Annotated in this window: 52 protein-coding genes and 1 riboswitch (1 of these 53 only partly in view); of the genes, 19 read left to right on the forward strand and 33 right to left on the reverse strand. The window is 71.5% G+C overall.

Features of this window, described 5'->3' with window-relative positions; genetic code table 11:
• Positions 1-305 precede the first annotated feature (305 nt).
• Positions 306-908, forward strand: a complete 603-nt coding sequence (locus ACFWP5_RS17380) for a hypothetical protein (protein WP_384156470.1) — start codon at positions 306-308, stop codon at positions 906-908.
• Positions 909-915: 7 nt separating this feature from the next.
• Here the strand turns inward: ACFWP5_RS17380 and ACFWP5_RS17385 are convergent, their stop codons facing one another.
• The 4 genes from ACFWP5_RS17385 to ACFWP5_RS17400 all read right to left on the reverse strand — a co-directional run bounded on the left by ACFWP5_RS17385 (position 916) and on the right by ACFWP5_RS17400 (position 9,159).
• A complete protein-coding gene (locus tag ACFWP5_RS17385) occupies positions 916-5,769 on the reverse strand; it encodes a hypothetical protein (protein ID WP_384156473.1) in 4,854 nt (1,617 codons plus the stop codon).
• Between the two features lie 40 nt (positions 5,770-5,809).
• Positions 5,810-6,688: a hypothetical protein gene (locus tag ACFWP5_RS17390; RefSeq protein ID WP_384156475.1), complete on the reverse strand. Its 879-nt coding sequence runs from the start codon at positions 6,686-6,688 to the stop codon at positions 5,810-5,812.
• Positions 6,689-6,824: 136 nt separating this feature from the next.
• Positions 6,825-8,351 (reverse strand): hypothetical protein, encoded by a 1,527-nt coding sequence (locus ACFWP5_RS17395; RefSeq protein ID WP_384156478.1) that lies wholly within the window; start codon positions 8,349-8,351, stop codon positions 6,825-6,827.
• A gap of 100 nt (positions 8,352-8,451) precedes the next feature.
• Positions 8,452-9,159 (reverse strand): GntR family transcriptional regulator, encoded by a 708-nt coding sequence (locus tag ACFWP5_RS17400; protein WP_384156481.1) that lies wholly within the window; start codon positions 9,157-9,159, stop codon positions 8,452-8,454.
• Positions 9,160-9,328: 169 nt separating this feature from the next.
• Here ACFWP5_RS17400 and ACFWP5_RS17405 point away from each other — a divergent pair, with 169 nt between their 5' ends.
• From ACFWP5_RS17405 to ACFWP5_RS17425, 5 genes are read left to right on the forward strand one after another with little or no spacing between them, the layout of a single operon-like run.
• Positions 9,329-10,648: an MFS transporter gene (locus tag ACFWP5_RS17405; protein ID WP_384156484.1), complete on the forward strand. Its 1,320-nt coding sequence runs from the start codon at positions 9,329-9,331 to the stop codon at positions 10,646-10,648.
• Positions 10,645-11,466, forward strand: a complete 822-nt coding sequence (locus ACFWP5_RS17410; RefSeq protein ID WP_384156487.1) for a putative hydro-lyase — start codon at positions 10,645-10,647, stop codon at positions 11,464-11,466. Before ACFWP5_RS17405 ends, ACFWP5_RS17410 begins: the two co-directional genes overlap by 4 nt.
• 12 nt (positions 11,467-11,478) lie before the next feature.
• Positions 11,479-12,231, forward strand: a complete 753-nt coding sequence (locus tag ACFWP5_RS17415; RefSeq protein ID WP_384156625.1) for a LamB/YcsF family protein — start codon at positions 11,479-11,481, stop codon at positions 12,229-12,231.
• The gene (locus ACFWP5_RS17420) at positions 12,228-12,845 is read left to right on the forward strand and encodes an allophanate hydrolase subunit 1 (RefSeq protein ID WP_384156490.1); all 618 of its coding nucleotides are present in this window, start codon (positions 12,228-12,230) and stop codon (positions 12,843-12,845) included. The genes ACFWP5_RS17415 and ACFWP5_RS17420 overlap by 4 nt, the downstream gene beginning before the upstream one ends.
• The gene (locus ACFWP5_RS17425; RefSeq protein WP_384156493.1) at positions 12,842-13,711 is read left to right on the forward strand and encodes a biotin-dependent carboxyltransferase family protein; all 870 of its coding nucleotides are present in this window, start codon (positions 12,842-12,844) and stop codon (positions 13,709-13,711) included. The genes ACFWP5_RS17420 and ACFWP5_RS17425 overlap by 4 nt, the downstream gene beginning before the upstream one ends.
• Before the next feature lie 13 nt (positions 13,712-13,724).
• Here the strand turns inward: ACFWP5_RS17425 and ACFWP5_RS17430 are convergent, their stop codons facing one another.
• The 5 genes from ACFWP5_RS17430 to ACFWP5_RS17450 form a co-directional block, all read right to left on the reverse strand.
• On the reverse strand, positions 13,725-14,585 hold the full coding sequence (locus ACFWP5_RS17430) for an SGNH/GDSL hydrolase family protein (protein ID WP_384156496.1): 861 nt from the start codon (positions 14,583-14,585) through the stop codon (positions 13,725-13,727).
• Positions 14,582-15,745, reverse strand: coding sequence for a glycosyltransferase (locus tag ACFWP5_RS17435; RefSeq protein WP_384156499.1), 1,164 nt, complete (start codon positions 15,743-15,745; stop codon positions 14,582-14,584). Before ACFWP5_RS17435 ends, ACFWP5_RS17430 begins: the two co-directional genes overlap by 4 nt.
• Positions 15,742-16,869 (reverse strand): glycosyltransferase family 4 protein, encoded by a 1,128-nt coding sequence (locus ACFWP5_RS17440; protein WP_384156501.1) that lies wholly within the window; start codon positions 16,867-16,869, stop codon positions 15,742-15,744. Before ACFWP5_RS17440 ends, ACFWP5_RS17435 begins: the two co-directional genes overlap by 4 nt.
• Positions 16,870-17,008: 139 nt before the next feature.
• Entirely contained in the window at positions 17,009-18,427 is a 1,419-nt protein-coding gene (locus ACFWP5_RS17445; RefSeq protein WP_384156504.1) for a HEAT repeat domain-containing protein, read from the reverse strand.
• A 336-nt stretch (positions 18,428-18,763) separates the two neighbouring features.
• Positions 18,764-19,156, reverse strand: coding sequence for an ankyrin repeat domain-containing protein (locus ACFWP5_RS17450; protein WP_329245706.1), 393 nt, complete (start codon positions 19,154-19,156; stop codon positions 18,764-18,766).
• 256 nt (positions 19,157-19,412) lie between these two features.
• On the opposite strand from ACFWP5_RS17450, the gene ACFWP5_RS17455 reads away from it, so the two are divergent.
• On the forward strand, positions 19,413-19,607 hold the full coding sequence (locus ACFWP5_RS17455; protein ID WP_352180492.1) for a hypothetical protein: 195 nt from the start codon (positions 19,413-19,415) through the stop codon (positions 19,605-19,607).
• 34 nt (positions 19,608-19,641) lie between these two features.
• Positions 19,642-21,234, forward strand: coding sequence for a hypothetical protein (locus ACFWP5_RS17460; RefSeq protein ID WP_384156508.1), 1,593 nt, complete (start codon positions 19,642-19,644; stop codon positions 21,232-21,234).
• 69 nt (positions 21,235-21,303) lie between these two features.
• On the opposite strand, the gene ACFWP5_RS17465 is transcribed toward ACFWP5_RS17460, so the two are convergent.
• On the reverse strand, positions 21,304-22,803 hold the full coding sequence (locus ACFWP5_RS17465; RefSeq protein WP_384156511.1) for a PLP-dependent aminotransferase family protein: 1,500 nt from the start codon (positions 22,801-22,803) through the stop codon (positions 21,304-21,306).
• Between the two features lie 64 nt (positions 22,804-22,867).
• Here ACFWP5_RS17465 and ACFWP5_RS17470 point away from each other — a divergent pair, with 64 nt between their 5' ends.
• From ACFWP5_RS17470 to ACFWP5_RS17485, 4 genes are all read left to right on the forward strand, one after another.
• The gene (locus ACFWP5_RS17470; RefSeq protein ID WP_384156514.1) at positions 22,868-23,557 is read left to right on the forward strand and encodes a YitT family protein; all 690 of its coding nucleotides are present in this window, start codon (positions 22,868-22,870) and stop codon (positions 23,555-23,557) included.
• A complete protein-coding gene (locus ACFWP5_RS17475) occupies positions 23,554-24,321 on the forward strand; it encodes a glycerophosphodiester phosphodiesterase (protein WP_384156517.1) in 768 nt (255 codons plus the stop codon). The genes ACFWP5_RS17470 and ACFWP5_RS17475 overlap by 4 nt, the downstream gene beginning before the upstream one ends.
• A 39-nt stretch (positions 24,322-24,360) precedes the next feature.
• On the forward strand, positions 24,361-25,710 hold the full coding sequence (locus ACFWP5_RS17480; protein ID WP_384156520.1) for an MFS transporter: 1,350 nt from the start codon (positions 24,361-24,363) through the stop codon (positions 25,708-25,710).
• Between the two features lie 255 nt (positions 25,711-25,965).
• Positions 25,966-26,340, forward strand: coding sequence for an RNA polymerase-binding protein RbpA (locus tag ACFWP5_RS17485; protein WP_003977404.1), 375 nt, complete (start codon positions 25,966-25,968; stop codon positions 26,338-26,340).
• 111 nt (positions 26,341-26,451) lie between these two features.
• Here the strand turns inward: ACFWP5_RS17485 and fxsA are convergent, their stop codons facing one another.
• From fxsA to ACFWP5_RS17505, 4 genes are all read right to left on the reverse strand, one after another.
• The gene (gene fxsA, locus ACFWP5_RS17490) at positions 26,452-27,009 is read right to left on the reverse strand and encodes an FxsA family membrane protein (RefSeq protein WP_384156523.1); all 558 of its coding nucleotides are present in this window, start codon (positions 27,007-27,009) and stop codon (positions 26,452-26,454) included.
• Between the two features lie 72 nt (positions 27,010-27,081).
• Positions 27,082-27,894 (reverse strand): polyprenol monophosphomannose synthase, encoded by an 813-nt coding sequence (locus tag ACFWP5_RS17495; protein ID WP_384156526.1) that lies wholly within the window; start codon positions 27,892-27,894, stop codon positions 27,082-27,084.
• A gap of 531 nt (positions 27,895-28,425) precedes the next feature.
• Positions 28,426-30,027, reverse strand: coding sequence for an amidohydrolase (locus tag ACFWP5_RS17500; RefSeq protein WP_384156529.1), 1,602 nt, complete (start codon positions 30,025-30,027; stop codon positions 28,426-28,428).
• Positions 30,028-30,074: 47 nt separating this feature from the next.
• Positions 30,075-30,515: an Lrp/AsnC family transcriptional regulator gene (locus tag ACFWP5_RS17505; protein WP_026150833.1), complete on the reverse strand. Its 441-nt coding sequence runs from the start codon at positions 30,513-30,515 to the stop codon at positions 30,075-30,077.
• 268 nt (positions 30,516-30,783) lie between these two features.
• On the opposite strand from ACFWP5_RS17505, the gene ACFWP5_RS17510 reads away from it, so the two are divergent.
• Positions 30,784-31,218 carry a hypothetical protein gene (locus tag ACFWP5_RS17510; RefSeq protein WP_384156533.1) on the forward strand — a complete coding sequence of 145 codons (435 nt, stop codon included), beginning with the start codon at positions 30,784-30,786 and terminating at the stop codon, positions 31,216-31,218.
• A 10-nt stretch (positions 31,219-31,228) separates the two neighbouring features.
• On the opposite strand, the gene ACFWP5_RS17515 is transcribed toward ACFWP5_RS17510, so the two are convergent.
• On the reverse strand, positions 31,229-32,323 hold the full coding sequence (locus tag ACFWP5_RS17515) for a phosphotransferase family protein (RefSeq protein ID WP_384156535.1): 1,095 nt from the start codon (positions 32,321-32,323) through the stop codon (positions 31,229-31,231).
• A gap of 12 nt (positions 32,324-32,335) precedes the next feature.
• A complete protein-coding gene (locus ACFWP5_RS17520; protein ID WP_384156537.1) occupies positions 32,336-33,436 on the reverse strand; it encodes a hypothetical protein in 1,101 nt (366 codons plus the stop codon).
• A gap of 140 nt (positions 33,437-33,576) precedes the next feature.
• Between ACFWP5_RS17520 and ACFWP5_RS17525 the strand changes: the two genes are divergently transcribed.
• The gene (locus tag ACFWP5_RS17525) at positions 33,577-33,825 is read left to right on the forward strand and encodes a hypothetical protein (protein ID WP_384156539.1); all 249 of its coding nucleotides are present in this window, start codon (positions 33,577-33,579) and stop codon (positions 33,823-33,825) included.
• On the opposite strand, the gene ACFWP5_RS17530 is transcribed toward ACFWP5_RS17525, so the two are convergent.
• From ACFWP5_RS17530 to ACFWP5_RS17545, 4 genes are all read right to left on the reverse strand, one after another.
• Positions 33,779-34,960: an acyl-CoA dehydrogenase family protein gene (locus ACFWP5_RS17530; RefSeq protein WP_384156542.1), complete on the reverse strand. Its 1,182-nt coding sequence runs from the start codon at positions 34,958-34,960 to the stop codon at positions 33,779-33,781. The genes ACFWP5_RS17525 and ACFWP5_RS17530 overlap by 47 nt on opposite strands.
• Positions 34,961-35,190: 230 nt before the next feature.
• Positions 35,191-35,850, reverse strand: coding sequence for a TetR/AcrR family transcriptional regulator (locus ACFWP5_RS17535; RefSeq protein WP_384156544.1), 660 nt, complete (start codon positions 35,848-35,850; stop codon positions 35,191-35,193).
• A gap of 65 nt (positions 35,851-35,915) precedes the next feature.
• Positions 35,916-36,062 carry an SCO1431 family membrane protein gene (locus ACFWP5_RS17540; protein WP_384156547.1) on the reverse strand — a complete coding sequence of 49 codons (147 nt, stop codon included), beginning with the start codon at positions 36,060-36,062 and terminating at the stop codon, positions 35,916-35,918.
• A gap of 133 nt (positions 36,063-36,195) precedes the next feature.
• Complete coding sequence (locus tag ACFWP5_RS17545) at positions 36,196-37,599, reverse strand: peptidase C39 family protein (RefSeq protein WP_384156550.1); 1,404 nt, start codon at positions 37,597-37,599, stop codon at positions 36,196-36,198.
• Positions 37,600-37,861: 262 nt separating this feature from the next.
• Between ACFWP5_RS17545 and ACFWP5_RS17550 the strand changes: the two genes are divergently transcribed.
• Entirely contained in the window at positions 37,862-38,482 is a 621-nt protein-coding gene (locus ACFWP5_RS17550; protein WP_384156553.1) for a uridine kinase, read from the forward strand.
• 434 nt (positions 38,483-38,916) lie between these two features.
• The gene (locus ACFWP5_RS17555) at positions 38,917-40,782 is read left to right on the forward strand and encodes an AAA family ATPase (protein ID WP_384156556.1); all 1,866 of its coding nucleotides are present in this window, start codon (positions 38,917-38,919) and stop codon (positions 40,780-40,782) included.
• 266 nt (positions 40,783-41,048) lie between these two features.
• Here ACFWP5_RS17555 and ACFWP5_RS17560 read toward each other — a convergent pair whose 3' ends face one another.
• From ACFWP5_RS17560 to ACFWP5_RS17605, 10 genes are all read right to left on the reverse strand, one after another.
• Positions 41,049-42,119: a hemolysin family protein gene (locus ACFWP5_RS17560; protein WP_384156559.1), complete on the reverse strand. Its 1,071-nt coding sequence runs from the start codon at positions 42,117-42,119 to the stop codon at positions 41,049-41,051.
• Positions 42,116-43,450: a hemolysin family protein gene (locus ACFWP5_RS17565; protein ID WP_384156562.1), complete on the reverse strand. Its 1,335-nt coding sequence runs from the start codon at positions 43,448-43,450 to the stop codon at positions 42,116-42,118. Before ACFWP5_RS17565 ends, ACFWP5_RS17560 begins: the two co-directional genes overlap by 4 nt.
• Before the next feature lie 175 nt (positions 43,451-43,625).
• Positions 43,626-44,069 (reverse strand): PH domain-containing protein, encoded by a 444-nt coding sequence (locus ACFWP5_RS17570; RefSeq protein ID WP_384156565.1) that lies wholly within the window; start codon positions 44,067-44,069, stop codon positions 43,626-43,628.
• A 14-nt stretch (positions 44,070-44,083) separates the two neighbouring features.
• The gene (gene hisG / locus ACFWP5_RS17575) at positions 44,084-44,941 is read right to left on the reverse strand and encodes an ATP phosphoribosyltransferase (protein WP_384156567.1); all 858 of its coding nucleotides are present in this window, start codon (positions 44,939-44,941) and stop codon (positions 44,084-44,086) included.
• Between the two features lie 49 nt (positions 44,942-44,990).
• Positions 44,991-45,263, reverse strand: a complete 273-nt coding sequence (locus ACFWP5_RS17580; RefSeq protein ID WP_018534786.1) for a phosphoribosyl-ATP diphosphatase — start codon at positions 45,261-45,263, stop codon at positions 44,991-44,993.
• Between the two features lie 34 nt (positions 45,264-45,297).
• On the reverse strand, positions 45,298-45,783 hold the full coding sequence (gene ribH / locus ACFWP5_RS17585; RefSeq protein ID WP_019059681.1) for a 6,7-dimethyl-8-ribityllumazine synthase: 486 nt from the start codon (positions 45,781-45,783) through the stop codon (positions 45,298-45,300).
• A gap of 51 nt (positions 45,784-45,834) precedes the next feature.
• Positions 45,835-47,178, reverse strand: coding sequence for a bifunctional 3,4-dihydroxy-2-butanone-4-phosphate synthase/GTP cyclohydrolase II (locus tag ACFWP5_RS17590; RefSeq protein ID WP_384156572.1), 1,344 nt, complete (start codon positions 47,176-47,178; stop codon positions 45,835-45,837).
• Positions 47,175-47,819, reverse strand: coding sequence for a nicotinamide riboside transporter PnuC (locus tag ACFWP5_RS17595; protein WP_384156574.1), 645 nt, complete (start codon positions 47,817-47,819; stop codon positions 47,175-47,177). Before ACFWP5_RS17595 ends, ACFWP5_RS17590 begins: the two co-directional genes overlap by 4 nt.
• Positions 47,816-48,418 carry a riboflavin synthase gene (locus ACFWP5_RS17600; RefSeq protein ID WP_384156576.1) on the reverse strand — a complete coding sequence of 201 codons (603 nt, stop codon included), beginning with the start codon at positions 48,416-48,418 and terminating at the stop codon, positions 47,816-47,818. Before ACFWP5_RS17600 ends, ACFWP5_RS17595 begins: the two co-directional genes overlap by 4 nt.
• 148 nt (positions 48,419-48,566) lie before the next feature.
• A riboswitch (FMN riboswitch) is annotated at positions 48,567-48,697 on the reverse strand.
• A 356-nt stretch (positions 48,698-49,053) separates the two neighbouring features.
• Positions 49,054-50,382 carry an ROK family transcriptional regulator gene (locus tag ACFWP5_RS17605; RefSeq protein ID WP_384156579.1) on the reverse strand — a complete coding sequence of 443 codons (1,329 nt, stop codon included), beginning with the start codon at positions 50,380-50,382 and terminating at the stop codon, positions 49,054-49,056.
• Between the two features lie 162 nt (positions 50,383-50,544).
• Here ACFWP5_RS17605 and ACFWP5_RS17610 point away from each other — a divergent pair, with 162 nt between their 5' ends.
• A complete protein-coding gene (locus ACFWP5_RS17610; protein WP_384156582.1) occupies positions 50,545-51,756 on the forward strand; it encodes an MFS transporter in 1,212 nt (403 codons plus the stop codon).
• On the opposite strand, the gene ACFWP5_RS17615 is transcribed toward ACFWP5_RS17610, so the two are convergent.
• Positions 51,716-52,174 (reverse strand): acyl-CoA thioesterase, encoded by a 459-nt coding sequence (locus ACFWP5_RS17615; RefSeq protein WP_384156585.1) that lies wholly within the window; start codon positions 52,172-52,174, stop codon positions 51,716-51,718. The genes ACFWP5_RS17610 and ACFWP5_RS17615 overlap by 41 nt on opposite strands.
• 121 nt (positions 52,175-52,295) lie before the next feature.
• Positions 52,296-53,576: an alginate lyase family protein gene (locus ACFWP5_RS17620; RefSeq protein WP_384156588.1), complete on the reverse strand. Its 1,281-nt coding sequence runs from the start codon at positions 53,574-53,576 to the stop codon at positions 52,296-52,298.
• A 163-nt stretch (positions 53,577-53,739) separates the two neighbouring features.
• On the opposite strand from ACFWP5_RS17620, the gene ACFWP5_RS17625 reads away from it, so the two are divergent.
• Positions 53,740-55,140, forward strand: a complete 1,401-nt coding sequence (locus ACFWP5_RS17625; protein ID WP_384156591.1) for a uracil-xanthine permease family protein — start codon at positions 53,740-53,742, stop codon at positions 55,138-55,140.
• On the opposite strand, the gene ACFWP5_RS17630 is transcribed toward ACFWP5_RS17625, so the two are convergent.
• On the reverse strand, positions 55,122-56,240 hold the full coding sequence (locus ACFWP5_RS17630) for a glycoside hydrolase family 6 protein (protein WP_384156628.1): 1,119 nt from the start codon (positions 56,238-56,240) through the stop codon (positions 55,122-55,124). The genes ACFWP5_RS17625 and ACFWP5_RS17630 overlap by 19 nt on opposite strands.
• 170 nt (positions 56,241-56,410) lie before the next feature.
• Here ACFWP5_RS17630 and ACFWP5_RS17635 point away from each other — a divergent pair, with 170 nt between their 5' ends.
• Positions 56,411-56,601, forward strand: partial view of a DUF5995 family protein gene (locus tag ACFWP5_RS17635; protein ID WP_384156593.1) — the beginning only. It continues 544 nt past the right edge of the window; the window shows 191 of its 735 coding nt (coding positions 1-191); its start codon is at positions 56,411-56,413; its stop codon lies off the right edge, out of view.

Raw genomic sequence — 56,601 nt, forward strand, 5'->3', positions numbered from 1 at the left:
CCGCAACAGCGACGAGACATGGGGAGTTGTCGGGTCATTGCGGGAGATTGCCGCCCTGATATCCCCGAGATCACCACACCCCATCCGATCGGTCCACTTGGCCAGTTGGCCGGAATTTTTCGTCTGTTGGGAATCTTCGTGGCGTGTTGTTCGTCTTTCTCTACGGGACATGGGGGCGGAACCGGCCACAGGAGCCGCATCCGCAACCGTGCGGCGTAAAACAGCGCAAGCCGGGCACCCACTGGGGAGCCGGAGTTTTCGGACTCCGGGGCGAGTGGTGTACCGGCGGTGGGGAGGACACGTTGATGGGCACGGCGGAGCGGCAAGAGGCGCTTGAGGACGGCGTGGCGGCGCGGTCGACGGCGCAGCGGCGCCGTGAGGCACCGGATCACGATATTCCGGCAGACGGTGGTACGACGGCGGGCGGCGGCGAGGCGCAGAGGGGCTCGGGCGAGCCTGCGGCGGCGGAATTCGACGAGCCGCGTCCGGCTCGCGCGGCAGCGCAACAGCAGGAGTACTACCGGCCGTTGTGGATCGAGGAGCCCGCGCGTCGGCGCCGGTTGCCCGATCCGGTGCGTACGGCGGCCGTGCGGGCGGTGCTCATCATCGCCGTGACGTTGATCCAGGCGACGGTGGCCTTCCTGTGCACGATGGCCGGGTCCTGGCTGGCGTTCCCGATGGTGATCAGCAGCGTGGTCAGCACGGTGGTGGCCACCTGGGGCGCCCTCGACGTATGGGTGACCCGCCAGATGTGGAACCAGCGCAACGGCGTGATCTCTGAGCCCAGCAGCACGGCACGGGCCCTCCGCCGCGAGCGGCGTCGGGCCCAGCGTCAGGCGCGGTCCAGCGAGCGGGCCCAGGAGCGGATAGCCCGCAAGAGCGGCACCGGGCAGCTGTCACACTCCTGAGGTTCGCCTACGGAGCGGCCGGCGCCGGACGCTTGAACATCCGGGTCGCGGTGATCTCACTGTGCACCGACTCACCTTCTCCGGCAGGGGCCTGCTGCGGCAGACCCGGCCGGAGGTGCTCCTCCACGCTGATGTATTTCAGGCCGGCCCTCAGGTCGGCGTCGTTGCGCAGCCGGATGACCAGCGGGAACTCAGCCAGCGCTGTGGTGTCGAACAGGCCGGTGGTGTACAGGAGTTGGACACCGAGCGCGTCGGACACGGCGCGCTGGAGCTCCAGCAGATAGGTGGCGTTGGCCCGCCCGATGGGGTTGTCGAGGAAGAGCGTGCCGGCGTGCCGGTGCTTGTCGCGGCCCCGGTCGTTCGAGCGCAGCGCGGCCATCGTGCAGTACAGGGCGATGGCCGCCGTGAGCAGCTGACCGCCGGAGAACACGTCGCCCATCTGCCCGACGGGCACCCGCTCGGCGCGTAGTACGGCGTCCGGCTTGAGGATCTCGACGGCGACACCCTTGGGCTCAAGGGCAGCCCCGACTCCCCTCAGCAGCAGGGACATTCCGTCGCGCCGCATGTCGGAGTTCTTCTTCACGGCGGCCCGGGTCGCCTCGTCGACGACCTCACCGAGCCGCTCGGCGAGCGTGGCCTGGTCGGGCTCCTCGAAGCGGATGCGCAGGAACTCCTGCCCGGACCACTCGCCGAGCCCCTCGGGCAGCCGGGACAGCCGCTGCGCGGACCGCAGGGTCGCCAGTGCCGACTCGACGAGCCCGCGGAGCCGGTCCACGATCGAGTCGCGGTTGCGCTCCAGCTGCGCCAACTCGTCGGTGAGGACCCGGAGTCGGGGCGCGAAGGCGTCGGCCCACTTCTGCGCGTGCTCGGGCAGCGCGGACGCGGGCAGCTCACGGATCTGCTGTCGCGCGGGGGTCCGCACCTGCTCGTAGCGCGTGGAGTTGGCGTGCCGCACGAGCACATCGCTCGCCTCGCGTACGGCGCCCTCGGCGGCGGACAGGTCGGCGGCGCAGCCGCGCAGCGAGCGGCGGGCCTCGGCGGCGGAGTGCCGGGCCTCCTCCACTCTGCCCGGGTACGGCTCGGGCTCCTCCTGCTCCTCGTCCGAGGAGTGCTCGCGCATCAGGTCACGGAGCATCGCGGCGGTCTCGTCGAAACCGCCGGCCCCGTCCTCGGCGGTGCGGTGGGCGTCGAGGAGTTCGGCGTGGGCCTCGCGGGCCTGGCCCAACGCGTCGGTGCGGGAGCCGAGTTCGGCCGTCGCCGTACGCAGCAGGGCCTGGGCGTGCTCGGCGTCGCGCGGGATCAGCTCCTCGGTCAGCTCGGTGTGCGCCTCGCCGTCCTCGGGCGCGTGCCGCTCGGACTCGCCGCGCAGCCGCCCGAGCTGCTCGCTCGCGGTCGACACCCGGGTCTCCAGCAGCTGCACCAGTTCCTCGGCACGCGCCACGGCGGCCTGCCGGGACGGCCCGTCGGAGCCGTCAGGCGACTGGAGCAACTGCGCCGCACGCGTGCGGACCTTGTTGCTGAGCCGGTCCAACTCGGCGATCGCCGCGCTCTCGTCGCTCTCCGCCCGCGCCTGCTCGGCCCGCAGATCGGCGCCGACGCCGACCTTCTCGTAGAGCTGCGAGGCGGCCCGGTAGGCCTCTCGGAGGTCGGGCAGCGCGGGCTTGGGGGCGTCGGGGTCGTCTTCCGGTACGTCGTCGGGGGCGCCCGCGATCTCGGAGCGCTCGGCGCGCAGCGCACGAGCCGTACGGCGCGCGTCGTCGGCGGCGCGCTGGGCGGCGCGGCGGTCCTCGTCTGCGGCGCGGGCGCGCTCCAGGCAGGACTGGGCGCGGGCCTCCGACTCGGCTGCCTCGTCGGCGAGTTCACGCAGTTTGACCTGCCAGCCGGCGCGTTCCCGCAGCCGGAAGGCGAGTCCGGCGAGGGCGTCGGCGGCGCGCCGTGCCTTCTGCGCGGCCTCCTGCCGCTCGTCGCGCACCTGGGCGGCCTCGGCGGCGGCTTCGTCGGCCTCGGCCCGCACGGTCCGCGCCTCGGCGAGTTCGGCCTCGGCCTCCTCGGCGAACGCGCGCGTGTCCTGCGCTGCCTGCGCCAGCTCGACCAGCCGCCCGCTCGGGCAGCCGGTGCGCCAGGACGCGAGCCGCGCCGCCAACTCCCGGTCCTTGCCGAGCCGCGCGGCGAGCGTACGGATCTCCTCGTCCCGCTGGCCCGCCCGCGCGCGCAGCGCCTGCCGCTCCTCGTCGGCGGCGTGCTCGTCGTGCATGGCCGGGTTCGGCGGTACGAGGAAGACGTCGTTGCTCTGTGCGTCGGACGCCGGGGTCGGGGCGAGAAGGGCGGCGGCCGTGCCGACGGCCACGGCGGACCGGGGCAGCAGGGCCGCGTCGCTGAGGGCCTCACGGGCACGCGCGTGAGTGTCCGGGTCGGTGATGACCACGCCGTCGACCAGCTCGGGCCGGGCGGCGAGCACGCGCGCGTGGTCGGTGGGGTCGACGGCCTGGGCGAGGTAACGCCAGCCGGGCAACGCGGGGATGCCGTGCTCACCGAGGTACTCGACGGTGGCCAGCACGTCCGGGCCGGGCGGCAGCAGCCCGCCGTCACCGAGCGCCCCGAGAATCCGGGAGTCGTCGGCGGCGGCGGTGCGCAGGTCGAAGAGGTGCCGCTCGGCGGAGGAGACCCCGTCGTCGAGCAGCTCGCGCAACTCGTCGGCGAACCGGTCGAGTTCCTCGGGGGTGAGGGGGCCTTCGGCGAGCGGGCGAGCGGGCTTGGCGGCGCCGGGGTGGGCGACCGCAGAGGCCTTGGCGGCGGAACGGCCGCTTGCAGCAAGGCCGTTGGCCGAAGCACCGGTGCGTGCGTCCGACTCGGCACCATCACCGCTGGCACCCGACCGCGCGCCCGCGACGCCCTGTCCCGCACCGCCTACGGCCCCGGCATCGCCCTGTCCAGACGCGACCCCGTCGGCCGCGCGCTCACCGCCCGCACCACGCGGCACCGGCACACCACCGCTACCGCTTGCGGCACCACCGGCACCAGGCAGGCTGAGTAGCTCCGCGAGCCGCTGCTCCCCCGCCAACCCCTCGGCGAGGCGGCGCTCGGCGTCGTAGGTCCGCTCGGCGGCGGTGGCAGCGTCGGACGCGCGGGCCGCCGTCAACTCCGCGCGGGACTCGGCGGAAGCCGCTTCGCGGGCGTGCTCGGAGGCCCGGCGGGATGCCTCGCGCGTGGTGTCCCAGGCGGCCACGGCGGTCTTCTCGGCGTCGCTCGCGGCGAGGGCCGCGCGGGCCGGGTCGGCGTCGGGGGCGCTGTCGTCGAGCCAACCGGCGCGCACCGCCTCGGCGGTCTCCTGCTCGACCTCGGACAGGCGCTGGCGCAGATGTCCGACCTCGCTGCGGGCGCGCTGCGCCTCGGTGGCGGCGGAGGTCGCGTCCCGATGCGAGGTCTCGCCGACCTCCTGGAGGGCGGCGGACTTCTCCTCGCCCTCGTTGGCCAGGTTCTCCGCGCTCTCTGCGGCCTCGTGCAGGGCCCGTACGAGATCGACGGCGGCCTTGGCGCGGGCGGCCAGCGCCGGTGCGGCGTCCCGTTCGGCCTCGCGGATCGCGACAGCCACGCGCGCGGAGCGGTCGGCGGCGGCACGGTGCCGCAGTACCGCCTCGGCGGCCTGCCAGGCGGCGTGCAGCGTGCGGGCGTCGGCCAGCTCGCGCTTCTGCGCGGCGGCGGACTTCTCCATCGTGGCGAGCGCCAACGAGGCGTGCCGGTACGCCAGTTCGGCGGCGATCAGCGCGCTGCGCTCCCGCGCTCCCTCGGCATGCGTGACGGCGTACGCGGCGGCGGTGACCCGCTGGGCGAGGTCGGCGGCCCGCACCCGCTCCTGCGCGCCCCGCGCGGACAGGCGGCGCGCCAGGGTGCGGGTACGGCGCTCGGCGCCGACGTGAATGTCACGCGCGCGTGCCCGTGCCTCGGCGGCCTCGACGATCCGGCCGAGCAGATCCACGGAACCGGCCGTGAAGTCCCGCTCGGCGATCAACTCGGCTCGTCGTCCCAGCTTGTTGCCGAAGCCGCCGACCAGGTCGGCGAGGCCGTCGGTGTCCCGGGTGTCGGTGACCGCGCGCAGCAGCAGGTCGGTGAAGTCGGAGTCCTTCTTGACCGCGAAGAGACCGGCGGCCTCGCCCTCGTCGGCGTTCATCTCCCGCTGGTAGCGGAAGAGTTCGGGGTCGAGGCCGAGGTCACCGAGGTGCTCGATCCAGCGGTCGTGGATCTCTTCCCAGTGCACTTCGAGGTGCGGATACGCCTTGCCCGCCTCGGTGATGGCGTCGCGGAAGCCCTTCATGGTGCGCCGCCGGCCCTGCGCACCGGACGCGCCCTCGGCGGGCGGCCGTACGGAGGTGGCCTCGGCGACGGGGAGGTTGTCCAGGCTGAGCCCCGGCCCGGGCCGGAACGAATACCAGGCCTCGGCGAACTTCCGCGGGTCGTTGGAGACTTGACGCCCCCGCCACTCGCTGACCTTGCCGACCACCACGCACTCGCCGGTCAGCGTGTGCTGCCACTCCAGGGCGACATGGCCGCAGTCGTCCGCGAGGAGGAACTTGCGCAGCACACCGGAGCTGGCGCCGCCCAGCGTGTTGCGGTGACCGGGCAGCATCACGGAGAAGATCAGCTTGAGCAGGACGGACTTGCCGCCGCCGTTCTCCAGGAAGAGCACACCGGCGGGCGCGGGGCGGCGCGGCGGACCGACGGGCTCGTCCTCGAAGAACTCCGCCTGGGTGGGCGCGGGGTCGGGCACGGGCTTGCCCACGCCTCGCAGGTCAAGCACGGTGTCGGCGTAGCGCGCACCGGCGGGCCCGATGGAGTAGAGGCGGACCCGGGACAGCTCGTACATGGCGGACTCTCGTCGTAAGTCTTCGGCAGGTGGGGGGAGTTCAGGAGTGGAACGGCAGTCCGGCGTCGGCCACCAGCTCCAGGTCCTCGGTGTCTTCGGCGGGCAGCAGGCTCGCGGTGCCGTCGGTGACCGGGACGACGCCCAGCTCCAACAGCTCGGCCATCGCGGCACTTCCGGCCATGTCACGCACCTGGAGCTGATAACGGGCGGTCGTGCGATAGGTCCCGCCGTTGTCGTCACCGGTGCGCTGCAGGAACCCGGAGTCAGTGAGGAAGGCGGCGGCCTTGCCGACGATGCCGGTGGTCGAACCGGCCAGTCTCCGGGCGTCCTTGGTGGCTCCGGTCGCGCTGCGTCTGACCCAGATCCGCCAGGCGGCCTCAAGGCCCGGCGCGTCGGTGGCCGGGTCGGTGTTCATACCCTGCTCGTCGGCCCGCTCCTCCAACCGCCGACAAGCCTGCCGCACAAAGGCGTCGACCCCGTTGACCGTGACGCGCCCGATGTACCCGTCGTCGGCGAGATCCTCAGGACGCGGGAACGCCATCGCGGCGACGGCGAGATGCGCGAGCCCGTGCAGGAACCGATCCCCGGAGTCGGCGGCCGTACGACGCGCGTAGTCCCCCATGCGCACGGCGAACACCGAGTCCTCGGCGGCGGTTACGGCCATCCCCGCACGCGGGGACACCTCCAGGACGACGAGTCCGAGCCCGGCGGCGACGGCATCGGCGAGCCGCGCGAACGGCGAGTCCTCCCGGTACCGGCGCAGCAACTCCGCGTACTCCTGATCGCGAGCAGGCTGCAACTTGGGCTGCAGCCCGAAGGCAACAAGCCGAGCGGCGTCGGCAGCGTCGGCGGGCGTGACAGCTGCACTCACCGCCGGGGCGACAGCCTCCGGCTCACTCCATTCGCCCTGCTCACTCACGACGACAACTCCTTGATCTTGAAGACGAGGGCGAGGCCAAGCGCCCCTTCAGCGGCGCGGGGCCGTGACATGTGCGGCTCTGCCGCGTGGGCGCGAGCAGCCACAACGAGCCCGCACCCGAAAGCCGACCAACCCATCACGCCGCCTCACTCCGCCCGGCCGCCATCCCCACCGCGTCCAACAGGGCCATCCCCACAATGAGATCGGCCCCACCGAACTCCGGATCGTCCAACTCCGTCCCGTCATCCACAGCGAACAACAACTTCGCCTCCCCCTGCCGATAGGCAGTACCAACGGGCGGACTGGCCGCATGCACGGCCAACAGGGCAACCAGATAAGGCAGTTCCGCATCCTGACGTCGCGCATCCGCAAGCAACCCCGACAACCGCCGAGGCGCATCCGCCGGCAGATCGAGCAGCTCCATGGCCGCCGCCAACTGCTCCTCGCTGAACCGACTGTCATCCGGCGTAGCGATGAGATCCGGCTCCGGCATCTCCGCCCCAAGATGCTCCCGCTCAGCGGGCGGGGTGAGCAGTATGTCGACAAGATCCCCCACCCGAACGGACACCGGCGTACGCAACCCGGTCCCGCGAGCGAAGAACGCGTCCGTGACCCGGATCGCCTGCTCCAGGGGCAACGGCAGAACGGGCGAGACGAGATGCCCGTAGAGGTCGATCCCCGAGGTCGTCATCGGCGTGGCGAAGGCCTGCCGGTCCTGCTCGGCGCGGAACAGCGGCCCGGCCTCCATGAGGCGTGACTGGAGCTGTGTGTGCCGTCGGATGCAGTCCTTGACGATGTCGACCAACTCGGCCGCACGCCGCTTCTGTTCGGCGTCCTCGGACTCGTCACGGGCCTTGCGGATGTTGGTGAGGATCGCGTTCTCGTGGCGATACCGGTCGGCCACGTGGTCGAGGGCCTCGGCGATCATGTCGGGCACGGCGTTGAGCCAGTCCACCGCGCGGACGTTGCGCCGGGTGGCGTCCAGGGCGCGGCGGAGCGTCTCCGAGTACTGCACGGTCCGGTACCGGGCCTGCTCGGCGGCGAGTTGCGCGTCGGCGAGCCGGCCGCGGCTGATCAGCACCTCCAGCTTGACCTCGGCGGCGATCTGCGCGCTGGTGACGTCCGTGTCGAGGGCGCCCACGAGGACGTTGACGGCCTCGTCGGTCGTACGGAGGTAGACACTGCCGCCGTAGCCGGGGACCTCCTCGATCAGCTTGAAGTCGTAGTCGCGGCGCACATAGGTGCCGTCCTGGGCGAACGTGCCGTACACCGTGCGGAAGCCGCGGTCGACGCTGCCGACGTTGATCAGGTTCTCCAGGACCCAGCGGGCCACGCGCTCGTGCTCGACGACGGGGCGCTGCGGGGCCTGGGCGGCGATGCGCGGGATGAGCCTGGCCACTATCTGGTCGTGGTCCGCGCCGGTGTCGAAGTCCATGTTGAGGGTGACCAGGTCGATGGCGGCGAGGGCCACCTCCGCCATGCCGTAGACCGAGTACTCGCCCGCGAGATTGGCCTTGCGTGCGTCGAGGTCGTGCAGCGGCGCGGTGCAGGCGAGCGCGCGCAGTCGCCGCGCCAGTCCCTCGTCGGCGGCCGGGCCCGGGGCGGGGCGCGGCCCCGCGCTGAACTGGGGCGGAACGCTGTCCGTCGATGCAGGCGAAGTCACGGTGCACAGACTAGGTCCTCGGTCTGACAACGACCCAAACGACGCAGAAGCGACTACCGCCTCAGCCGCGTGTGCAAGTCGGTCGAGCGCCGTGCCGTCTTCAGTCGGGCGCCGCGCCGTCCTCGCCGACCCGTCGCCGGTAGGCGTCGACGACCCGTTCGAGCGAGTCGTCGAGGTAGACCGCGAGCAGTTTCTCGGCCTCGGGAGGATCGCTCGCCTGGAGGGCCTGGAGGATCAGGCGGTTGCGCTGGAGGTACGGCTCGTGGAGCGCCTTCGGGTCGTCCACGAGGTGGAAGGCGAGCCGGAGTTCGGCGAAGACGCTGCGCATGAGCTCGTCGGTGCGGGCGGTGCCGGCGAGGGCGACGAGTTCCCGGTGGAAGTGGATATTGGCCGTACCCACGCCTTTCCAGTCATCTTCGACGGACGCCAGCTGCCCCTCCGTCACGGCCGCGGCGAGCCGTTCGAGGGCGTACGGCGGTTCGCCCAGTCCTCGGACGACGGCGCACTCGACGAGGCGGCGGGTGCGGTAGATGTCCTCGACGTCCTCGACGGACAGGACCCGGACGAAGACGCCCCGGTTCAACTCGTGGACGAGCAGGCGCTCATGGGTGAGCAGCCGGAACGCCTCACGGAGTGTGTTGCGCGACACACCGAGCGCCCCGCCGATGCTGTCCTCCGAGAGCCGCGTGCCCGGCGGGAAATAGCCCTCCGCGATACGGCTCCTGAGGATGTCCGAGACGCGTTCCGCGGTGCTCGTACGGCCCAGGAGGGCGCGGTCGTCGGCCAGTCCCGCCAGCTGCTCTGCCATGCCCGGAATTCAACCGCAGATACAAGAACGAAACAACATGGGTATTGAAGGATCGTTCAACGATCCTCTACCTTTCTCGACAAGGCGCCACCGCTCACCCCGGCGCCGACGGCTTCCGCACGGCACTGCTCACGCCCAGCACCCTCCGTCCTCCCTCTGCGAGGTGCCCATGAGCACGACCCCTCCACCTCAGGCCCCGGTCACCGGCGTACATCCGAGCACGGATGAACTCACCGCCGACGACGGCGCGTTGGCCTGGCTGCGCGCGCTCGGCCCGAACGGCCGCCGCGCCTTCGCCGGCGCGTTCGGCGGCTACGCCCTGGACTCCTACGACTACTTCACGCTGCCGCTGAGCATGGTCGCGCTGGCCGCGTACTTCGGCCTGGACAGCGGCCAGACCGGCCTGTTCACCACCGTGACGCTGGTCGTCTCCGCGGTGGGAGGCGCCATAGCGGGCGTCTTCGCCGACCGGGTCGGCCGCGTCAAGGCCCTGATGATCACGGTGATCACCTACGCCGTATTCACCGTGGCCTGCGGCTTCGCGCCCAACTACGAGACCCTGCTGGTGTTCCGCGCACTCCAGGGCCTCGGTTTCGGCGGCGAGTGGGCGGTCGGCGCGGTCCTGGTCGCCGAGTACACGAGCGCCAAGCACCGCGGCCGTACGCTCGGCGCGGTCCAGAGCTCCTGGGCCGTGGGGTGGGCGCTGGCCGCGGTCGTCTACACGCTGGTCTTCTCCTTCCTCGGCGACGACCTGGCCTGGCGGGTGATGTTCTGGACCGGCGCGCTGCCCGCGCTGCTGGTGCTCTGGGTGCGGCGCCGGGTGCACGACGCCCCGGAGGCGACGGCCGCGCGCGAGCAGAACGCCCAGAAGGGTTCGTTCGCGGCGATCTTCAAGCCGGGCACGGCCGAGTCTCCGGGCCTGCTGCGTACGACGGTCTTCGCGGGCCTGCTCTCCACCGGCGTCCAGGGCGGCTACTACACCCTCGCCACCTGGGTACCGACGTACCTCAAGACGGAGCGCGGTCTGTCGGTCGTCGGCACCGGCGGCTATCTGACCTTCCTGATCTCCGGCGCCTTCCTCGGCTACCTGACCGGCGGCTACCTCACCGACGTACTGGGCCGTAAGCGCAACATCTGGCTCTTCGCCCTGCTCTCGGCGATCTGCATCCTGGCGTACACGCACATTCCCAGCGGCGCCAACACCCTTCTCCTGGTGCTCGGTTTCCCGCTCGGATTCTGCATGTCGGCGATCTTCAGCGGCTTCGGCTCGTACCTGAGCGAGCTGTATCCGACGGCCGTGCGCGGCACTGGACAGGGCTTCACCTACAACACCGGCCGCGCCGTGGGTGCCGTCTTCCCGACCCTGGTGGGCTTCCTGGCCGACAGTTGGGGTGTGGGCGGAGCGCTCGTCTTCGGGGCCATCGGATACGGCATCGCGGCACTGGCGCTCCTCGGACTGCCGGAGACCCGTGGGAAGGAACTCGCGTGAACCGCACGGAAGACCGCCCCCTGACCCTCGTCGACGAGCACGCGCACGCGTGGAGCCCGCGTTCCGCCCGGGCCCGCTTCCGGGCCGGGCTGACGGGTCCCACGGCCGGGGTCGCGGCGGGCCACACCCAGGTCAACCTGATCTCGGTGCCCGCCGACTGGGCCTACGACATGCTGCTGTTCTGCCAGCGCAACCCGAAGCCCTGTCCGGTGCTCGACGTCACGGACGCCGGCTCGTGGGAGACGGTGCTCGCGGACGGCGCGGACCTGCGCACCGATCTGCCGCGCTACCGGGTGTGGCGGGACGGCGAGTTGGTGGACGAGCCGACGGACGTGCGGGCGTACTGGCGCGACGACCTGGTGTCGTTCCTGATCGGCTGCAGCTTCACCTTCGAGTGGTCGCTGAGTGAGGCGGGTGTCCCGATCCGCCACATCCAGCAGGGCCGCAACGTCCCGATGTACGTGACCGGCCGCCCGTGCCGCCCGGCGGGGCGGCTGCACGGCCCGATGGTGGTGTCGATGCGCCCGGTGCCGCCGGAACACCTGGCGACGGCGATCCGGGAGACCGCGCTGCTCCCGGCGGTGCACGGCAGCCCCGTACACTGCGGCGATCCTTCGGGACTCGGCATCGACGACCTCGGGCGTCCGGACTTCGGTGATCCGGTGGACGCCGCGCCGGACGACATCCCGGTGTTCTGGGCCTGCGGAGTGACCCCGCAGGCCGCGGTGATGGCGTCCCGCCCGCCGTTCGCCCTCACCCACGCGCCGGGCCAGATGTTCGTCACCGACGCCCGCGACGAGCAGTACCGCGTCGCCTGACCAGGAGAGATGATGATCGATCTGAACGCCGACCTCGGCGAGGGCTTCGGCCGCTGGCACCTCACCGACGACGAACAGCTGTTGTCCGTCGTCACCAGCGCCAACGTCGCCTGCGGCTTCCACGCCGGGGACGCGGTCACCATGCGGCGGGTGTGCGAGCTGGCGGCCGAGCGCGGGGTACGGGTCGGCGCGCAGGTGTCCTACCGGGACCTGGCGGGGTTCGGGCGGCGCGCGATGGACGTGCCGTCCGCCGAGCTGGCGGCCGAAGTGGCGTACCAGATCGGTGCCTTGGAGGTGTTCGCCCGCGCGGCGGGCACGCGCGTGTCGTACGTCAAGCCGCACGGCGCGCTCTACAACCGGATCGTGCACGACCCGGAGCAGGCCGCCGCGGTGATCGAGGGCGTGCTCCTGGCCGACGCCTCGCTGCCCGTGCTCGGGCTGCCCGGCTCGGTCGTGCTCGACCTGGCCGCGAAGGCCGGGCTGCCGGCCGTCACGGAGGCGTTCGCGGACCGTGCCTACACCGACGAGGGCAGGCTCGTGCCACGCGGCCGGGACGGCGCGGTGGTCACCGACCCCGAGGCCGTCGTGGAGCGCTCGCTGAGCCTGGCCCGCTCCGGGACGGTCGACGCGCTCTCCGGGGCGCGCATCGAGGTACGGGCCCGCTCCCTGTGCCTGCACGGGGACACGCCCGGCGCGGTCGACCTGGCCCGCAGGGTCCGCGCGCGGCTCCTGGAGTCGGGTGTCCGGGTGGAGGCCTTCGCATGAGGGCCCTGCCCGTCGGCGACAGCGCGCTGCTCGTCGAGGTCGCCTCCGGGGAGGAGGCCCAGGCCGTCCACGCGGAGCTGCTGCGCCGCCGCGCGGAGGGCCTGCTCACCGTCCGCGAGATCGTTCCCGCCGCCCGCACGGTCCTCCTCGACGGCCTCGACGACCCGGCCCGCCTGGCATCCGAACTCACCACCTCCGACGTACCCTCCGCTCCCCCACGCGCGGGTGAGGTGATCGAACTCCCGGTGCGCTACGACGGCCCGGACCTCGCCGACGTCGCCGCGCTGTGGAACGTCCCCGAGCAGGAGGTGGCCCGCATCCACGCGGCCACTGAATTCCGCGTCGCCTTCTGCGGATTCGCCCCCGGCTTCGGCTACCTCACCGGCCTCCCGGCCCGCTACGACGTCCGCCGTCGGGCCACCCCGCGCACGGCCGTCCACGCCGGTGCCGTGGGCCTGGCCGGCCCGTACACCGGCGTGTACCCGCGTGCCTCGCCCGGCGGCTGGCAGCTGATCGGCACGACGGACGCGGTCCTGTGGGACGCCACACGCGAGCCGGCGGCACTGCTGTCGCCGGGCACACGCGTGCGCTTCGTCCCGGTGGCGGACGTATGACGGACCGCGCGTTCGCCGTCGTACGGGCCGGGGCCCTGACCACCGTGCAGGACCAGGGACGGCCCGGACACGCGCACCTGGGGGTGCCGCGTTCCGGAGCGCTCGACGGGCCCGCGGCGGCGCTCGTCAACCGGCTGGTCGGCAATCCTCCCGAGGCGGCCGTCCTGGAGACGACCCTCAACGGCTGTGCCGTACGGCCTCGTTCAACAATCCTCGTGGCCGTCGGCGGTGCCCCCTGCCCGGTCACGGTGAACGGGCGACCCGTCGCCTGGGGAGCACCCGTGCACGTGCCCGCCGGGGCGCTCCTGGACATCGGGACGGCCGTCTCCGGAGTACGCACCTACGTGGCCTTCGCCGGTGGGGTGGGCGTCGAGCCGGTGCTCGGCAGCCGTTCCACGGACCTGATGTCCGGGCTCGGTCCGGCTCCGCTCACGAACGGCGCCATACTGCCGCTGGGGTCCCCGATGAGCCGCCACGCGTGCGTGGACGTCGCCCCGCAGCCGCGTCCCCCGGTCGAACTCGTCCTGCGGGTGACCCTGGGGCCCCGCCACGACTGGTTCACCCCGGAGGCGGTACGCACGTTCACGTCACGCCCGTACCGGGTGTCCTCGGCGAGCAACCGCATCGGGCTGCGCACCGAGGGGCCCGCCCTGGAGCGGGCCCGTACCGGTGAACTCCCCAGCGAGGGCATGGTCCTCGGTGCCGTCCAGGTGCCACCGGACGGCCGCCCGGTGGTGTTCCTCGCCGACCATCCGACCACCGGCGGGTACCCGGTGATCGCCGTCGTCCGCTCCACGGACCTCCCGGCGGCCGCCCAGGCAGTGCCCGGAACCCCGGTCCGTTTCGTGGCCGTACGCCGCCGCTGAGGCCCCGGGCGCCCTACGCGGCGTCCGGTTGCTCCTGCTGCACCGACAGGGACGCCAGCGCCATCGACACGGCGTGGGACGCGCTCAGGTCGAGCCGCGCACTGGTGCCCCGCGCCCGGTGACGCATCTCGTCGGCGGCCAGCCTCAGGAGCTGCGGCAGCAGGTCGGTGCAGCGGCGGGCCACCCACCCGGTGCCCGCGGTCGCCAGCCACAGCAGGCCGGCCGACCTGGTGGGCGCCGGGAACTCGGGCTCGGGCGAGGGCGCGGCCCCCGAGGCCACGCCCTCCTCGGTGAGCAACGCGTGGAAACGCAGCGCCAGTTGGCGGTGCCCGCGCTCCCCGGGGTGCAACCGGTCCGCGCTCCAGATCGCGCGGTCCATGATCCACGCGCCCTCCGCCGCATGCAGATGCACGGCCCCGTACCGCTCGGAGAGCGCGTGCACCACGGTGTTCACCGCCCGCTGCCGCCGGGCCAGCGGACGGGCCAGCGCGCCCGGGAGGCCGAGCATCGCGCCCGGGTCGGGCAGACAGGCCGTGAGCAGGACCGCGCCCTGCGCCGTGAAGGCCGCGTAGACCTCGTCGAGGCGGGCAGCCAGGGCCTGGATGTCGAAGGTGCAGCGCAGGGTGTCGTTGACGCCGATGACGACGGACACGACGTCCGGGTTCAGGGCGAGCCCTGCCGGGGTCTGCCGTTCCAGCACGTCCCGCGACTGGGCCCCGCTGACCGCCAGGTTCGTGAACTCCACGGACCCTTCGGGCTGTTCGGCCAGCCCGCCGGCGAGCAGCGCGGCCCAACCGCGCCATGCCTCGCCGACGGGATCGCCCACGCCCTCGGTGAGCGAGTCCCCGAGGGCGACGAAACGGACCGTTCTCATGCCACGCCTCCGGGCACGAACCGCCGTACCGGAACATCCGCGTCGTGGGCCGCGAGGAACGCGTCGACCGCCGTGTGCCAGCCGAAACACTCGGCACGCGCGCGTGCGATCGCGCGCCGCTCCGCCTCGGGGCGTTCGAGCAGCATGTCGACGGCGTCCGCGAAGGCCCTCCCGTTGTCCGCGGCCGTGGCGCCGGCGGAGCCGATGACTTCGGGCAGCGCGGACGAGGCGCTGGCCACCACGGGGGTGCCGCAGGCCATGGCCTCCAGCGCGGCGAGCCCGAAGGTCTCGGCGGGCCCGGGCGCCAGGCACACGTCGGCGGAGGCCTGGAGCGCGCCGAGCAGCCGCCGGTCGGAGACGTGCCCGAGAAAGGTGACCGGCAACCCGCGCTCCCGCGCCCGCTGTTCGAGCCGGGCCCGCAGCGGCCCGTCCCCGGCGACCACGAGGACCGCCCGCCGCCCACGCCGTACCAGCGACTCCAGGGCGTCGATGGCCGTGCCGGGCTTCTTCTCGACGGAGAGCCTGGTGCAGGTCACCAGCAGAACGTCGTCCACGCGTGCGTGCTCCGCGCGCAGCCCGGGGTCCCGCAGCGCCGGACGGCGCTCCACCAGGTCGACGCCCAGGGGAGCCCGTACGACATTGCGGGCGCCGATGCGGACGAACTCCCGCTCGGCGAACTCGGTGGTGCACACCACGCGCGCGTAGGTGTGCGCCGTACGGACGTTGAGGGCGTCGGCGGTGCGCCGGGACATGTTCTCCGACAGGCCCCAGGTGCGCAGGACGCCGTCGGCGGTCTCGTGGGACACCATCACGGCGGGGACGCGGGCCCGCCTGGCCCATTTGCCGGTCCAGCGCAGGGTCGTACGGTCGGAGACCTCCAGGCGGTCCGGGGCGAGTTGCTCCAGGAGGGCGGCCACGCGCCGCTTGTCGGTGAGGACGCGGTAGCCGCCGGTGCCGGGCAGCAGCGGACCGGGCAGGGTGATGACCCGGCCCTGCTCGGTCTCGCGGTCGGTGTGGCGCTCGCCGGGCACGATGAGGACCGGATCGTGCCCGGCCTCCTTGAAGCCCTTGCCCAGTTCGCGCAGGGCGGTGCGCAGCCCCCCGGAGGAGGGCGCCACGAAGTTGGCGAGGCGGACGATCCGCAGCGAAGCGGTGTTCATGCCGCCACCGCCGTCCTGCGCCCGGCGAGGACATCGCCGTAGTGCGCGATCAGTTGGTCGCCGACGGCCGCCCAGGTGCGGCCCTCGACCATGGCCCGCGCGGCGGTGCCGTACGCGGCGCGCAGTGCGGGATCGGCGGCCAGGGTCCGCACGGCGTCCGTCACGGCGGCCTCGTCGCGCGGCGGGAAGAGGAACCCGGTGCGCCCGTGGGCGACCAAGTCGAGCGGGCCGCCGGCGGCGGGCGCGACGACGGGGACGCCGCTGGCCATGGCTTCCTGGACGGTCTGACAGAAGGTCTCAAAAGGTCCGGTGTGCACGAATATGTCCAACGAGGCGAAGATACGGGCGAGCTCGTCGCCGGTACGCCGGCCGAGGAAGACCGCGCCCGGAAGTGCCTCGTCGAGGTGCGGCCGGCTGGGTCCGTCGCCGACGACCACGACACGCACTCCCTCGATGCCGCAGGCTCCGGCGAGGAGTTCGACCTGCTTCTCGGGGGCGAGCCGGCCGACGTAGCCGACGATCAGTTCGCCGTTCGGGGCGAGTTCGCGGCGCAGCGCCTCGTCCCGGTACTCGGGGCGGAAACGCTCGGTGTCCACGCCGCGCGGCCAGAGCCTGACCCGGGGCACGCCGTGTGCCTCCAGGTCGCTCAGGGCCGCGCTGGAGGGCGCGAGGGTGCGGTCGGCGGCGGCGTGGACGGAGCGGATGCGGCGCCAGGCGGTGGCCTCGCCCGCACCGACGTACGTACGGGCGTATCCGGCGAGGTCGGTCTGGTAGACGGCCACGGCGGGGATGCCGAGCCGCGCGGCGGCGGCCATGCCGCGGACGCCGAGGATGAAGGGGCTGGCCAGGTGCACGATGTCGGCGCGGTGTTCGGTGATGGCCGCGGCGACGCGTCGGCTGGGGAGGGCGACGCGGACCTGGGGGTAGCCCGGGAGCGGTAGGGAGGGGACGCGGATGACGGGGCACGGCGACTCGGCGTCCGGCCCGGGACCGGCCGAGGTGGCCGGCGCGACGACGAGCGGATGATGACCGCGATCCACGAGGTGCCGGGCGGTCTGGAGCGCGCAGTGGGCCACGCCGTTCACGTCGGGGGGAAAGGATTCGGTCACGATGACGACACGCATACCCGTGTTGTCGCCGCACCGGACGTGGCCGCGTCAACGTGGATCTATGCGAACGGTGAACGTCCCATGAGCGTTGCGCTGCACACCCGAGCAGGCCAGACGGCGTCCATGCGCGTCTGACCCGCGGGTCATCCCACGTTCACACTGCGGGGGCGTCGGGCCCGATCCGGCTCCGTACGGCTGTCTGGACTTCCGCTTCCTCGGCCGGGTCCGCGGCGAGCCTGCGGAGCTGCTCCACGACGCGGGCGTCGCCGGTCTCGGCGTGCCGGGCGGCGATCTCCCGGGTGGTCTCCTCGCAGTCCCAGAGGCACTCGACGGCGAAGCCTGTGGGGTAGGAGGGGTCGGTGGCGGCCAGGGCCCGGGCGGCCCGGCCGCGCAGATGGGACGAGGCGGTCTCGCGGTACACATGGCGCAGGACGGGTGCGGCGCAGGCGATGCCGAGGCGTCCGGCGCCGTCGACGAGGGTCCACAGGGTGGGGGCGTCGGGTCCTTCGCCCATGACGGCCTCCCTGAGGGCGCCGAGGACGAGGTCGCTGTCCTGGGCTCCGCCCCGGCAGGCGAGCATCCGTCCTGCGGCGGCGCCGAGCGGGTCGGGTCGGCGGGCCCAGCCGCGGGCCCGGTCGACGGCGGCGACGGACCGCATCCGTTCGAAGGCGTCCACGGCGGCTTCCACGACGGGCGCCGGGCCGGTGGCCACCGCGCGCTCGATCAGCTGGAGGGCCTCGGGATCGTTGCTGTCGGCGAGATAGCGCAGGGCGGTGCAGCGGGCTCCCTCGCCGCCGTCCTTGGCGGCCTCGACGATCTCGGGCCGGTCCTCGGGACCCGCCACGGCGGTGAGGCAGCGGGCGGCGGGGACGTGCAGCGCGGCGCCGCGTTCGAGGCCCTGTTGGGCCCATTCGAACACTGCTCGCACGCTCCACCCCGGACGGGGCCCGGTTGGTCGCATCTGGCGTTGCCAGAGGTCGAAGCAGCCGGCCTCCTGGGCGGCACGCACGCGCGTGGCGATCGATTCGCGCGGGTCCTCGGCCCACAGCCGCCAGGGCCGGGGTTCGAAGGCGTCACGCACGGCGGTGGCCAGTTCGGCCTCGCCCTCGGGGTCGGCCGGGAAACGCGCCAGCACGGGGGCGGCGAGGGCACGCAGGCCCGCGTCGTCGTCCCTGAGCGCCAGCTCGTCCAGGGCCCAGGCCCAGTTGCTGCCGGAGGCCGCGTACCTGCGCAGCAGGGCGAGCGCGTCCCGCCTGCCGTAGGAGGCGAGGTGCCCGAGGACGGCGAGCGCGAGGCCCGTGCGGGACTCCTCGGTGTCGAGGACGTCCTCGGTGTCGAAGAGGTGGGCCTCGACGGCGTCCAGGTCGCCGTGCAGATCGAGGTACAGACGGGCGTAGTACAGGGAGCGGTTCTCCACCTGCCAGTCGTGGCGGGGGTCGCGCAGCACACAGTGGTTCAGCGCCGCGAGTGCCTCGGCGCGGGGTGCGGTGAGCGCGTGCAGTGTGCCGTCGCCGCGGCCCCGCTGAAGCAGGCCGAGCAGCGTACCGCTGGGCGCTATGACCGGATCGAACATGGGAAACAGCCTCACATCAAGCGTCGACGCAACCGGGGGACGTGCACTACCTGGCCGCGTGACAACACGTCGGGGCGCCCGCCGTTTCCTGCTTGCTGTAGACCATTTTCCTCTGCCTCTCGTAGGTGGCCCATGCGGGCCGCAACTACGGCCCGCGCGGTGCGGCAACACCTGCCCAGCCATCGCGTCCGTAAATCACGACGTCATGATGACCCGGCAGTTCTCGATGCCGCGACCGAAATTTCGGGCGGCGCCGTGCTGCCTTCCCCCGTTTTCCCCCGTTTTCCTTGTCGTACCTGGTCAGAAGGCCCGTCCCGGCTGGCGACGGGCCGCGCGTCAGTGTGCGCCGAACAGCTCCAGCAACTCGGCCTTGGCGAACATCCGGGCCGTGTCGACCGCCGACGGGGTGCCCGCGGCCGGATCGGCGCCGGCCTCCAGCAGGACCTCGATCACCTCTTGCTCGCCCTTGAAGACGGCTCCGGCGAGCGGGGTCTGCCCCCGGTCGTTGATCCGGTCGGCCTCGGCGCCCCGCGCCAGCAGGGCCCGTACGGCGTCCGCGTGCCCGTGGTACGCGGCGAGCATCACCAGGGAGTCACCGCGGTCATTGGTGAGGTTGGCCGGGACGCCCGCGTCCACGTACGCGACCAGCGCCTCGGTCCCGCCCTGGCGGGCCAGGTCGAAGATCTTGGTCGCGAGCTCCACGACCTCGGGGTCGGGGGCTTCACTCATCGGCCTGACCGCCTCTCACTAGTACGGGTGAATCGCCAGCGTACTGGCTCCACAGACACATGACCGGCCCCCTCCGAGGCAAAGATCACCACGGGGCCCGACACAGGTGAAACCCCTGCTCAGACGCCCCGAATGCGCTCCACCATCCGAGGGAAATCTGCCGAAATTCACCCACTTGCACCTTTTATCGTATGGATACATCCTGTGATCCTGGAACAACTCATGGTGACTGTCCCCACGAACCAGGAGAGCTCAAATGATCCTGTCCATGTCAGGCGTCGTCCTTCTCGGCATCATCGTCTTCCTCTTCTTCAAGAAGGACGGACTCAAGGCCTCCCACGCCCTGGTGGCCACACTCTTCGGCTTCTACATGGCCAGCACGGCCATCGCGCCGAGCATCAAGGCCGGCGGCGAGAGCCTGGCGAGCCTCCTCGGCGGAATCAAGTTCTGACGCAACCACCCGTACGGACCTTCAGGAGACAGCAGTGGCCCGGCGCCCCCTCCCCCGCATCCTGAGCAACGGCACCGCCCAGATCGCCCGGAGCCGGGAGCTGGCCCGGACGGCGGCCGACAGCGCCACCGATGTCCTCCATCCGCTGATCACGATCACCCGGGGTCTGCGCCGGCTGGCATCCGCCGGCCGGCGCAGATGGGCCGAGACCCCCAAGGACAAACGCGGGCCGCTGCTTTTCCTGATGGCCTCGGTGATCCTGGTCGTGGCCCTGGTCCCGTACGGCCCGCTGCTCGCCGCCATCACCCTGATGGCGGCGGCGGCATGGCAGGGCCGGGACCGCACCCCGCCGGCGCCCGAAGGGCCCGACGAGTCCCAGACCCAGCGCCTCCAGTCCCTCTACGAGGCGCTGGTGCCCTACTTCTCGGCCGCCGAGGACCCGACGCCCCTGTTCGCCCACGGCGGAGACTGGGAGAAGGCCTTCCCCGCCTACGAGTTCGACGGCGCGGGCCGGATCTCCCAGCTGGTCGTCCGCTATCCGGCGTACTTCACCGACGGCGAGGCCGACTCCCGCGCGCGGATCGAGCAGCTGCTCACCGCGAAGTCCGGCCGCAGCCGGGAGTACCACTTCGCGTGGGACGAGGAGGGCAACCACCTCACGGTCGGCGTCCTCGCCCCGCTCCCCACCGACATCGCCGCCCAGCGTTTCGTCACCGCCCCCGGCGAGACCGTCCTGGGCTTCACCGACCCGACCCAGGTCCACCGCACGCTCCCCCTCACCCACGGCGAGGAACAGCGCGACGTCCCGCCGGTCGTCTGGCGCACCGGCGTCCGCTCCACCGAGCCGAACCTGCTGGTCATGGGCCAGCCCGGCACCGGCATCTCCACCCTGCTGCGCTCGATCGCCCTCCAGGCCCTCCAGTACGGCGACGTCCTGATCGTCGAGGGCGGCGGCACCGGCGAGTACGCGTGCCTCACCGGCCGGGACGGGGTTCTCGCGGTCGAGTGCGGGCTGGCCGGCGCACTGGCCAGCCTGGAGTGGGCCGCCCAGGAGACGGAACGCCGGCTGATCGCGGCCAACCGCGCCCGCCAGTCGGGCCACCCGGCACCGGACGACACCAGGCGCCCCCTGTGGATCATCCTGGACCGCCCGAGCGCCTTCGCCCACGTGGCGGCGGCCGACGGCTACAAGGACCCGCAGTCCCTGCTCCAGGTCCCCCTCCGGCACGGCCGCGCGGCCAATGTGACCGTCGTGGTGGCCGACCAGTTCGACAGCGCGGACACCCTGAGCGACGCCGTACGACAGCACACACGCGCGCGTGTCGTCCTCGGCCCCGCCACCGCCGGCCAGCTGGAGGCGGTCCTGGGCGCTCCCCCGCACACCACACCGATCGCCCAGATCCCCCCGGGCCGCGGCTACGCCCGCCTCGGCAGCGGTCCGGTCCACCGGCTCCAGGTGCCGGCGACCCCGGACCCGTACGACGACGCGACGAACGACGCGCACCGCCAGGCGGTCCTGGCCCTGCTCCCGCCGCGCACGACACCGGCGGACGCGGAGGAGACACTGCCGACCGAGGCGCTGCCCGCCGAAGCGGTGGTGGAGGCCGCGGTGGCGGAGACTTCGTAGGAATCCTGGGTCGGTGCGGGCGGCCGGGAGTCGCCCGCCCGCACCGGGCCCGGGTACGTCTCTGCTCGTCTACGCCACGAACGTGCGCGGCGACTCGCCGCCCCCGCTGACCCCGTTCTCCACCAGCCGGGCCGCCGCGGCCAGCCGTACCGCCGCCTCCTCGGCCACCGCGCCGCCCACGGTGAACGGCAGCCGCACATACCCCTCGAAGGCGCCGTCGACGCCGAAGCGCGGCCCGGACGGCACCCGCACCCCCACGCGCTCCCCCATCTCGGCGAGCCGGGAACCCGACAGTCCGCCCGTGCGCACCCACAGCGTGAGGCCGCCCTTGGGCACCTCGAACTCCCAGTCGGGCAGCTCCCGTCGCACCGCGGCGACCAGCGCGTCCCGGTTCTCCCGGGCCTGGCCACGCCGGATCTCGACGGCCTGTGCCCAACCGCCGGTGCTGAACAGCCAGTTCACGGCGAGCTGCTCCAGCACGGGGGTACCGAGGTCGGCGTAGGCGCGGGCGGAGACCAGGCTGCGGATCACGTCGGGGGCCGCGCGGACCCAGCCGATGCGCATGCCCGCCCAGAAGGCCTTGCTGGCGGAGCCGACGGTGATCACCGTCGAACCGGCCGGGTCGAAGCCGCAGACGGGGCGCGGCATGTCGACGTCGTCGTCCAGCCACAGCTCGGTCATCGTCTCGTCGGCGACGAGCACCGTGCCGGCCGAGCGGGCCGCGTCCACGAGACGGCGGCGCTGGTCGTCGTCGGCGAGGGCGCCGGTCGGGTTGTGGAAGTCGGCGACGACGTACGCGATCCGGGGCGCGGCATCGCGCAGCACCTGCCGCCAGCGGTCCATGTCCCAGCCGGAGAGCCCGTCGGCCATCGCCACGGGCACCAGCCGGGCGCCCGCCTCGCGCATCAGCTGAAGGATGTTGGCGTACGAGGGCGACTCGACGGCGACCCGCTCGCCGCGCCCCGCGAAGAGATGGCAGATGGCGTCGATGGCGCCCATCGCGCCGGTCGTCACCATGATCTGCTCGGGCATGGTCGGAATCCCGCGCAGGGTGTACCGCTCGGCGATCATCGCCCGCAGCGCGGGCAGCCCGGCCGGGTAGTCGCCGTGTGTGTGGGCGTACGGCGGCAGCTCCTCCAGGGCGCCCTGGACGGCCCGGGTGAGCCACGGCTCGGGCGCGGGCAGGGAGGCACAGCCGAGGTCGATCACCGAGCCGAGGGCCTCCGGGGGCAACGGCTCCAACCCGCGCGCGGGGAGCGGGTTACCGGCAGGTACGGCGGTCCAGCTGCCGGCCCCGCGCCGGGACTCCAGGAACCCCTCGGTGCGCAGCGCCTCGTAGGCGGCGGCGACCGTGGTGCGGCTGACGGACAGCGCGAGGGCCAACTCCCGCTCGGCGGGCAGCCGGGCGGCCACCGGGACGCGCCCCTCCAGCACGAGTAGGCGGATGCCGTCCGCGAGCGCGCGATAGGCGGGCGGCCTGCGGGTGCCGGGCCCGGCCGGCCGGTCCTGCTGGGAGTTGAGCAGCCGGGCGAGCTGTGCGGCGCCCATCGCCGAGGTCCACTGCGCCATGGAAACCAGTCCACCTTCCCGGAATTGGCCATGGTTGGCATTCGTTCTCAAGCCACAGAGTGTCATGTGCCAGGCCACTACCACCACCAGGGAGCACCCTTTGCCCACGCAGAGCCGTCTCGGACGACGGTTGGTCCAGCTGTACGTCGGACTCGCGCTCTACGGCACCAGCTCGGCGCTCCTGCTGGTGTCGGGCCTGGGCCTGGAGCCCTGGAACGTGCTGCACCAGGGTCTCGCCGAACTCACCGGCCTGACGATCGGCGTCGTCTCGATCATCGTGGGCGCGGCGGTGCTGCTCCTGTGGATCCCGCTGCGCCAGCGCCCCGGCCTGGGCACCGTCTCCAACGTGTTCGTGGTCGGCCTGGCCATGGACGGCACCCTCGCGCTGGTGCCCGACGCGCACGGCCTGGCCGTACGGATTCCGCTGCTGCTGGCGGGCATCCTGCTCAACGGAGTCGCCACCGGGCTCTACATCTCCGCGAGCTTCGGACCGGGCCCTCGCGACGGGCTGATGACCGGGCTGCACCGGCGCACGGGCCGGTCGATCCGGCTGCTGCGGACGGCGATCGAGGTCGCGGTCGTGGCCACCGGCTTCGCGCTCGGCGGCACCGTCGGCATCGGCACCCTCCTGTACGCCCTGGCGATCGGCCCGCTCGCCCAGCTATTCCTGCGCGTGTTCGCCGCCCCGTCGGCATCCGGCGGCAGCACGGTCGTAGCCACCGGGTCACCGGAACGGGCGATACTGCCCCGGTGACCACGCTCATACGTCATCCGTACCTCGACCACCCCGGCCCGATCCCCTTCGCCCACCGGGGCGGCGCGGCGGACGGCCTGGAGAACACCGTGTTCCAGTTCCGCCGCGCGGTGGAGCTGGGCTACCGGTACATCGAGACCGACGTCCACGCCACGGCGGACGGGAAGCTCGTCGCCTTCCACGACGAGACCCTGGACCGGGTCACCGACGGCGCGGGCCGGATCGCGGACCTGTTCTGGTCGGACGTGAGCCACGCGCGCGTGGCGGGCAAGGAACCGGTGCCCCTCTTCGAGGAGTTGCTGGAGACCTTCCCCGAGGTGCGCTGGAACGTCGACATCAAGGCGGAGCCGGCGCTCCGCCCTCTCCTGGACCTGCTGGAGCGCACCGACTCCTGGAACCGCGTCTGCGTCGGCTCCTTCTCCGAGAAGCGCGTGGTCCGCGCCCAGCACCTGGCCGGGCCGCGCCTGGCCACGTCGTTCGGCACGCGCGGGGTGCTGAACCTGCGGCTGCGGTCCTGGGGTGTGCCGGTCGCGGTGCGCCGCTCGGCGGTCGCCGCACAGGTACCCGAGGAGCAGTCCGGCGTCCCCGTGGTTGACCGGCGCTTCGTGAGCGCCGCCCACGCGCGCGGGGTGCAGGTCCACGTGTGGACCATCAACGAGGCCGATCGCATGCACCGGCTCCTGGACCTGGGGGTCGATGGCATCATGACCGATCACATCGACACATTGCGCGAGGTCATGGTGGAGCGGGGCGTCTGGGCCTGAGCCCCGGGACGACGCGTTCGCGGGGAAGCGAGGGCACGGGTGGGTACAGACACCCTGCGGTCACAGCCGGCCGACGAGGCCGCCGAGCGGCGGCGCGAACAGCGCGGCTGGTACTTCTACGACTGGGCCTGCTCCGCCTACTCGACGAGCGTGCTCACCGTGTTCCTGGGCCCCTATCTGACCTCGGTCGCGAAGTCGGCGGCGGACCCGGACGGGTTCGTGCATCCCCTGGGGATACCGGTCCGGGCGGGTTCCTTCTTCGCCTACACCGTCTCCGCGTCCGTCATCGTGTCGATCCTCGTCATGCCCCTCGCGGGCGCGGCGGCCGACCGCACGGGCCGCAAGAAACCCCTCCTGGCGCTCGCCGCCTACGTGGGCGCGACCGCCACCACGGGCCTGTTCTTCCTGGACGGCGACCGCTATCTGCTCGGCGGCTTCCTGCTGATCGTCGCCAACTCGTCGGTGGCCGTCTCGATGGTCTTGTACAACTCCTACCTTCCGCAGATCGCCCCTCCGGAGGAGCGCGACGCGGTCTCCTCCCGCGGCTGGGCCTTCGGCTACGCGGCGGGCGCCCTGGTCCTCGTCCTGAACCTGATCCTGTTCACCGCCCACGACTCCTTCGGCCTCTCCGAGTCGATGGCCGTGCGCATATGTCTCGCCTCGGCCGGAATCTGGTGGGGCGCCTTCACCCTCGTACCGCTGAAACGGCTGCGCGACCGCGGCCGTACGACGTCCGAGGCGCCGACGGCGCAGGGCTGGCGGCAGCTCGCGGCGACCGTCCGGGACATGCGCGGCAAACCTCTCACCCTGTCCTTCCTGTTCGCCTATCTGATCTACAACGACGGCATCCAGACGGTGATCTCCCAGGCATCCGTGTACGGCTCCGAGGAGCTGGGCCTGAGCCAGTCCACGCTCATCACGGCCGTCCTGATGGTCCAGGTGCTGGCGGTGGCGGGTGCGCTCGGCATGGGGCGACTCGCCCGGACGTACGGGGCCAAGCGGACGATTCTCGGCTCGCTCATCGCGTGGACGGTGACGCTGGCCGCCGGGTACTTCCTGCCCGCCGACGCGCCCGTCTGGTTCTTCGTGCTGGCCGCCGGGATCGGCCTCGTCCTGGGCGGCAGCCAGGCGCTGTCCCGGTCCCTGTTCTCCCATCTGGTGCCACCCGGGAAAGAGGCCGAGTACTTCTCGGCGTACGAGATGAGCGATCGGGGCATGAGCTGGCTGGGCCCACTTCTGTTCGGGGTGACCTACCAGCTGACCGGAAGTTATCGGGACGCGATCATCTCCCTGGTGGTCTTCTTCGTGGTGGGATTCGTGCTGCTCGCACGGGTCCCGGTGGCGCGGGCGATCAGCGACGCGGGGAATCCTCTTCCCGAGAGGATTTAGCGCTGGAGGCGAAAGGGCGGTAGTGTACGCGTTTGGCCTGCCTGGCGTACCGTTACTGCGCGTCAAAGATGACGAATCGCTAGGTCACATCTGCTAGTAGATGTGACAAACCGGGCGCTGGTGGGTACAACAAGGGGCGGCTACGACGGCGACGCATGACCCCGTACGGGAATCTTTACCGCCGACCGGACGTTGACCGGATGACGACGACAGCGACACCTGTCCTGTGGGCGACAAGCCCGGGAGGCACGATTCATGAGTGAGCGAGCTCTTCGCGGCACGCGCCTCGTGGTGACCAGCTACGAGACGGACCGCGGTATCGACCTGGCACCACGCCAGGCCGTGGAGTACGCATGCGAGAAGGGACATCGCTTTGAGATGCCCTTCTCGGTCGAGGCGGAGATCCCGCCGGAGTGGGAGTGCAAGGTCTGCGGGGCCCAGGCACTCCTGGTCGACGGCGACGGCCCTGAGGAAAAGAAGGCCAAGCCCGCGCGTACCCACTGGGACATGCTGATGGAGCGGCGCACCCGCGAGGAACTCGAAGAGGTCCTTGAGGAGCGTCTTGCCGTTCTCCGCTCCGGCGCGATGAATATCGCGGTTCACCCGAGGGACAGCCGCAAGTCGGCCTAGTCCTGAAGGTGCGGAGCGGTTCTACCGCACAGCACAACAAGTACAAGCAAGTAAGCGCGGGCGCCGTACGAACATGTACGGCGCCCGCGCTTTTGCGTGTCTGCGACCGGGTCAGCGGGTGAGCGGCGGGCGCGGGCCCTGCGGGGCGTCACTGCCGGGCTCGTCCCGGATGACCTCGCCCTGGACCACCTTGCCGTCCGGGCGGCGCATACGGGCCTGCTGGAAGGCGTCTCCCAGGGTGCCGGGGGCAGCCTTGCCGAGCTTCCGCTCGACCGTGCGCTCCGCATAGCGCGCCAGGGCCTTCTGGACCGGCGGAATCAGCAGGAGCAGGCCCAGGGCGTCCGAGATCAGGCCGGGGATCATCAGCAGCAGGCCGCCCAGCATCATCAGGCCGCTGCCACCGCCGCTGGCCGGGGCGGTGCCCTGCTGCACGGCCTGGCTGAGGTTCTGGAAGGCCCGGCGGCCCGCCCGCTTGATCACCACGGCGCCGAGCACGAACCCGGCGAGCAGCAGCAGGAAGACCGTCAGCCCGCTCGACGCGCCCGCGACCACCGTCAGCAGCCAGATCTCCAGCACCAGCCACACGGCGATGCCCAACGGCAGGAACGTACGCAGCCGGGAACGCGGAGGCCGGGCGGCGGAGGAAGGGGTGGGTGCGCCAGTCGTCATACGTCCAGTGTGCCTGGGCCCGCCTCAGTGCGGGATAAGCGGACGATCAACGAGGCCTGTGAAGTCGTAGGGCTACGGCTGTGAAGGCCTTCCCCCGGGCTTCCCCCGGCCGCGGAGCTTGCCGACCCGCTCCCCCACGCCCCAGGTCGTGACCCGCCACAGGGCCTCGACGAGGATGTCGCGGCTCATCTTGGAGTCGCCGAGTTCGCGCTCCACGAAGGTGATGGGGACCTCGACGACGTGGTAGCCGGCCTTGAAGGCGCGGCGGGCCAGGTCGACCTGGAAGCAGTAGCCCTGGGAGGCCACGTCGTCCAGGCCGAGGCCTTCGAGGGTCTCGCGGCGGAAGGCCCGGTAGCCGCCGGTGATGTCGCGCAGCGGCAGGTCGAGGGCCACGCGCGAGTAGAGGCTGCCGCCGCGGGAGATGAACTCGCGGGACTTCGGCCAGTTCACCACCCGGCCGCCGGGCACCCAGCGGGAGCCGAGCACCAGGTCCGCGCCCTTGAGGGCGGTGAGCAGCCGGGGCAGCTCCTCGGGCTGGTGGGAGCCGTCGGCGTCCATCTCGATGAGGACGCCGTAGCCGTTGTCCATGCCCCAGTGGAAGCCCGCCAGATAGGCGGCGCCGAGGCCTTCCTTGCCCTTGCGGTGCAGCACCTGGACCTGTTCGTCCTCGGCCGCCAGCTCGTCGGCCAGCTTGCCCGTGCCGTCGGGGCTGTTGTCGTCCGCCACGAGGACATGCGCCTCGGGGACCGACTGCCGCACCCGACCGACGATGGCCTTGATGTTCTCCGCCTCGTTGTAGGTCGGGATGATCACCAAGGCCTTGCCGAGCGGGCCGAACTTCCGCCCCTGGGCCTGTGCCGCGAGGGCTCCGTCGCCGTCGTTCACTGCTGCCCCTTCATGTCCGTACGCAGGCGTCCACCATAGTGGCCGCGGCCTGGGCTGACGTGCCAGGCCGTTCGTACGGTGGTGTCAATTCGACAAGAACGGGGTAAGAACGTTCTTTTCGGTACCGACGTGCTGCGGATGGGGGCCCGGCGCCCTTCGGGCCGACCTGGGACCCGCCGGCTGCGGGTCGACCAGGCCGTTGTCTACTGGACGTCCGGGCCCCACCCGGGTCACACCAGCCGACCGGCCGGAACGTTCCCTCGCCGTGGCGCGGGCGCTGAGCCTGGCTCCCAGTGACGGTGCCCGGTGCGGCACACCATCCCTGACCCAGCGGCGCTTCGGCGATTGCTCGGAGGTTCCCCGGTCGGGCGTCCGGTGGTGGACTCGGACGAACCTACCGGCCCCCTGCGCCCGCCTGTCAACAGCCGTTTGACCTGGCCTTTCTCCCACAACCGGCTGGTCAGGGCAGAGGATGCGCAGGTCGCGCGACGGGGCGGCGGCCGTGGATCGGGGGCGCGCCACCCCGGGAGATCACTCGCCCGGCCGTACGAACACCGGCCGTCCGCCCACGACGGTGCGCAGACAGACGGGAAGGTCGCCGCCCGGCGTCAGGTCGGGCAGTCCGGGTGTGCCGGAACGAGGGTCGGTCGACCAGCGCGCGACCCGGTCGTCGGGCGCCTGCACGACGAGCGCGTCGGTCCGCCAGACGGCGTAGTCGGCGGGCGCGCCCGGGACCAGAACACCCGCGTCGTCCCGTCCTACGGCCCGCCAGCCGCCCCGCGTATGCGCGGTGAACGCGGCCCGCACGGAGATCCGGTGTTCGGCCGTCCGGTGGAAAGCGGCGGCGCGGACCGCGCCCCACGGGTCGATCGGGGTGACCGGGCTGTCGGAGCCGAAGGCGAGCGGCACCCCGGCCCGCAGCAGGGCCGCGAAGGGGTTCAGGGCGCGCGCCCGCCCTACGCCCAGGCGCTGGGCGTACATGCCCTCCTCGCCGCCCCACAGCGCGTCGAAGGCGGGCTGCACGGAAGCGGTCAGGCCCAGCTCGGCGAAGGCCGCGATGGTCTCCGGGGTGAGCATCTCGGCGTGTTCGACACGGTGACGGGCGGCGCGGACGCGGCCCAGGCCGACCTTCTCAGCGGCTGCCCGGACGCCGTCGACCACCGAGGTCACGGCGGCGTCCCCGATGGCGTGGAAGCCCGCCTGAAGGCCCGCCTCGGTGCAGGCGACGACATGGGCGGCGACGGCGTCCGCGTCGAGGTACGCGAGACCGGTGTGCCCGGCGTCGGTGTACGGCTGATGCAGACACGCGGTGTGCGACCCGAGAGCACCGTCGACAAAGAGGTCACCCGCCGCTCCTACGGCGCCCAGTTCCCGCGCCTTCTCGACGTCCCCCTCGGCCCAGTAGCCGACGACACGCGGCCCCGGCTCCTCGGCGGCCAGCCGCAGCAGGCCCGTGAAGTCGTCCTCGGAGGAGATCTCCGGCCCCGCGCACTCGTGGACCGAACCGACGCCCAGGGACGCAGCGTGGGCCAGGGCGGTGCGCTGGGCCTCGACGCGCTGCTCCGGCGTGATGGCGGCGAGCGCGGTGGCGCGGACGGCGTGGTGGGCGTCGGCCGTGAGGGGGCCGTCGATCGCGTCGAGGCCGGGGACGAGGTCGAGCAGGGCCGTGCTGACGACCGCGGAGTGGACGTCGATGCGGGAGAGGTAGAGCGGGCGTCCGCCGGTCGCCGTGTCGAGTTCGGTGCGGGTGGGCGGACGGCCCCCCGGCCAGCGGGCGGCGTCCCAGCCGTGGCCGAGCAGGACGCGGTCGGCCGGGCGGGCGGCGGCGAAGTCCCGGACGAGGGAAAGGGCCGCTTCCAGGGAGGGCGCGTCGGACAGGTCGAGGCCGGTGAGCGCGAGGCCGGTGGCCGTCGTGTGGACGTGTGCGTCGGTGAACGCCGGGGTGACCAGCGCGCCGTCCAGGTCGACCACCTCGTCGACACCGTCCGCGAAGGCGTCGGCGGCGCCCTCGGAGCCGACCCAGGCCACCTGGCCGCGCTCCACGACCATCGCGGTCGCGAAGGGGTCTGCGGGGCTGTGGACTTCGCCGCGGCGGAGCAGGACGGTTGACGGCTCGGGGGTGCGCTCACTCATGGGGAACAGTCTCGCGCCTCACCGGCGCCACCCCGAACGCAGGTCCGTCAGATGCGGGGCGGGCGGGCCTCGTACGGCGTCGACAGCACCACCGTGGTCCGGGTCGAGACGCCGGCCAGGCCGCGCAGCCGGGCCAGCAGCTCCTCCAGTTCGTGGGGGGTGGAGACCCGCACCTTGAGGATGTAGTTCTCGTCGCCCGCGACGCTGTGGCAGGCCTCGATCTCGGGGACGTCGGAGAGACGGTCCGCGATGTCGTCGGGGGCACTGGGGTCGAACGGTTTCACCGAGATGAAGGCGGTCATGGGCAGGCCCACCGCCTCCGGGTCGACGACCGCGGCGTACCCGCGGATGACGCCACGTTGCTCCAGCCGGCGCACCCGTTGGTGCACGGCCGACGTGGACAGGCCCGTGGCCTTGCCCAGGTCTGTGTAGCTCATCCGCCCGTCCTTGACGAGCAGCTGCACGATTTGTCGGTCCAGCTCCTCCATGACGCAAGAACCTACAGTGCGTCTGATCTCCTCCGATACCTCGGCGGCGCAGGTCATACCCGGTTCGTGATGTGGCGGAGAGCGACCCGTGTGGCGGCCGGGGACAAACCCGCCGCCTCGGGCATCTGCGGGCGGCATGTGACGAACGCCACAGGCCTCGAACGGTCTCCGTGATGGTCTCGTGATTACCGCGGAGACGGGACGGGAAGTGCTTGCTGTGGTCGAGGCCGCAGCGCCTTCACGGCCCAGCCCAGTAGGGGGAGAACCCATGCAGAGTCTTAAGCGCCCTGGACGCACCGCGCCCAAGCGGCCGCAGCTCGTCGTCGAGCCCGAGCCGGAGGGTGTCGAATCCGACGATTTCGATGCCGACGAGCTCGACGCGTACGACACCCTTGAGATGTACCGGGTGATCTGCCCGGACTGCGTGCAGCCCATCGCGCTCCTCGCGGACGAGGAGGTCCTGCCGGAGCACGCGCTGTGCGCCTCTCCGTGGAACCCGTTCGGGCTGACGGTCTGCGCCGGTACGGGTCGTGAGGCGGCCGACGCCCGATCCGCCGACGAGACCGCGGAACCCCAGGAGCAGGAAACCGCGCTGCTGTTGACGCTCCCTCAGGGCCTCGACTGGCGGACGCAGCCCTTCTCGCACGTCGGCGGCGCGAGCTCGCGCCCGATGCGCGTGCCGGACATGCGCCGCGCCGCCTGAGCGCACCCGCTCAACCCCAGTAGCTGCCCTGCACCATGGCCCGCAGACTGCCGTGGTGCAGGATCAGTGTGTCCGGGTCCGCCGGGACGGTGACCTCGCCGAAGTGCACCTGACGGTAGGCGATACGGAGCATCACGATCGCGTGCCGCAGGGCCGCGTACAGGGTGTAGAAGTCCATGTCGCGCGGGGTGTGGCCGGTGAGTCGGGCATACCGGGCCTCCACCCGGTCCCGGCGGAAGAACTCCGGCAGGCCCGGCTGGCCGAAGGCGACCGTGAGGTCCTGGAAGAAGCGGTGCAGATAGACGGTCCAGCCGAGGTCCACCTCGCGCGGGGCCGGGGCCGCCATCTCCCAGTCGAGGACGGCGACGGGGTCGAACCCGTCGTAGACGACGTTGCCGACGCGCGCGTCGCCCCAGTTGAGGACCGGTTCGCCCGGGTCGGCCGGCCAGAGTTCCGTGAGCCGGTCGAAGGCGCTCTCGATGAGCGGTGAGCGGGCGAGCCCGTCAACCACCCATTCGTAGTAGGCGCGTTGGGATGTGACGTGGCGGTGGAGGGCGTCGCCGTCGCCCCGGAGGGTGAGGAACTCGGCCTCGGACAGCGGGACTTGGTCGTGGAGCCGGGCGATGAGCGCGATCGAGGCGGCCTCCAGGTGGGCGCGTTCCGCGTCGGTCGCCGCGTGCAGCCAATTGCCCTCGTACGTATAGGGCATGACGTCCGGCGGTACGCGTCCCGCGGCGCGCTCCATGACGAAGAACGGCGCGCCGAGCGGGCCCGGGTCCTCCTCCAGCCAGCGCACCTTGGGCACCGGGAGGTCGGTGCGGTCGGCGACCAGGCGCATCGTGCGGAACTGGCGCGGCATGTCGTAGACCGGGAAGACGGTGTACGCCGCCGGGTCGGCCGCGAGTCTCAACGCGCAGGCGCGGAGCGGGGGTTCGGGGTGGTCGATGTCGAAGAGCAGGGTCTCGCTGGACATGCCGTTCGACGCGGGGACCCTGATGTCGACGGCCCTGGCGCCGGGCAGGCAGGTGTCGAGCCAGGCGGTGAGGCGGTGGGCGAGTTCCTCGGGGTCACGGGTGGTCGTGCGGGGGCGGGGTGCCGTCGCCATGTCTCAACTCCCCTACGGTGCTACCGACTCGAAGCCGGTGAAGCCGCTCGGGTCGTGGCGGCCGAACGAGCCGTGTTCGAAAATGCCGTGACCGACCTGGCCGTCGAGGCGGAAGCGGGCCGCGTGGTCGGTGACGCCGTAGGCGGCGAGCGGGGCGGGCCGGGTGAGGTCGTAGGTGCGTCGGTCGGTCCACGCCGGGCCGCGCCAGATGCCGTGCTGCCAGTCGTCGGCGGGTGGGTAGCCGGCGCCGATCGCCAGGGGTGAGGAGGTCAGGATCTCCACGTCGAGTTCCTGCGGCTTGCGGGCGTCACCGAGGTGGACGAGGGCGCGCTCGGGGCGGCGGGTGCCGGGGCGGTAGGTGATCTCGGCCCGGGGCCAGCCGAGTTGGCGGTCGCGGTGGCCGGGGCGGACGACGGTCGCCTCGTTCAGGGTGCGGTAGCCGTCGGCGTCCTCCTGGACGATGACCATGAGGAAACGGTCCTCGAAGCGGACCGGGCACCAGATCCAGTGGAACCCTTCGGTCGGATGGTCCTCGGCGAGCCGGCCGCCCTCCTCGCCGGGGATGGGCCGCACGCCCCAACTCCGGTCACGGGTACCGGTCCAGCCGTCGGCGGAGACCCGGAACTCCTCGTCGCCGGCGCGGATCACGCCCTCCACGCCGCCCGCCTGGACGAAGCGGCGGCCTTCGAGGGTGAGCCGGTCGCCGCGGTACTGGACGTGGTGGGGTTCCCAGAGGGCGGGGAACTCGGCCGTCCACGTGAGGTCGTACGAGAGGGAGTTGTCCTCGCAGCGCAGGCGCAGTCGGTGCAGTGGTTCCTCGACCTCGATGCGCAGGGGGCCGACGGCGAGGTGCATGCGGTCGTCGCCGAGGGCGTCCGAGGCGCGGACCGCGTGGAGTACGTCTCCGGTGCGGAGGGTCGCGTAGGCGTCGATCACCCCGACGTTGGGGTAGACGCCGAGGCCGACGATCAGCAGGGCGCGGCCCTCGTGGTCGAGGACGTGGAAGATGCAGCGGTCGTAGGCGTTCCGGTCGCCGGTCGCTACGTGCTTCATCGACAGGGGGACCTGGTGCACGGGGTACTCGTCGAGGGGCACGGGACGGTCGTCTGCCACGGTAACCTCCCCTGGGGACAGTGGAGGTGACGGTACGTCAGGTGGCGTGCGGTAGCCATAGCCGAGACCCGTACGCCGGTGAACTCACGCTCGATTACCCGCGCCGGTGACCTGGCGGCGCGCTCCTACGTTGCCCTGGTATGACCCCCACATATGCGCCGACCGGGCGTCAGCGCCGGATCTTCGTCCCTGTACCCGCAGAATCGGTTCCCCCGGCGCCGCCGCAGCCCCAGGACCCGCCCATCTACCGTGATCTGATGCGGACTTGGGCCGACCGGGGCCGCACCCTGCCGGGGCGTCACGACCCGGAGTGGGTGCGGCTGGCGACGCCGCCCCTGGGGCTCAGCCAGTTCGGTGGGCCTCGGGACCCGCTAGGTGGCGGGCGATGACCATCCGTTGGATCTGATTCGTACCCTCGACGATCTGCAGGACCTTGGCCTCGCGCATGTAGCGCTCGACCGGGAAGTCCGCGGTGTAGCCGTAGCCGCCGAGGACCTGGACGGCGTCGATGGTGGCCTTCATCGCGGTGTCGGTGCAGTGCAGCTTGGCCATGGCCGCCTGTTTGGCGAACGGGCGGCCCGCGTCGCGCAGCCGCGCCGCCGCGAGGTAGAGCGCGCGGCCCGCCTCGATCTGGGTGGCCATGTCGGCGAGCATGAAGCGCAGACCCTGGAAGTCGGAGATCGGGCGCCCGAACTGCTGCCGGCCACGCGCGTAGGCCACCGCCTCGTCGAGGGCGGACTGGGCCAGGCCGATCGCGCAGGCCGCGATGCCGAGCCGCCCGGAGTCCAGCGCGGACAGGGCGATCGCGAAGCCCTGGCCCTCCTCGCCGAGGCGGCGCTCGTCGGGGACCCGGACGCCGTCGAAGTGGACCTGGGCGGTGGGCGAGCCCTTCATGCCCATCTTCTTCTCCGGTGCCGCGCCGCTGAGGCCGGCCGCGTCGCCGGGCACCAGGAAGGCGCTGATCCCGCGCGGGCCGTCCTCGCCGGTGCGGGCCATGACCGTGTAGAAGTCGGCGATGCCGCCGTGCGTGATCCACGCCTTGGTGCCGTCGATCACCCAGTCGTCGCCGTCCCGCACCGCTTTCGTGCGCAGGGAGGCCGCGTCGGAGCCGGAGGCCGGTTCGGAGAGGCAGTAGGCGCCGAGCAGGCCGCCGCCGAGCATCGCGGGCAGGTGCTCGACCTGCTGCTGCTTGGTGCCGTAGTTGGCCAGCGCGTGGCAGGACAGCGAGTGCACGCTGACGCCGAGGCCGACGGTGAGGCGGGCCGCCGCGAGCTCTTCGAGGACCTGGAGGTAGACCTCGTACGGCTGGTCGCCGCCGCCGTACTCGGAGTCGTACGGAAGGCCGAGGAGTCCCGATCGGGAGAGCAGGGTGAAGATCTCGCGCGGGAAGTGTCCGGCGTCCTCTTCCTCGGCCGCTCTCGGGGCGATCTCGCGCTGCGCGATGTCGCGGGCCAGCGAGATCAGATCCCGGGCCTCGTCCGTGGGCAGTTGCCGGTCCACCGGCTGCGGGGCGCGGTCGGGCATGGCGACGCTCTCCTCCCTGTCGGGCACATCGGCGGGCGTACGCCTTGGGTGGAGGCGACGTGGCCGGGTACCGCACGGATGCGGCCGCTGCGCCCACTCCCGGGTCTCGGAAGCTGCTGACCAGCGGCTCTGCGCTGTGAGTATGCCCGATCGGAGGTCTCTCGTCACCAGTTAACGACCGCTTACCTCGAGAATAACCCGGTCGTCCGGAACTGGTCGGGACCGACGATTCAGCCGTCCCTGCGGGCGGGCTTCGGCGCCGGGTGGGCGGGGTCCAGTTCCTCGATGGCGCGCAGGGTGCCGCCGAGGGTCCTCACGAGGAGTTCGCGCATCGTCTCGCGGGAGAGGTCGGAGGTGCTGATCCATTCCAGGGTCGCGCCCTCGACGCTGCACACCCAGCCGAACAGGCCCATGCGCGCGATCCGGGAGATGTCCGTGCGGCCGTACGCCCCCTCGGCGATGGTCGCGACGATCGCCGCGCGCACCCCGTCGCGGATGGCGTGCACCTCGGTGTCGAAGCCGACGCCGCCGCTGACGATGGTGCGGTACGCGGCCTGGTTGTGCTCGGCCCAGCGCAGATAGCTGTCCATCGTCCGCTGTACGCGGTCCAGTTGGGGCAGTTCGAGACCGCTCGCCGCGAAGGTCACCAGGTCGGCGACCGAGTCGTTGATGATCGCCAGGTAGTAGCCGCGCTTGGACTGGAAGTAGTAGTAGATCAGCCCCTTGGCGACATGCGCCTGCCGCGCGATGTCGTCCATGGACAGCGCGTCGTAGGACGTGTCGGCGAACAACTTCCGGCCGATGGTGATGAGTTCGGCGCGGCGCGCCAAGGAACGCTCGGTACCGCGCGCCCGGGGACGTGGGACGTCACGCTGCTGACTGATTTCCAATTTCGACTCTGGCTCTCCAACTGGGCTGGGTCAACCGCAGTATGGCAGGTCGCGTATGCGTCAGGTCACAGCAGACCGATTTGGGTCACAAGCATCGCGATCACGACGACAAGGGTCCAGCCCATGACGTGCTCGGCGATCTTCGCACCGTCGCCCTTGGGGCCGCCGGTGCGGGTACGGGTGCGGGCGGCGCTGGCTGAGTGTGCGGTCATGGTGGCTCGCAGAGGTCGGATGTGTGATGGACTCCCCCGTTCTGTCCACCTTGCCATCCCTGTCGGCTTTTGCGCCGGAGACCTTGGTCACAGGGCGCCCGGTCACCGGGCGCCCTGGTCACAGCGCGCCGGGTCAGCGCACGCCCACCGCCGCGAGGGCCTTGCGCTGGCGGGCGGTCGGGTGCGCGGGGAAGTAGAGGTAACAGACGCCGCCGGTACCGGAGGAGAGCTTGCCGGAGGCGTTGTACCGCTTGGTGCGCAGCCAGATGTTCTCCCACTCGCGCCGGTTGTAGACGCGGCGGACGGCCGGATCGCCGGCCGAGTTCGGGTCGTTGGCGATCACGTCGCCGTCGGCGGTGAAGCCGATCACGGTCATTAGATGGCCGGAGGTGCCGTAGCCCGCGCCCGTCAGCTCGCTGCTGAGGAACGACTGTGACGTTATGGCCGGGATGCCCGCCGCGATCAGCGTCTCCAGGTCGCCGAGCGAGCCGAGCCGGGTGACCACGCCCTGGAGACCCTTGTACGTCGCCGCGTAGGCCGCGTTGAACGGCCAGTTGCCGCAGCCCTGGTACTGGTAGTCGTAGGTGAAGCGGGCCGCGTTGTCGACCTGCGGGTCGGCGTAGGCCGGGTCGACCCAGGCCAGTTGCTCCGGGGTGAGCCGGCCGCCCCAGTACTCGATGATCATCTGCGAGGAGGTGGGGCTGCACCAGGCCTCGCCGCCGTTGTCGTACTCGGGGTACTGGCCGACGTGGATCTCCTGCGAGTAGCGCGGGACGATCAACTCCTGCGCCAGGCCGGGAGTCGAGGCCGGGACCGTGAAGCGGTCCGGGACGTCGGAGCCCATCGCGCCGAGCCGCCACACGGTGGGGGTGAGCTTGGTGCCGGGCTTGCGGTAGAGGGTCAGACGGAGTCGGTACGACGCGAGGCGCAGGCCCGTCGTCGCGTCGTCGATCGCGAAGGTGTCCGTCCAGATCGTGGACTTGCCGTCCGTCTGGTCGTCGACGGAGGTCCGCTTGATGTCCTGGTCGCCGGCCGCCCAGCGGCCCATCACGTACCAGGGCGTGTCCGTGCCGTCGGAGTACGTGCCGTGCAGCTCGATCTGGATCCAGGTGCCCGCCGGGGTGTCCGCGTTCCAGGAGGCGATGGTCTCCGTCGCGGGGACGGAGAGCTTGTGGACGGGGGACGTCCAGGTCGCGTACTCCCAGGCCGCGGTCTTGCCGGTGTGCGGGTCCGTGTAGTCGACGCTGCCGAGGGCGGCGCCGATCGCGAGCCCCGGGCGGGGACCCGCGACGGCGCGGGTGCCCTGGGCGGCGCCGCGGCGCCAGTCGGCGTAGGTGGTCCACGCGTGGTTGTCGACCGTGCGGGTCCCCCCGCCCGAGCGAAGCCGGGAGCGCTGGAGGGTCGGCGCCCGGTCGGAGTCGGCTGCGTCGGTGGCGGTCGCGGTGTCGGCGACCGCGGGGCCCGTGCCGCTCACCACCGCGGCGGCGACCGCCGCGGCCAGGACGGTTCTGCGGGACGGATGTTCGGCTCTGCTCATGGGCGGAAGACCCCCGGGTGTTCCGAGTCGGGACAGATCCAGTCGGGACAGATCCAATGGACGACTGTGCGCCCACTATGAACACACACCGCACTCCGCTGCCAGCACTTCGAACCTCGCCACACTCATCAATATTGGTATCGACCACTGGCATGACCTGGTACGGGGTCGCGGCTCGCCGTCCCGGGACGAGTGCCGCCGCTCCCTACAATGTCCCGGCGACCTGCGGCACCACCCGCCCCACGACCTCCCGGGACCAGCCATGCACGACCTCGCCCACCGCCTGAGCCACCTGCCCCCGTCCTGCGGCCCGGTCCGGCTCGTCGGTGTCGACGGGCACGCGGGGTCCGGGAAGTCCACGTTCGCCGGGCAGTTGGCCGAGGCGCTGGGCGGCGCCCCTGTGCTGCACCTGGACGACCTCGCCACCCACGACGAACTGTTCGGCTGGACCGGCCGGCTGCTGAGCCAGGTGATCACCCCGCTCGGCCGCGGCCAGACCGCCCACTACGCCCCCTACGACTGGCACGCCCACCGCTTCGCGGCGCCCCGCGCACTCCCGCCCGCGCCCGTGGTCCTCGTCGAGGGTGTCGGCGCCGGACGCCGGACGCTGCGCCCGTTCCTCGCGGGGCTGCTGTGGATGGAACTGCCCCGGGAGGAGTCCTGGGCACGGGGTCGGCTGCGGGACGGAACGGAGCAGCGGGACTTCTGGGACGGGTGGGTCGAGGCGGAACACGAACACTTCGCCAAAGACCCTTCGCGACCCCACGCGGACTTCCTGGTACGGCAGTTGGGAAAGGGGTACGAGGTGCTCGCGGGGCCCTCAGGGACGATTGGACCGGACCATGGGGTCACCCACGGTGACGGACCGCCCGCAGTGTGCTGAACTTGTGAAGACCCTTCCGTCCGAACTTGCTTGAGTGCCTCAACTCGGCTTGACCCAGGGGCCGTACAGGTCTTACGTTCTGAATGTGCGGCCGGTTCGAAGCCGCCCAGAGTCGCGAAGCCCCCGGTTGTTCCCCCGTGATCGGGGGCTTCGTTCTGCTCCCAGCACGTTTTCCGGCCGCTACGAGCCGTGATTTGCTCACCCTGGGTCACCGTCCTGAGTGCGCCCCATCTGCTCCCACCTCGTCAAACGGCCTGTGCGGCACCCTTCGATGGGCGACTGCCCCGCAGGTACGATGCCCAGGGTGCGACCGACGGACGGCTGCTTCGCGCACCACGGCAACTCCCGTCCGCGGCACAGCGGTTCGACCCAGACTGCCGACGGGCGCCGGCCCGGCGGCGAATCAACGGGGGCACGGTTTGTGGGGGGACGTGATGGACTTCGGCACGCAGGGCCCCGAGGCCCCGGCCGACCTCGCGTGGCTGCGAGGCGTGGACGCCTACACGATGGGCGCTTATCCGCAGGCCGAGGAGGAGTTCCGCACCGCGGTACGGATGGATCCCGGGATGGCCGACGGCTGGCTCGGACTGCACGCGCTGCGCGTCGACACGACGACCGCGCTGCTGCGGATGTACCGGCACCGGGAACGTTTCGGGGAACAGCGCACCAGGCACCGCCGTACGCTCAACTCCTGGTACTGGCTTGGCTGGTGGGTCCAGCCCGTGCTGGAGAGCCCGCGTGATCTGCTGCTCGCGCACGCCTCGCACTGGCTGGACGGCCGCCATGTGCCGGAGCTGGACCGGGCGTTGGCGGGACTGCCGCCCGTGGACACCGACCACCAGGTCCGCTTCCTGCACGCGTGCCGCGCCTATCTGGTCAAGGACTGGGAGCAGCTGGTCCGGCACACCGACCCGCTGATCAACGACCAACTCCTGGGCATCGAGGCCGGGTTGTTCGGCGGGATGGCCCGCGTGCGCCTGGAGATGTACGGCCAGGCCGAACCGCTCCTCTCCTCCGCGCTGATGCGCTGTCGCAGCGAACAGCCGCAGCGCAAGGAGCTGCGGTACTGGCTGGCGCGGGCCCACGAGGGCACCGGGCGCAGCGCCGCCGCGCTCCCCCTGTACCGGGCGGTGCACCGCGTCGACCCCGCCTTCATGGACACCTCGGCGCGGCTCGCCGCGATCACCGACTCCGACGGGTACGACGGCTCCGAGGACGTGACCGACCTCGCGGCGATCACGCTCTCCGGCGGGCAGGACGCGCTGGAGGGGCCCGACGGGCTCGATCCGCTGTTCGGCGCCGAGGGGCGCGATCTGAAGCTGTCTGAGCCCGGTCTTCCGCCGACCGGGCCGCTGCCCTCCGCGGGCGACTCGGTGCGCGAGAAGACCTCGAATCCGGTGCTGCCGCTGCCCACGGGCCCCACCGATCCCGTCTTACTGGAGGAGGCGCTCAACGAGCTGGAGCGCATGGTGGGGCTGGAGCCGGTCAAACGCCAAGTCAAGGCGCTGTCCGCCCAGTTGAACATGGCGCGGCTGCGGGCCGGGCAGGGGCTGCCGGTCCAGCCGCCGAAACGGCACTTCGTCTTCTCCGGGCCCTCGGGTACCGGCAAGACCACCGTGGCGCGCATTCTCGGGCGGGTCTTCTATGCCCTCGGGCTGCTCGGCGGGGACCATCTCGTCGAGGCGCAGCGGGCCGATCTGGTCGGCGAGTATCTCGGCCAAACGGCCGTGAAAGCCAACGAGTTGATCGACTCCGCGATCGGCGGGGTGCTCTTCGTCGACGAGGCGTACTCGCTCTCCAACTCCGGTTACGGCAAGGGCGACGCGTACGGCGACGAGGCGTTGCAGGTGCTGCTGAAGCGCGCCGAGGACAATCGCGACCACCTCGTGGTGATCCTGGCCGGCTATCCGGAGGGGATGGACCGGTTGCTTGCGGCCAACCCCGGGTTGTCGTCCCGCTTCACGACTCGCGTCGACTTCCCTTCGTACCGTCCGCTCGAACTCACCTCTATCGGCGAGGTGTTGGCAGCGGAGAACGGTGACGTGTGGGACGAGGAGGCTTTGGACGAGCTGCGGTCGATCGCCGGCCATGTTGTCGACCAGGGGTGGATCGACGAGCTGGGAAACGGGCGGTTCTTGCGCACCCTGTACGAGAAGAGCTGTGCGTATCGGGATCTGCGGTTGTCGGTGTATCCCGGGATGTTGTCCCGGGATGACCTGTCGACGTTGCGGCTGCCGGATCTGATGCAGGCGTACGGCGAGGTGTTGTCCGGACGGGGGCCGGGTCCTGCCGGGATGTGAGCGCGGCGCACTGGCTCGGTTGGATCTGTTGTTTCGCGGCTGCGGCGGCGTGGGGGCTGGTCGCGCCCACGCGGCGGAGCCGCACATCGACACGGCCCCGCGCCCCTTGGGTGGGCACGGGGAACCGGTGTCAGTCAGGCGGCGCCTGCTTCAGGCCCCAATCAGGCATCGCCGACTTCGGGACCCAGTCAGGCGCCGCCTGCTTGAGGCCTCAGCCACGCGCCCGCTGCTTCAAGTCGTCGGCCAAGCGCCGCCTGCTTCAGTCGTCAGCTCGGTACCGTCTGCGTCAGTTCCGCCGTTCGTGGCTGTGGCGGTACCTCTCGGTGGGCCGGGTCCGTAACCTCGCCCACCAGGAGTTCCAGGACGTCCTCCATGGCTACCAGGCCCAGTATCTTGCCGGACGCGCCGGCCACCTGGGCCAGGTGCGTCGCCGCGCGGCGCATCACCGTCAGGGCGTCGTCCAGGGGGAGTTCGGCTCGTAGGGTCGTCATGGGGCGCCAGATCTGTTGCGGGACCGCCCGCTCGGATTCCTCCAGGTCCAGGACGTCCTTGACGTGCAGGTAGCCCATGAAGGCGCCGGTCTCCGCGGCGACCGGGAAGCGGGAGTAGCCGGTGCGGGCCGTGAGGGCGACGATCTCGCCCGGGGTGACCGAGGGGCTGACCGTCACCAGGTCCTCGCGGCGCAGGAGTACGTCCGTGACCGGGCGGGAGCCCAACTCCAGGGCGTCCTCCAGGCGTTCCTGCTCCTCGGGGTCGAGGAGACCGGCCTGTCCGGAGTCCTCCACCAGGCGGTTGAGCTGTTCGCTGGTGAAGACGGCCTCGACCTCGTCCTTGGGTTCGACGTGGAAGAGCCGCAGGATGCCCTGGGCGACGGCGCCGAGGGCGATGGTGATCGGCTTGCAGATCCGGGCGAAGGCGACCAGGCCGGGGCTCAGCCACATCGCGGCCTTCTCCGGTGCCGCCATCGCGAGGTTCTTCGGGACCATCTCGCCGATGACGAGGTGGAAGAAGACCACGGCGGCCAGCGCGAGGATGTAGCCGAGGGGGTGGATCATGCCCTCGGGCAGCCGCATCCACTCGAAGACCGGCTCCAGCACATGCGCGACCGTCGGCTCGGCCACCGCGCCCAGTGTCAACGAGCAGACGGTGATGCCGAATTGGGCCGCCGCCATCATCTGCGGCAGCCGCTCCAGGCCGTAGAGGACCTGTCGGGCGCGGGCGGTGCCGAGGGGTTCGATCTGGCTGCGGCGGACGGAGACGAGGGCGAACTCGGCGCCGACGAAGAAGCCGTTGGCGAGCACCAGCAGGACGGCGAAGAGAAGTTGGAGGACGGTCATCGGGCCGCCTCCATGACGTTCACCGCGGGAACCGTGCGGACGAGGCGGACGCGCTCGGCGCGGTAGTGACCCACCTGGCGCACCGACAGCCGCCAGCCCGGGAGTTCGGCCTTGTCGCCGGGGGCCGGGATACGGCCGAGGAGATCGGCGACCAGTCCGGCCACCGTCTCATACGGTCCCTCGGGGACGTCGAGGCCTATGCGCTGGAGGATGTCCACACGGCAGCTGCCGTCGGCGTCCCAGGCGGGCTTGCCGTCCTCGGGCGGGGCGGCGGCCAGTTCGGGGACGTCCTGGCCGTCGTGCTCGTCGCGGACCTCGCCGACGAGTTCCTCGACGATGTCCTCCAGGGTGACCACCCCCGCCGTACCGCCGTACTCGTCGACGACGACGGCGATCGGCTGTTCGCTGCGCAGCCGGGCGAGGAGGGGCTGGACGGGCAGGGTCTCGGGGACCAGCACCGGGGACTTGGCGATGCTGGTGACGGAGGTGCGCAGCCGGTCGTGCGAGGGCACGGCCAGCGCGTCCTTGAGGTGGACCATGCCGACGATCTCGTCGATCTTCTCCCGGTAGACGGGGAAGCGGGACAGACCGGTGGCGCGGGTCAGGTTGACCACGTCCTCGGCCGTCGCCGACGACTGCAGCGCGCTGACCTTCACGCGCGGGGTCATGACGTGCTGCGCGGTCAGCTCGCCCAGCGACAGCGTCCGTACGAAGAGATCGGCGGTGTCCTGCTCCAGCGTGCCGGCCTGCGCCGAGTGCCGGGCCAGGGAGACGAGTTCACCGGGGGTGCGGGCCGAGGCCAGCTCCGCGGTGGGCTCGACGCCCAGGGCGCGGACGAGCCGGTTGGCGACGGTGTTCAGCGCGGCGATCACCGGGCGGAACAGGCGGGCGAAGGCGTGCTGCGGTGCGGCGACGAAGCGCGCGACCTGCAAGGGCCGCGACACCGCCCAGTTCTTGGGCACGAGCTCGCCGATCACCATCTGCACGGCCGAGGCCAGCAGCATGCCGACGACCACGGCGACACCGGAGACGGCGCCCTCGGGGATGCCGATCGCGCTGAACGGGCCGTGCAGCAGTTCCGCCAGGGCCGGTTCGGCGAGCATGCCGACGACCAGGGAGGTGATGGTGATGCCGAGCTGGGTGCCGGAGAGCTGGAAGGACAGCTCCTTGAGCGACTCGACGACCGTGGCGGCCCGTCGGTCGCCCTCGGCGGCGGCCTTCTCGGCCTCGGGACGCTCCACGGTGACGAGCCCGAACTCGGCCGCGACGAAGAAGCCGTTGGCCAGAATCAGCAGGACCGCCGCTCCGAGGAGCAACAGGGGGATGGTCATGCCGCCGCCTCGATATGTCGGGAGGGGGCGGCGCAGGTACTACAGGACGATCCGTCCATCGCTGGAGGGAGTCACTCCTCGGGTAGCAGGGGGCCTCAGAAGACAGGGGGGAACATCGGTGGCGGAGGCGTGAGGAAAAACGCCACCGACAACAGATTAATCAAGACATGGCCATCTACGGCAGATCCCTCGGCGACCGGTCCTCGGCGAGCGCCCGCAGAGCACGCGCGTCGGCGATGGCCCGCTCCTTGGCGATACCGGGCTGAATGCCGAGCACGGGCAGGCTGGTGCCGTCGCTGAGGTTGAGGAACACCCAGGGGTCGCCGGGGCGCAGATTCACCTGGAGGATCTCGGCCCACTCCAGCCGACGCCTGCTGACGATGTTCACGACGGTGACACCGGACTCGTCGGCGACGACCTTCACCCGCGCGAGCACGGCCAGCACGGCGAAGAGGAGGGCACCGGTGAAGACGAAGCTGAGCTTCTCGCCCGGGGTGAGCTGCTCCAGGAGCATCGCGACGGTCGTGATGACGACGAAGATCGCGACGCCCGCGGTGAGCAGCACGGCGCGGGTGCGGCCCGGCCGGAACGTGACCGGCAGGACGGGGAGTTCGGACATGGTCGGTGTGTTCCTCAGAGACGGCAGGCGTGGATGGCCGTCGTCAGGATGGCCCGGGCACCGATGTCGTACAGGTCGTCCATGATCCGCTGCGCTTCCTTGGCGGGGACCATCGCGCGGACGGCGACCCAGCCCTCGTTGTGCAGCGGGGAGACGGTCGGGGACTCCAGGCCGGGGGTGAGCGCGACGGCCTTCTCCAGCTGCTCGACCCGGCAGTCGTAGTCCATCATCACGTACGTCCGGGCGACCAGGACGCCCTGGAGGCGGCGCAGGAACTGCTGGACCTTGGTCTCCGCGGTGTCGTCGGCCTCGGCGCCCCTGCGGCGGATGACGACGGCCTCGGACTTCATGATCGGGTCGCCGAAGACCTCAAGGCCCGCGTTGCGCAGCGAGGTGCCGGTCTCGACGACGTCGGCGATGACTTCGGCGACGCCCAGCTCGATGGCGGTCTCCACGGCGCCGTCGAGGTGGACGACGGAGGCGTCGATGCCGTTGTCCGCGAGGTGCTTGGCGACGATGCCCTCGTACGAGGTGGCGACCGTCTTGCCCTTGAGGTCCTCCATGCCGCTCGCCGCGCCCGGCTTCGAGGCGAAGCGGAACGTGGAGCGGGCGAAGCCGAGCGGGAGGATCTCCTCGGCGCTCGCGGCGGAGTCGATGAGCAGGTCGCGGCCGGTGATGCCGATGTCGAGGCGGCCGGAGGAGACGTAGATCGCGATGTCGCGGGGGCGGAGGTAGAAGAACTCCACCTCGTTGACCGGGTCGACGATCCGCAGCTCCTTGGACTCCCGGCGCTGCTGGTAGCCGGCCTCATGCAGCATGTCCGCCGCAGGTCCTGACAGGGAACCCTTGTTGGGGACGGCGATGCGCAGCATGAGGTCGGCTTCCTTCGCGTGAAAAGGGGTGAACTGGCTGATAAGGGTTTTACAGGTGGGCGTAGACGTCGTCCAGCGAGATTCCGCGGGCGACCATCATCACCTGGACGTGGTAGAGCAGCTGCGAGATCTCCTCGGCGGCCGCTTCCTTGCCCTCGTACTCTGCGGCCATCCAGACCTCGGCGGCCTCTTCTACGACCTTCTTGCCGATGGCATGGACTCCCTTGCCGACCAGCTCTGCGGTGCGGGAAGTGGCGGGGTCGCCGGTGGCGGCCTTCTGCTGGAGCTCGGTGAAGAGCTCCTCGAACGTCTTATTGGACATGGTGCTGCCCACCCTATTGCAAACAATCGTGGGCTTAACGCCACGGTTCAGATACTGAGCGGAGAGTGGCCGCCGTCGCCACGGCCGCCGTCACCGCCTCGTGCCCCTTGTCCTCGTTCGAGCCCTCCAGGCCCGCCCGGTCCAGGGCCTGCTCCTCGGTGTCGCAGGTCAGGACGCCCATGCCGACGGGGACGCCGGTCTCGACCGAGACCTGGGTGAGGCCCTGGACCACGCCCTGGCACACGTACTCGAAGTGGGGGGTGCCGCCGCGGATCACGACACCGAGGGCGACGATCGCGTCGTAGCCCCGGCCCGCCAACACCTTTGCCACGACCGGGAGTTCCCAGCTGCCGGGGACCCGGAGCAGGGTCGGCTCGTCGATCCCCAGGTCGTGCAGGGCGCGCAGGGCGCCGTCCACCAGACCGTCCATCACCTTTTCGTGCCACTGCGCCGCGATGACGGCGACCCGCAGGTCTCCGACGTTGCGTACGGACAGTTCGGGTGCGCCCTTGCCGCTCACGTTCTCTTGTCTCCTAAAAGTGCGATGACGCGTAGAAGCGCGATTGCGCGACTACTGGTTGCCGCAGGTGGACACGGGGGCCGCGTCCAGCCAGGGCAGGTCGTGCCCCATCCGGTCCCGCTTGGTGCGCAGGTAGCGGAGGTTGTGCTCGCCCGCCTGTACGGGCATCGGCTCCCGGCCGGTGACCTTGAGGCCGTGCCGGACGAGCGCGGCGGTCTTGTCGGGGTTGTTGGTCATCAGGCGCAGGCTGTGCACCCCGAGGTCCTCCAGGATCTGCGCGCCGGCGCCGTAGTCCCGGGCGTCGGCGGGCAGGCCGAGCTCCAGGTTGGCGTCGAGGGTGTCCCGGCCACGCTCCTGGAGTTCGTACGCCCGGAGCTTGGAGAGCAGGCCGATGCCGCGTCCCTCGTGGCCGCGCAGGTAGACGACCACTCCCCTGCCCTCCTCCTGGATGCGCTCCAGGGAGGCCTCCAGCTGGGGGCCGCAGTCGCAGCGCAGGGAGTGGAAGACGTCGCCGGTGAGGCACTCGGAGTGGACGCGGACGAGAACGTCCTCACCGTCGCCGATCTCGCCGTGGACGAGGGCTACGTGCTCCACTCCGTCCACGGTGGACCGGTAGCCGTACGCCGTGAACTGGCCGTGGCGGGTGGGGAGTTGGACCTCGGCCTCGCGGCGGACGGTGGGCTCGGCGGCCTGGCGGTAGGTGATCAGGTCCTCGATGGAGATGATCGTCAGGCCGTGCTTGCGGGCGAACGGGATCAGTTCGGGGAGGCGGAGCATACGGCCGTCCTCGCCCGCGATCTCGACGATCGCGCCGGCCGGGCGCAGGCCCGCGAGGCGGGCGAGGTCGACGGCGGCCTCCGTGTGGCCGTTGCGGACGAGCACGCCGCCGGACCGGGCGCGCAGCGGGAAGATGTGGCCGGGGCGGACGAGGTCGTCGGCCTGGGCGCTGCCGCTCGCGAGGACCTGAAGCGTGGTCGCGCGGTCGGAGGCCGAGATACCGGTGGTCACACCGTGAACAGGCGAGGCGTCCACGGAGACTGTGAACGCGGTTTTCATCGACTCGGTGTTGTCCTCGACCATCTGCGGGAGCCGGAGCCGGTCCAGTTCCTCGCCCTCCATGGGGGCGCAGATCAGGCCGCGGCACTCGCTCATCATGAACGCGATGATCTCGGGGGTCGCCTTCTCGGCGGCGATGACGAGGTCGCCCTCGTTCTCGCGGTCCTCGTCGTCGACGACCACGACGGGGCGGCCGGCCGCGATGTCGGCGATGGCCTGCTCGACCGGGTCGAGGGAGAAGTCCTCGAAACCGTCTGTGCTGTAGAGGATCGGCGGGATGGAGGGGGTGGCGCGATGCGCCTCGTTCAGGGCGGTGGTGGGTGACGGGCGGGCTGTCATGCCGGCGCTCCTTCCAGGACGGGCTGCGGGGCCTTGCGGGAGCGCAGCCACCAGTCGCGCATGCCCCACAGGACGAGTGCGCCGTAGATGACGTAGACGAAGCCGGAGAACGCGAAGCCGTTGGCGAAGTTGAGGGGGACGCCGACGAGGTCGACGAGGAGCCAGGCGAACCAGAACTCGACCATGCCGCGGGCCTGGGCGTACATCGCGACGACGGTGCCGACGAAGATGTACGCGTCGGGCCACGGGTCCCAGGACAGGGACGGGTACGCCTTGAAGAGGGCTGCCACGGCCACGGTCCCTACGGCGGCGGAGCCGGCCAGGATCGCGCGCTCGCGCCAGGTGGCGAAGCGGGGGGTGATGTGGCCGTCGGCGGATCCGCCCGTGCCGCGGTTCCACTGCCACCAGCCGTAGACCGCGACGACCATGACGACGATCTGCTTGCCGGCGCTGCCGGAGAGGTGGGCGGTGGCGAAGGCGGCGAAGAGGATCACGCCGGAGACGAACTGGGTGGGCCAGCTCCAGATGGACCGCCGCCAGCCGAACGCGAGGCCGATCAGTCCGATGACGTTGCCGATCATGTCCGACCACTTGATGTGCTGGCCGAACAGGACGAAGGCCTCGGAGTTGAGCCAGTTCACGGGGTCACCTCGCGTGAACCCATGAGCCGCTCCACGTACTTGGCGATGACGTCGACCTCTAGGTTGACCGGGTCGCCGGGCTGCTTGAGGCCGAGCGTGGTCAGGTCGAGGGTGGTGGGGATGAGGCTGACGGTGAAGTAGTCCGGGCCCGCGTCGACGACGGTGAGGCTGATGCCGTCGACGGTGATGGAGCCCTTCTCGACGACGTAGCGCGTGAGGTCGGCCGGGAGCGAGATCTTGACGATCTCCCAGTTCTCGGACGGCTTGCGCTCGATCACCTCGCCGGTGCCGTCGACGTGCCCCTGCACGATGTGGCCGCCGAGGCGGGCACCGAGGGCCATGGGGCGTTCGAGGTTGACGCGGGAGCCGACGGCGAGGACGCCGAGGCTGGAGCGGTTCAGGGTCTCGGCCATGACGTCGGCGGTGAACTCGTCACCCTCGTGCTCGACGACGGTGAGACAGACGCCGTTCACGGCGATGGAGTCGCCGTGCTTCGCGCCCTCGGTGACGATGGGGCCGCGCAGACGGAAGCGGGAGGCGTCGTCGAGATTCTCGACGGCGGTGACCTCACCCAGCTCTTCGACGATTCCGGTGAACACTTCCCGGGTCCTCCTGCCTCATAGGGCACGGACTCCGGGGCCTGTCGATGACGACAGAATGAAACGGACGAAAGCACCGAGGACGACGCCGGAAGAACCCGCCCACGCTGGACGAGCCGATACGGCGGCGCGCACGAATGCCCGCCCGCCGCGCACTGCCTCCCATCCGGACTTTAACCGTCGGTCCAGGAATTTCACCTGGTCAACCGGCCGCTGGAAGCGGACGGGTCGCGGACTGTAACCGCCGGTTCGGACTTTCACCGACCCCGGAGTGCGCTGCTTCTGGTACACGGCCAGTGTGCCACGCCCCGCAAGGGTCCATCCAGGTGAATGGTGTGGGCTGGCTCACAGACAGTGCCGCTGGACTTCTCAACCGGCCCCTACCTGCTGGATCATATGGTCTAGTCCTTTTCGGATCTCCCTGGACCGGTCCGGCGGTGGTGACGACGGCCCTTGCCCACCGCCGGGCCACTCAGCACGTGTGTCACGTATGCCGTACGCGGCTCCGCGAGGGCTCGGCCACGGCTCTGCGGTGGCTTCCGGCAGGCTGAACGCATGACGATCGCCGACGAGTTCGAGGCGCACCGGAGTTGATGACTGCCGGCGGCGGCCCATGTGACCGGGTGATCCGTCGGCTATCCGAACAGGTCGTCCCGCGCTCCGTCCTGCGCCGTAAGCAGCGCGCCGCGCAGGACGGCGGCGCCGCCGAGGACGCTCGGGCGCACCTCTGCGGGCAAGGGGGACATGCGGACGATCCGCTCGGCGACCCGTACGGCGAGTTCGTCACCGCCCGCCTGCCCGACCTCGCCGCCGAGGACCACGCAACCGGGGTCCAGCAGGGCGACGACTGAAGCGACACCGAGGGCGAGGCGGTCGGCGAGGGCGTCCAGGAAGCGGGCGGCGGAAGCGTTGCGGGGGCCGGTGTCTCGCGTGGGGTCCGGACGACCGGCGTCGACGCTCGCATCCGGGTCGTTCCCGGCGTCGACACCGACGTCCGAGTCACCCACATCGGGCTCACCCCCGGCATCGACGCCCGCGTCACCCCTGACACCGATGCCGCCCATCTCCGCGACAGCCCATCGCACCACCCCCGCCGCACCGGCCCCCTCCCCCGCACCGTCGGCCCCCAACACCCCGCACTCCCGGGCCAGTTCAAGCACAGCCCCCGCCCCTGCCAGCGAGTGGAAACCCCCTTCGCAGTCCGTCGACGAAGGGAGCCCCCGCGTCCCTGGCACCGGGAGAAAACCAAGCTCGCCCGCGCCCCCCGACGCCCCCCTGCGCAACGCCCCGTCCAGGACCACCGCCGCGCCGATGCCCATGCCCAGCCAGAGCAGTACGAACGTGTCCCGGTCGTGGGCCGCGCCGTCGCGTTGTTCGGCGAGGGCCGCGAGGTTGGTCTCGTTCTCGACGACGATGCGGGTGTCGGGGAGGCGTTCGTGGAGGGCGGCGACCAGGCGGCGGTGCCAGGCGGGGAGACCGGTGGTGTCGCGGAGTTCGCCGGTGGTCGGGTCGATGAGACCGGGGGCGCCGACGCACACCGTGTGGAGGTGCTCCGCGCCCGCCTCCTTCGCCGCCCGTTCCACCAGCGCCACCGCCTGCTCGACCGCAGGGCCCGTGCCCGAGTCGCCGTCGATCGGTACGGACGCCTCGGCCAGCACCCGGCCCACCAGATCGCAGACGAGGACGGAGACGCCCTCCATGCGGACGTCCAGCGCGGCCAGGTACGCGCGGTCGGCGACGATGCGGTACAACCGGGCGTTCGGACCGCGCCGTTGCTCCCCGGACTCACCGGCCGTCTCGATCAGCCCGGAGGCCGTGAGGCGTTCGACGAGGTCGGCGACGGTCGGCCGGGACAGTCCGGTGAGCTGCTTCAACTGCCCTGCCGTCAGCGGGCCTTCCTGCTGCAGCAGTCGCAGGGCGAGCCGGTCGTTGATGGCCCGGGCGGTGCTCGGGGATGCGGGCATGCCGGGAATCCTCCCAGATCGAGGGGGTGCGGCGGGCGGCCGGTAACTCTCTATCTATCAGGCAGGGTTCCTGATAGTTTACGCGACGCAAGAGGGGACGAGAACAAGGCGAGCAGGGACTTTGAACGGCGGCGGGGACTTGAGCAGCAGGAGGGGCCGACAATGAGCGAAGTGGTCTACGACCGACACGAGGTGAAGCGCTCCCGGTACGCCGTGGCGGCCGTCTTCGCCGTGCACGGCGCGGTCACCGGCTCGTTCGCGACCCGCGTGCCGTGGATCCAGGAGCATGCGCACGTCGCCACGGGCTGGCTCGGTTTCGCCCTCGCCTTCGGGGCGTTCGGCGCCTCCTGCTCGATGCCGCTGGCCGGCTGGATCACCCATCGCTTCGGCAGCCGTACGGCGCTGCGCGGGCTGATCGCGATGTGGACCATGTCCCTGGTCCTGCCGTCCCTCGCGCCGAACCTCGTCACCCTGTGCCTGGCGATGTTCACGTACGGCGCGAGCGCGGGCATGGCCGACGTCGCCATGAACGCGCTCGGCGTCGAGATCGAGCGCCTGCTCGGCAAGTCGATCCTCTCCGGGCTGCACGGCATGTGGAGCGCGGGCGCCCTGATCGGTTCGGCGGGCGGCACCCTCGCCGCGCACCTCGGCTCGGACGCGCGTGTGCACCACCTCATCGCCGCCGTGATCCTGACCGTGCTCGGCGTGACCGCCTGCGGCTGGGTGCTCGACATCCCGCCGGGCGAGGAGGAGGAAGCGCCGCCCCGGTTCACGCTGCCGCCGAAGTCCGCGCTGCTCATCGGCGCGGTGGGCTTCTGCGCGGTGTTCGCGGAGGGGGCGAGCCTGGACTGGTCGGCGGTGTTCCTGAAGGACCAGTTGGGCACGTCGGCCGGGCTCGCGGCGGCCTCGACGACCGGCTTCATGCTGACGATGGCGGTGGCCCGGCTGGTCGGCGACGCGGTCGTCAACCGCTTCGGTTCGGTACGCACGGTCCGCGCGGGCGGTGTCCTGGCCGTGTGCGGCGGGCTGTTGATCGTCCTCGCGGAGAACCCGGTGCTGACGATGGGCGGGTTCGCGCTGCTCGGTCTGGGCATCGCCGTGGTCGTCCCGCTGTGCTTCGCGGCGGCGGGCCGCAGCGGGCCCAACCCGAGCCAGGCCATCGCGGGCGTCGCGACGATCACCTACACCTCGGGGCTGGTCGCACCGAGCCTGATCGGCGGGGTGGCGCAGGCGACGAGCCTGGTCGTGTCGTTCTGCCTGGTCACGGTGTTGGCGGGCGGGCTCGTGGTCTTCGCGGGCGTACTGCGCGCCGGGGACCGGGACCGTCCGAAGGTCAGTCCGCCGAGCGCAGCAGTGTCCGGCCCACGGTCCTGAACCCGTCACTCCAGGGCGCGGGGCGCAACGTCTCCGCGTCCAGCCGGACGAGGACCCGGGTACCGGTGGCATACGTCGTCGATCCGTCCGCCGAGCAGAACCGGAAGCCGTACGTCAGGCCGGTGGTGCCGAGCCGGTCCAGCCAGAGGTGTACGGCGTAGGCACCCGGTCTGGTGACCGGCGCCTCGTAGCTGATCAGCAGTTCCTTCACCACGTTGCAGGCGTCCCCGGCAGCCGCCCAGTCGCCGTCGAAGCGGACCCCGTGCCCCTGCCACAGCTCGGTCCACGCCCGCTCGACGAGGAGCGGGTAGCGCGCGTTGTGCAGCATGCCGAGCGCGTCGAGGTCGTCGAAGTGGACGGTGACAGGTATGAGCCGGCCGTGGGACAGGGCTGGGGCGGGCGGACTTGCGACGGTCACGGCGGGACTCCCGAGCGGTGCTGGTGGGGCGGTGGAGACTGTGGGGACGCCCCATTCTAAGCGACCGCTCAGGAGCCCCTGTCGAGAAGGCCCTGCTCAGGCGGGCCTACGGGGGGGCCGATCAACCGGCGATCGAGTCCAGCTGCTCGGCCGCCGGACGCAGCGCCCACAGGTCACCGCCGGGCGGCGCCTCCAGCTTCGGTACGGCGGCCTTCGCCCGGGCGTCGCCCGCGTCGGCCGCCGCGTGGACGACGTCGCTCGCCGCGTACCGGTAGAACTCCAGCTCCGGATGCGACCACGCGGCGGCACCGGTCGCGGCCGGCAGCAGATAGTCCACCGCCTTCAACAGGCCCTGCCCGGCCGGGCCTTGATAGGTCCACAGGTTCACGCCGACATGCCGGCCGATGGCCGCGAGCCGGGTGTACGCGACCAGGTCGAAGGTCGAGTAGTGCCAACTCCGTGTCCGCGCGAGCTCCTGCGGCTGACTCCCGTCGCCCGCGATCTGCGGGTCGATGCGTTTGGCGCGCGCGTCCAGGACGGTCCGCTTGGCCAGCGCCTTGTCGCCGGTCGCGTAGGCGAGAGCGGCCACCTGCATGTCGTAGAAGGTGCCGTGGTTGTTGGCGGCGGCTCCCTCCTCCTTGCCGAAGGCGCTGCTCTTCAGCCAGCCGAGGAAGTCCGAGTTCCAACTGGCCATCGCCGTACGGTCGTTCCTCGTCCAGCCGGGGGCGCCGGTGCCGAGGATCGCGATGGCGTCGACGACGCTGGTGTACGACTGCGAGAAGTCGATGACACCGATGGCGCGGCCGTCGTACTTGCACGGGATGAACTGGGCGTGGTCCAGGTTGGGGTTCATCTTCGTGGCCGGGTCGAGGAACCAGGTGCGCAGGACCTGGTCGGCCTTCTGCGCGTAGCGCTTGTCGCCGGTGTAGTACCAGGCGAGCGCGAGGTCGTACGTCGAGTCGAAGACCTTCTCCACGTCCTGGCGGTCGGTCCCCGTGTCGACCTCGGGGTTGCGCTGGCCGTCGCGCTGGACGTACGGGCAGCCCCACGGGTTGTCGGCGGTCGGGGTGGTCGTGGGCCACCAGTAGGGGGCCTGGCTCAGGTAGTCGTGAACGTCGCCGCCGGGGGCAGGTTTTGGCTTGTCGACGACCGTCCAGGGGCCCTGGACTAGCCAGTTGTCGGCGCGGGTCGTCAACTGCTTGAGCGAACGGCGGAGTTGGGGGTCACCGCGGTCCAGGCGGAGCTTGGTCTGCTGGAGGCGGGCGCCGTCGAGGACGGCGGTGTCGGGGACAGCGCTCTTGGGGACGGCAGGCGCCGTGTGCGCGGAGGCGGAGGGGACGAACACGGCTGTCAGCAGGGCCCCGGCCGCCAGCACAACACCCAGTCGGGGTCTTGCACTCACCCCGGCGCTCACCCCGGCATTCATCTGTGCACTCACCGATCAACTCCGATCAGGTCAGATATGTGAATGTTGTTCATGAGTGGAACCGTGCGAGCGTAGAACCCCGAGGTGCCCGTGACAATGGTCCGGACCGTCTTCACGTACAGAGAGAGCGAACCCCACCATGGACCTCGGCGTGCGCTGGAAGCTGCACGGTGACGGGCGGACGCCCGCGCCCGGAGCGGTCGTCCGCCCCGACGAACGGCTCTCCTGGCCGCGCACGGTGGGACTCGGCGCCCAGCACGTGGTGGCGATGTTCGGGGCGTCCTTCGTGGCTCCGGTCCTGATGGGCCTGGACCCCAACCTCGCGATCATGATGTCCGGCGTGGCGACCGTGATCTTCCTGCTCGCGACCAGGGGCCGGGTGCCCAGCTATCTCGGCTGTTCCCTCTCCTTCGTGGGCGTGGCCGCGGTGATCCGCGCGCAGGGCGGCACGAGCGCGACGGTGACCGGCGCGGTGTTCGTCGTCGGGGTCGTGCTGTTCCTGGTCGGGGTCGCCGTGCAGCGGTTCGGGGCGCGGATCATCCACGCCGCGATGCCGCCGATCGTCACCGGCGCGGTGGTGATGCTGATCGGCTTCAACCTCGCCCCGGTGACCGCCGCCACGTACTGGCCGCAGGACCAGTGGACGGCCCTGCTGGTCATGGCGTTCACCGGTCTGGCCGTCGTCTGTCTGCGTGGTTTCTTCTCACGCGTCGCGATCTTCCTGGGCCTGGTCTTCGGCTACGGCATCTCCTGGGCGTTCGACCGGATCTTCGGCCGGATCCACTCGATGAGCGCGAGCGGCGAGGTCACCGACCACTGGCGCCTGGACCTGTCCGGCGTCGGCAAGGCCGACTGGGTCGGGCTGCCGTCCTTCCACGGACCGTCATTCCAGTGGTCGGCGATCCTGGTCGCGCTGCCGGTCGTGATCGCTCTGGTCGCCGAAAACGCCGGGCACGTCAAGGCAGTTGGGGAGATGACCGGCGACTCGCTGGACGACAGGCTGGGCACGGCGATCTCGGCGGACGGCGTCGCGTCGATGCTGTCGACCGCCGTCGGCGGACCGCCCAACACCACCTACTCCGAGAACATCGGCGTGATGGCCGCGACCCGCGTCTACTCCACCGCCGCCTACTGGGCCGCCGCCGGCTTCGCGCTCCTCTTCGGGCTCTGCCCCAAGTTCGGCGCGATCGTGGCCGCGATCCCGGGCGGGGTGCTCGGTGGGATCACCGTCATCCTGTACGGCATGATCGGCCTGCTCGGCGCGCAGATCTGGCTCAACTCCGGTGTGGACCTGCGCAATCCGCTGAACCTGGTGCCGGCCGCGGCGGGCATCATCATCGGCGTCGGCGGTGTCACCATCAAGTTCACCGACAACTTCACCCTCAGCGGCATCGCGCTGGGCACGCTCGTCGTCATCACCGGCTACCACGCCCTGCGCTTCCTCGCGCCCGCCCACCTCAAGACCGACCAACCGCTGCTCGACGAGGGGACCTCGTCGTACGACTCCCCCGACGACGCGGGTCAGCGCGCCAAGTCGTAGGCGTACGACGCCGTGAACGTGCCGGCCGCGCCCTTGCAACCGTCCGACTCCCCCGGCAACTTGACCCACAGATAACCGTCGATCCGCGCCTCCCCGGTGTTCAGCGTCGGCGCCCGGCCGATCTTCCGGCCCGCCGGGTCGCACCACTGGCCGTCGGCCGGGGCGCCGTTGCCGTTGCGGCTGGTGTCGATGACGGCGCCGAGACCCGCGGGGCCGCCGAGGGCGTCGAGGACCTGACGGTCGTAGGCGATCTCGGCCGAAGTGGCGTGGAAATTCGAGACGTTGCTGAAGATCCCGTCGGAGGAGTCGGCGGAGGCCGCGCCCGCCTGCTTGAGCAGGGCCGCCTGTTGCGCGGCCGGGTTCCAGTCGGAGTGGCCCGCGTCGTAGTACACGCGGGCCTTCGGGTCGGCGGTCTTCAGGACGCGGCCCGCGCGGGCCAACGCCATGAAGCGGTCGGTGCGTTGGGCGTCGGAGAGGCAGTCGGTCTGGGCTATGGCGTCGGGTTCCAGGATGACGACGACCTCGCGGGAGCCAAGCCCCGCCGCGAAGTTGTCGATCCACCCGTCGTACGCCTCGAAGTCCGACGCACCGCCCTCGGAGGCCCCGCCGCAGTCGCGGTCCGGGATCGCGTACGGCACGACGACCGGCACCCGGCCCTGCGCGGCGGCGCCCGAAGTGACCGCGCGGACCCGGGAGGTGATCGTCGTGGGCGTGAAGTCCGCGAACCACACCGCCGCCGGCTGGTCGGCGATCCGGGACTCTATGACCTCGGTACGGGGATCGGCGGGGTGATCGCGGACCCAGTCGAGGACCTGGGACTCGGGGTGACGGTAGAGGCTCGGGGAGACGGCCTGCGGCTGCTTCTTGCCGGCCTTCGTGGGTGAAGGTGCGGTGCGCTTCTTCGGCTTGGCGGAGGCGGACGCGGAGGCACTCGCCGTTGTGGAGACGGATGGTGACGGTACGTCAGGCAGCGGCACCAGCAGCGTCGCCCCGGTCACGTCGGGCCTCGCCTCGTCCGAACCACGCCCGTCGTCCAGCGCGTTGATCATCCCGGTCACCGTGCCGACCGCGACCACCACCGAGGCCGCCGCGACCAGCACGCCGTGCCGTGCGGTAGGCCCACGCTCGGCCTTGTGTCCGGCCGGCCGTTGGGCACGTAGGCCTGCCACCGCGCGGTTCCCCCTCCCGTGCGACGGCCGCGTTCCCCCGTTCTGGGGAAGCGTCGGTCCCGCCGGCACTTCGGCCAGCCTAGGACTGGGACCCTGCCCCCATGGCGCAATTGGAACACTTCACCACACCTGTAGACACATGTGTGGACCTGCCCGTGGACGCATCCGCGATCACACCCGTGGACTCCGTCGTCTCCCGTCTGCGCGCCCTCGACGAAACCCTGCCCGCCCGGGACGGGATCGCGGTGTTCAACCGCGTCTACCTCGCCGTCACGGAGGCGGTCGACCGGCG

Origin of the sequence: Streptomyces sp. NPDC058469 (assembly GCF_042721125.1) — a bacterium.
Lineage (GTDB): Bacteria > Actinomycetota > Actinomycetes > Streptomycetales > Streptomycetaceae > Streptomyces.

Coding starts and splice junctions, on each gene's coding strand:
- ACFWP5_RS17605 (WP_384156579.1), bottom strand. CDS start 50,382: ATGCCCGCATCCCCGAGCACCGCCCGGGCCATCAACGACCGGCTCGCC.
- ACFWP5_RS17500 (WP_384156529.1), bottom strand. CDS start 30,027: ATGAGTGAGCGCACCCCCGAGCCGTCAACCGTCCTGCTCCGCCGCGGC.
- ACFWP5_RS17625 (WP_384156591.1), top strand. CDS start 53,740: ATGGACCTCGGCGTGCGCTGGAAGCTGCACGGTGACGGGCGGACGCCC.
- ACFWP5_RS17515 (WP_384156535.1), bottom strand. CDS start 32,323: ATGGCGACGGCACCCCGCCCCCGCACGACCACCCGTGACCCCGAGGAA.
- ACFWP5_RS17530 (WP_384156542.1), bottom strand. CDS start 34,960: ATGCCCGACCGCGCCCCGCAGCCGGTGGACCGGCAACTGCCCACGGAC.
- ACFWP5_RS17505 (WP_026150833.1), bottom strand. CDS start 30,515: ATGGAGGAGCTGGACCGACAAATCGTGCAGCTGCTCGTCAAGGACGGG.
- ACFWP5_RS17540 (WP_384156547.1), bottom strand. CDS start 36,062: ATGACCGCACACTCAGCCAGCGCCGCCCGCACCCGTACCCGCACCGGC.
- fxsA (WP_384156523.1), bottom strand. CDS start 27,009: ATGACGACTGGCGCACCCACCCCTTCCTCCGCCGCCCGGCCTCCGCGT.
- ACFWP5_RS17550 (WP_384156553.1), top strand. CDS start 37,862: ATGCACGACCTCGCCCACCGCCTGAGCCACCTGCCCCCGTCCTGCGGC.
- ACFWP5_RS17485 (WP_003977404.1), top strand. CDS start 25,966: ATGAGTGAGCGAGCTCTTCGCGGCACGCGCCTCGTGGTGACCAGCTAC.
- ACFWP5_RS17565 (WP_384156562.1), bottom strand. CDS start 43,450: ATGACCATCCCCCTGTTGCTCCTCGGAGCGGCGGTCCTGCTGATTCTG.
- ACFWP5_RS17425 (WP_384156493.1), top strand. CDS start 12,842: ATGACGGACCGCGCGTTCGCCGTCGTACGGGCCGGGGCCCTGACCACC.
- ACFWP5_RS17455 (WP_352180492.1), top strand. CDS start 19,413: ATGATCCTGTCCATGTCAGGCGTCGTCCTTCTCGGCATCATCGTCTTC.
- ACFWP5_RS17465 (WP_384156511.1), bottom strand. CDS start 22,803: ATGGCGCAGTGGACCTCGGCGATGGGCGCCGCACAGCTCGCCCGGCTG.
- ACFWP5_RS17415 (WP_384156625.1), top strand. CDS start 11,479: ATGATCGATCTGAACGCCGACCTCGGCGAGGGCTTCGGCCGCTGGCAC.
- ACFWP5_RS17420 (WP_384156490.1), top strand. CDS start 12,228: ATGAGGGCCCTGCCCGTCGGCGACAGCGCGCTGCTCGTCGAGGTCGCC.
- ACFWP5_RS17510 (WP_384156533.1), top strand. CDS start 30,784: ATGCAGAGTCTTAAGCGCCCTGGACGCACCGCGCCCAAGCGGCCGCAG.
- ACFWP5_RS17445 (WP_384156504.1), bottom strand. CDS start 18,427: ATGTTCGATCCGGTCATAGCGCCCAGCGGTACGCTGCTCGGCCTGCTT.
- ACFWP5_RS17555 (WP_384156556.1), top strand. CDS start 38,917: ATGGACTTCGGCACGCAGGGCCCCGAGGCCCCGGCCGACCTCGCGTGG.
- ACFWP5_RS17400 (WP_384156481.1), bottom strand. CDS start 9,159: ATGGCAGAGCAGCTGGCGGGACTGGCCGACGACCGCGCCCTCCTGGGC.
- ACFWP5_RS17610 (WP_384156582.1), top strand. CDS start 50,545: ATGAGCGAAGTGGTCTACGACCGACACGAGGTGAAGCGCTCCCGGTAC.
- ACFWP5_RS17385 (WP_384156473.1), bottom strand. CDS start 5,769: ATGTACGAGCTGTCCCGGGTCCGCCTCTACTCCATCGGGCCCGCCGGT.
- ACFWP5_RS17470 (WP_384156514.1), top strand. CDS start 22,868: ATGTGCCAGGCCACTACCACCACCAGGGAGCACCCTTTGCCCACGCAG.
- ACFWP5_RS17435 (WP_384156499.1), bottom strand. CDS start 15,745: ATGAACACCGCTTCGCTGCGGATCGTCCGCCTCGCCAACTTCGTGGCG.
- ACFWP5_RS17380 (WP_384156470.1), top strand. CDS start 306: ATGGGCACGGCGGAGCGGCAAGAGGCGCTTGAGGACGGCGTGGCGGCG.
- ACFWP5_RS17430 (WP_384156496.1), bottom strand. CDS start 14,585: ATGAGAACGGTCCGTTTCGTCGCCCTCGGGGACTCGCTCACCGAGGGC.
- ACFWP5_RS17405 (WP_384156484.1), top strand. CDS start 9,329: ATGAGCACGACCCCTCCACCTCAGGCCCCGGTCACCGGCGTACATCCG.
- ACFWP5_RS17590 (WP_384156572.1), bottom strand. CDS start 47,178: ATGACAGCCCGCCCGTCACCCACCACCGCCCTGAACGAGGCGCATCGC.
- ACFWP5_RS17560 (WP_384156559.1), bottom strand. CDS start 42,119: ATGACCGTCCTCCAACTTCTCTTCGCCGTCCTGCTGGTGCTCGCCAAC.
- ACFWP5_RS17580 (WP_018534786.1), bottom strand. CDS start 45,263: ATGTCCAATAAGACGTTCGAGGAGCTCTTCACCGAGCTCCAGCAGAAG.
- ACFWP5_RS17570 (WP_384156565.1), bottom strand. CDS start 44,069: ATGTCCGAACTCCCCGTCCTGCCGGTCACGTTCCGGCCGGGCCGCACC.
- ACFWP5_RS17440 (WP_384156501.1), bottom strand. CDS start 16,869: ATGCGTGTCGTCATCGTGACCGAATCCTTTCCCCCCGACGTGAACGGC.
- ACFWP5_RS17545 (WP_384156550.1), bottom strand. CDS start 37,599: ATGAGCAGAGCCGAACATCCGTCCCGCAGAACCGTCCTGGCCGCGGCG.
- hisG (WP_384156567.1), bottom strand. CDS start 44,941: ATGCTGCGCATCGCCGTCCCCAACAAGGGTTCCCTGTCAGGACCTGCG.
- ACFWP5_RS17450 (WP_329245706.1), bottom strand. CDS start 19,156: ATGAGTGAAGCCCCCGACCCCGAGGTCGTGGAGCTCGCGACCAAGATC.
- ACFWP5_RS17525 (WP_384156539.1), top strand. CDS start 33,577: ATGACCCCCACATATGCGCCGACCGGGCGTCAGCGCCGGATCTTCGTC.